At 39.9% G+C, this 41,059-nt stretch carries 39 protein-coding genes, 2 tRNA genes and 1 other annotated feature; of the genes, 37 read left to right on the forward strand and 4 right to left on the reverse strand.

Translation table 11 applies throughout. The annotated features are described in order from the left end of the window. The first annotated feature begins 23 nt into the window (after positions 1–23). From BUB87_RS09625 to BUB87_RS09645, 5 genes are all read left to right on the forward strand, one after another. Positions 24–95, forward strand: a tRNA-Asn gene (locus tag BUB87_RS09625). A gap of 174 nt (positions 96–269) precedes the next feature. After that, the gene (locus tag BUB87_RS09630) at positions 270–758 is read left to right on the forward strand and encodes an RNA polymerase sigma factor (RefSeq protein ID WP_073344686.1); all 489 of its coding nucleotides are present in this window, start codon (positions 270–272) and stop codon (positions 756–758) included. Between the two features lie 2 nt (positions 759–760). Next, positions 761–2,692 (forward strand): PD40 domain-containing protein, encoded by a 1,932-nt coding sequence (locus BUB87_RS09635; RefSeq protein WP_073344689.1) that lies wholly within the window; start codon positions 761–763, stop codon positions 2,690–2,692. A 152-nt stretch (positions 2,693–2,844) separates the two neighbouring features. Further along, positions 2,845–4,023 carry a GNAT family N-acetyltransferase gene (locus tag BUB87_RS09640; protein ID WP_073344691.1) on the forward strand — a complete coding sequence of 393 codons (1,179 nt, stop codon included), beginning with the start codon at positions 2,845–2,847 and terminating at the stop codon, positions 4,021–4,023. A gap of 15 nt (positions 4,024–4,038) precedes the next feature. After that, on the forward strand, positions 4,039–4,662 hold the full coding sequence (locus BUB87_RS09645; protein WP_073344694.1) for a lytic transglycosylase domain-containing protein: 624 nt from the start codon (positions 4,039–4,041) through the stop codon (positions 4,660–4,662). A 70-nt stretch (positions 4,663–4,732) separates the two neighbouring features. Here BUB87_RS09645 and rd read toward each other — a convergent pair whose 3' ends face one another. Then, positions 4,733–4,897 carry a rubredoxin gene (rd, locus tag BUB87_RS09650; protein ID WP_073344696.1) on the reverse strand — a complete coding sequence of 55 codons (165 nt, stop codon included), beginning with the start codon at positions 4,895–4,897 and terminating at the stop codon, positions 4,733–4,735. 46 nt (positions 4,898–4,943) lie between these two features. Further along, positions 4,944–7,205 carry an RNA polymerase recycling motor HelD gene (helD, locus tag BUB87_RS09655; protein ID WP_073344699.1) on the reverse strand — a complete coding sequence of 754 codons (2,262 nt, stop codon included), beginning with the start codon at positions 7,203–7,205 and terminating at the stop codon, positions 4,944–4,946. A gap of 194 nt (positions 7,206–7,399) precedes the next feature. Between helD and BUB87_RS09660 the strand changes: the two genes are divergently transcribed. Beyond that, positions 7,400–8,617 (forward strand): FprA family A-type flavoprotein, encoded by a 1,218-nt coding sequence (locus tag BUB87_RS09660; protein WP_200792799.1) that lies wholly within the window; start codon positions 7,400–7,402, stop codon positions 8,615–8,617. Positions 8,618–8,622: 5 nt separating this feature from the next. Beyond that, complete coding sequence (locus BUB87_RS09665; RefSeq protein WP_073344704.1) at positions 8,623–9,243, forward strand: cyclase family protein; 621 nt, start codon at positions 8,623–8,625, stop codon at positions 9,241–9,243. Positions 9,244–9,257: 14 nt separating this feature from the next. Here BUB87_RS09665 and BUB87_RS09670 read toward each other — a convergent pair whose 3' ends face one another. Beyond that, positions 9,258–9,446 carry a hypothetical protein gene (locus BUB87_RS09670; RefSeq protein ID WP_073344707.1) on the reverse strand — a complete coding sequence of 63 codons (189 nt, stop codon included), beginning with the start codon at positions 9,444–9,446 and terminating at the stop codon, positions 9,258–9,260. A gap of 189 nt (positions 9,447–9,635) precedes the next feature. On the opposite strand from BUB87_RS09670, the gene BUB87_RS09675 reads away from it, so the two are divergent. The 14 genes from BUB87_RS09675 to radA all read left to right on the forward strand — a co-directional run bounded on the left by BUB87_RS09675 (position 9,636) and on the right by radA (position 27,535). Then, entirely contained in the window at positions 9,636–11,015 is a 1,380-nt protein-coding gene (locus BUB87_RS09675; RefSeq protein ID WP_073344710.1) for an aspartate aminotransferase family protein, read from the forward strand. A gap of 30 nt (positions 11,016–11,045) precedes the next feature. Then, complete coding sequence (locus BUB87_RS09680; RefSeq protein ID WP_073344712.1) at positions 11,046–14,483, forward strand: TSCPD domain-containing protein; 3,438 nt, start codon at positions 11,046–11,048, stop codon at positions 14,481–14,483. A gap of 164 nt (positions 14,484–14,647) precedes the next feature. After that, positions 14,648–15,073 carry a nickel-responsive transcriptional regulator NikR gene (gene nikR, locus BUB87_RS09685; protein ID WP_143156666.1) on the forward strand — a complete coding sequence of 142 codons (426 nt, stop codon included), beginning with the start codon at positions 14,648–14,650 and terminating at the stop codon, positions 15,071–15,073. Positions 15,074–15,085: 12 nt separating this feature from the next. Next, complete coding sequence (gene cbiM, locus BUB87_RS09690; protein WP_073344715.1) at positions 15,086–15,778, forward strand: cobalt transporter CbiM; 693 nt, start codon at positions 15,086–15,088, stop codon at positions 15,776–15,778. Further along, on the forward strand, positions 15,775–16,104 hold the full coding sequence (locus tag BUB87_RS09695) for a PDGLE domain-containing protein (RefSeq protein ID WP_073344718.1): 330 nt from the start codon (positions 15,775–15,777) through the stop codon (positions 16,102–16,104). Before cbiM ends, BUB87_RS09695 begins: the two co-directional genes overlap by 4 nt. Continuing rightward, a complete protein-coding gene (gene cbiQ, locus BUB87_RS09700; protein WP_073344721.1) occupies positions 16,073–16,894 on the forward strand; it encodes a cobalt ECF transporter T component CbiQ in 822 nt (273 codons plus the stop codon). Before BUB87_RS09695 ends, cbiQ begins: the two co-directional genes overlap by 32 nt. Beyond that, the gene (locus BUB87_RS09705; protein ID WP_073344724.1) at positions 16,891–17,634 is read left to right on the forward strand and encodes an energy-coupling factor ABC transporter ATP-binding protein; all 744 of its coding nucleotides are present in this window, start codon (positions 16,891–16,893) and stop codon (positions 17,632–17,634) included. The genes cbiQ and BUB87_RS09705 overlap by 4 nt, the downstream gene beginning before the upstream one ends. Before the next feature lie 121 nt (positions 17,635–17,755). Further along, positions 17,756–19,408 (forward strand): sensor domain-containing diguanylate cyclase, encoded by a 1,653-nt coding sequence (locus BUB87_RS09710; RefSeq protein ID WP_159432397.1) that lies wholly within the window; start codon positions 17,756–17,758, stop codon positions 19,406–19,408. Between the two features lie 86 nt (positions 19,409–19,494). Further along, a complete protein-coding gene (gene fusA, locus BUB87_RS09715) occupies positions 19,495–21,510 on the forward strand; it encodes an elongation factor G (RefSeq protein ID WP_073344729.1) in 2,016 nt (671 codons plus the stop codon). Between the two features lie 126 nt (positions 21,511–21,636). Further along, positions 21,637–22,098 carry a CtsR family transcriptional regulator gene (locus BUB87_RS09720; protein WP_073344731.1) on the forward strand — a complete coding sequence of 154 codons (462 nt, stop codon included), beginning with the start codon at positions 21,637–21,639 and terminating at the stop codon, positions 22,096–22,098. Positions 22,099–22,127: 29 nt separating this feature from the next. Continuing rightward, positions 22,128–22,643 carry a UvrB/UvrC motif-containing protein gene (locus BUB87_RS09725; protein WP_073344734.1) on the forward strand — a complete coding sequence of 172 codons (516 nt, stop codon included), beginning with the start codon at positions 22,128–22,130 and terminating at the stop codon, positions 22,641–22,643. A 4-nt stretch (positions 22,644–22,647) separates the two neighbouring features. Continuing rightward, the gene (locus BUB87_RS09730) at positions 22,648–23,667 is read left to right on the forward strand and encodes a protein arginine kinase (protein WP_073344737.1); all 1,020 of its coding nucleotides are present in this window, start codon (positions 22,648–22,650) and stop codon (positions 23,665–23,667) included. Positions 23,668–23,691: 24 nt separating this feature from the next. After that, positions 23,692–26,130 carry an ATP-dependent Clp protease ATP-binding subunit gene (locus BUB87_RS09735; RefSeq protein WP_073344739.1) on the forward strand — a complete coding sequence of 813 codons (2,439 nt, stop codon included), beginning with the start codon at positions 23,692–23,694 and terminating at the stop codon, positions 26,128–26,130. 43 nt (positions 26,131–26,173) lie between these two features. Next, positions 26,174–27,535 carry a DNA repair protein RadA gene (gene radA / locus BUB87_RS09740; RefSeq protein WP_073344742.1) on the forward strand — a complete coding sequence of 454 codons (1,362 nt, stop codon included), beginning with the start codon at positions 26,174–26,176 and terminating at the stop codon, positions 27,533–27,535. Here the strand turns inward: radA and BUB87_RS09745 are convergent. Next, entirely contained in the window at positions 27,522–27,917 is a 396-nt protein-coding gene (locus tag BUB87_RS09745) for a DUF1573 domain-containing protein (RefSeq protein WP_073344744.1), read from the reverse strand. The two genes, radA and BUB87_RS09745, sit on opposite strands and share 14 nt — an antisense overlap. 127 nt (positions 27,918–28,044) lie before the next feature. Here BUB87_RS09745 and BUB87_RS09750 point away from each other — a divergent pair, with 127 nt between their 5' ends. The 16 genes from BUB87_RS09750 to tuf all read left to right on the forward strand — a co-directional run bounded on the left by BUB87_RS09750 (position 28,045) and on the right by tuf (position 41,058). Next, positions 28,045–28,665 carry a hypothetical protein gene (locus tag BUB87_RS09750; RefSeq protein ID WP_073344747.1) on the forward strand — a complete coding sequence of 207 codons (621 nt, stop codon included), beginning with the start codon at positions 28,045–28,047 and terminating at the stop codon, positions 28,663–28,665. 55 nt (positions 28,666–28,720) lie between these two features. Next, positions 28,721–29,812 (forward strand): PIN/TRAM domain-containing protein, encoded by a 1,092-nt coding sequence (locus BUB87_RS09755; RefSeq protein ID WP_234946011.1) that lies wholly within the window; start codon positions 28,721–28,723, stop codon positions 29,810–29,812. Positions 29,813–29,833: 21 nt separating this feature from the next. Further along, a complete protein-coding gene (gene ispD, locus BUB87_RS09760; protein ID WP_073344749.1) occupies positions 29,834–30,505 on the forward strand; it encodes a 2-C-methyl-D-erythritol 4-phosphate cytidylyltransferase in 672 nt (223 codons plus the stop codon). Between the two features lie 49 nt (positions 30,506–30,554). Beyond that, the gene (locus BUB87_RS09765; protein ID WP_073344752.1) at positions 30,555–31,784 is read left to right on the forward strand and encodes an esterase/lipase family protein; all 1,230 of its coding nucleotides are present in this window, start codon (positions 30,555–30,557) and stop codon (positions 31,782–31,784) included. Positions 31,785–31,824: 40 nt separating this feature from the next. Beyond that, a complete protein-coding gene (ispF, locus tag BUB87_RS09770; RefSeq protein WP_073344754.1) occupies positions 31,825–32,301 on the forward strand; it encodes a 2-C-methyl-D-erythritol 2,4-cyclodiphosphate synthase in 477 nt (158 codons plus the stop codon). A gap of 11 nt (positions 32,302–32,312) precedes the next feature. After that, a complete protein-coding gene (locus tag BUB87_RS09775) occupies positions 32,313–34,031 on the forward strand; it encodes a proline--tRNA ligase (RefSeq protein WP_073344757.1) in 1,719 nt (572 codons plus the stop codon). Between the two features lie 5 nt (positions 34,032–34,036). Continuing rightward, positions 34,037–34,270, forward strand: coding sequence for a hypothetical protein (locus BUB87_RS09780; RefSeq protein ID WP_234946012.1), 234 nt, complete (start codon positions 34,037–34,039; stop codon positions 34,268–34,270). A gap of 56 nt (positions 34,271–34,326) precedes the next feature. Then, positions 34,327–34,523, forward strand: a binding site (T-box leader). 41 nt (positions 34,524–34,564) lie between these two features. Further along, positions 34,565–35,239: a serine O-acetyltransferase gene (gene cysE, locus BUB87_RS09785; protein ID WP_073344762.1), complete on the forward strand. Its 675-nt coding sequence runs from the start codon at positions 34,565–34,567 to the stop codon at positions 35,237–35,239. After that, complete coding sequence (gene cysS, locus BUB87_RS09790) at positions 35,226–36,626, forward strand: cysteine--tRNA ligase (RefSeq protein ID WP_073344765.1); 1,401 nt, start codon at positions 35,226–35,228, stop codon at positions 36,624–36,626. The genes cysE and cysS overlap by 14 nt, the downstream gene beginning before the upstream one ends. Further along, positions 36,623–37,003 carry a Mini-ribonuclease 3 gene (locus tag BUB87_RS09795; protein ID WP_200792801.1) on the forward strand — a complete coding sequence of 127 codons (381 nt, stop codon included), beginning with the start codon at positions 36,623–36,625 and terminating at the stop codon, positions 37,001–37,003. The genes cysS and BUB87_RS09795 overlap by 4 nt, the downstream gene beginning before the upstream one ends. Before the next feature lie 5 nt (positions 37,004–37,008). After that, a complete protein-coding gene (gene thyX, locus BUB87_RS09800) occupies positions 37,009–37,647 on the forward strand; it encodes an FAD-dependent thymidylate synthase (RefSeq protein WP_073344782.1) in 639 nt (212 codons plus the stop codon). A 3-nt stretch (positions 37,648–37,650) separates the two neighbouring features. Then, the gene (gene rlmB / locus BUB87_RS09805; RefSeq protein WP_073344770.1) at positions 37,651–38,388 is read left to right on the forward strand and encodes a 23S rRNA (guanosine(2251)-2'-O)-methyltransferase RlmB; all 738 of its coding nucleotides are present in this window, start codon (positions 37,651–37,653) and stop codon (positions 38,386–38,388) included. Positions 38,389–38,399: 11 nt separating this feature from the next. Continuing rightward, the gene (locus BUB87_RS09810; protein WP_073344773.1) at positions 38,400–38,909 is read left to right on the forward strand and encodes an NYN domain-containing protein; all 510 of its coding nucleotides are present in this window, start codon (positions 38,400–38,402) and stop codon (positions 38,907–38,909) included. Positions 38,910–38,997: 88 nt separating this feature from the next. Further along, positions 38,998–39,642, forward strand: a complete 645-nt coding sequence (gene sigH / locus BUB87_RS09815) for an RNA polymerase sporulation sigma factor SigH (RefSeq protein WP_268761637.1) — start codon at positions 38,998–39,000, stop codon at positions 39,640–39,642. Between the two features lie 60 nt (positions 39,643–39,702). Then, a tRNA-Thr gene (locus BUB87_RS09820) sits at positions 39,703–39,778 on the forward strand. Positions 39,779–39,855: 77 nt separating this feature from the next. Then, positions 39,856–41,058: an elongation factor Tu gene (gene tuf, locus BUB87_RS09825; RefSeq protein WP_073343013.1), complete on the forward strand. Its 1,203-nt coding sequence runs from the start codon at positions 39,856–39,858 to the stop codon at positions 41,056–41,058. Position 41,059: the final 1 nt, after the last annotated feature.

Genomic DNA, 41,059 nt, shown 5'->3' on the forward strand with positions numbered 1-41,059 from the left:
TCTATCCTCTCAAGGTCTAAAATTCCCCAGTAGCTCAATGGTGGAGCAACCGGCTGTTAACCGGTAGGTTGTAGGTTCGAGCCCTACCTGGGGAGCTAAAATATTTGGTAGTACTAAGAAAGCATCTCCTTAAAATCAGGAGATGCTTTCTTAGTTTTTATTTTTTTTCAGATGTTTTATGGTCAAGCTATTTGCCCTAAATTTTTGCTAAAAATCAATGTTACCCTTTTTGCCTTAATACGTCTATATATGCGGAAGGAGGTTAAATAGTGAAAGATGATTTTTTAGATTTGTACGAAAGTTGTTTTGACGATGTGTACAGGTATATATATTTCAAAGTTGGTAATAGCTGGGATACTGATGACATCGTCAGTGACACTTTTAAAAAGGCTTATGAAAAATACAAAACTGTAAAAGTGAACTCTAAATCATGGCTTTTTACAATTGCTCGCAATGCGGTTACGGACTTTTATAGAAAAAAGAAAGATTTATTGGTAGATGATGATATTTCCCAGTACTCTTACCCTGATATTTTTGAAAGTAAGCTCTTTAGAGAGATAGAGCTCAATTGCCTGAAGAAATCAATTTATAGGCTGTCTAAAGAAGAGATTGAGATTATAAATCTCAAATACTTTTCGGGTATGACGCACAAAGAAATATCACAGGTATTGAATAAAACTGAAGATGCTGTCAAAATGAAATCTAGCAGAATTATTCAAAAATTAAAGAATTTTGTTATTAACTGTTTGGAGGGATGAAAGTGGACGAGAAAAGAATAGAGGATGGGCTTAATAAAATAAAAGAGCAAATACCTGTAAACTATGAGTTAAAGAAAAGGCTTCGCAAAAGTTTCAAAAAGAATGGCTGGAGAAATAAGTTATTGGCTATGGTTGCAGCGGCTGCTTTGTTATTGATGATATTGTATTCTTTTGGCAATAAAAATTTTACTGATAATCTTATACAAAAAGTCAATGCGGCTGATTTGAAAATTTTGAACCAGATGTCGTTTATAAACATGGGCAAGATAAACGCCGGCAAAATTGCTGAGTACAATGGTACAATATATATTCCTTTATATGATAAAGGAATTTTTGAGTACAACAGTAAAGGCTTTAAAAAAATATCTGATAGACCTGCAGATTATGTTAGTATTTCCGCCGATGGCACAAAGCTGGTTTTTTCGTCAAACGGCAGTATTTATCTTAGAGATTTAGAAACGGGTCAAGAAAGACAGCTGCTAAAAGGGGATGAGACGTCTACCTTTTATGAGAACCCTTCTTTCTCTCCCGATAGAAACAAAATAATTTATACGAAAAAGGTCTATGCGCCAAGAGAAACCCATGGCTTTGAGGTAAAAGAGTCTTCAATATATGCAGTGGACTTAAAAACATTAAAAGCCGTTAAATATGCCGATGGCTCTTATGGTTCCTTTATAAAGGGGAGAGATGCTATCGTATTTGAAAAGGACAACAAAATAATATACAAAGATTTAAAGGAAAACAAAGAAAAGGTTGTGGATAGTGGAAGATTTCCCGCTGTGTCCCCCGACGGCTATTATATAGCCTATGAGAAAACACAGTCAAATGCGGAAGAAATAGATGGGGTAAAAGTAGTGGAAGATGTAAGCAACATTTGGGTGACAGATGTAGAGAGTTTTGCGACTAAAAAGCAGGTTACTATGAATGTAGAAAACAAGTATATCAATAAAGAGAATATGGTAAAAGACAAAAAGGTGAAATCTATTGCTATTGAAGCGTTATATTCTTATTATGACCCCGTATGGAGCAGCAGTTCTAATAGTATATTTGTATTAAAAAACACAAATGCGGATTTTAAGGGTAATATAATGCAGCTTATGAGAATAGATTTAAGTAAAGAAAAACTCCGTGCTGAAGATGTGGTGAGAAGGTATTTACAAGCGTTGATAGTAAGGGATGATGATTTTGCAAAAATCCTTATGAAAAATCCTCCTTCATCGCTTACGATTTCAAATCCCCATCCGGTGGCGTACGCAATTTTAAAGTCAGGTAGCGAAGGCGAAAAAATGTATGTGGATGCAGAACTAAGTTATGCTTATACAATGGATAGCTACTACTCTATACAGAAATCTAGATATTATTTGGAGCCTGCTAACAACGGCTATATAATAAGTAGTGTAAAGAATTTAAATACTGTAGAATATGTAAGCAAAAATGATATTTTGTATAAAGTAGAAAATCAAAAGGATATAAAACTATTGGATAAAAATAGTGTGCCAAAAGAATATATTCCCGATGGCAATTACAGATTTGGGCCTGTAGCATTTAGCCGTACAGGTGTACTGATTTTTACAATGCAGGGAGTGAATAAACCGGAAGTAAAGCTCCTAGCTTATAATTTAAATGATAAAGAATTTAAAATGATCGACAGTGTGGATAATGGATTCTTTTATGAACTTAAAGTTGACGAAAGTGGTAAATATTTAGCGGCGAACTTTTTTGACGAGCGAACGAAAAAAAACGGAGTATATTTATACGACCTGTCTATAGACAAAAAGACCCGAGTATCTTCAATGTTCACAGGAGTAGAAATTAGTAACATCGCCGCCGAGTTCTGGAATGGAGATAAACTCATAATTGATATCACATCTAACGCAGGTCAAACGGTAAGTTACGAGTACAACCCTCTCACTGCTGAAATGAACATCCAGTAAAAAATAACAGAGATAAGCTGGTTCCATCACAGGCCAGTTTATCTTTTTTTGGTTTTTGGTTATCCGAACATTTTCTTTATACCTTGCTATTTTGCGCTAGTAAATGATATAATCGAATATATAAAGTGAACAAACAAACGAGGGGGAATATTATGGCGATTAAATTTGTGCCTGTAGAGGAGTTTGATAGGGTACATGCAATTGCGACGTATTGCTTTCCATGGATGCATAATGCAAAAGATAAAATAAAGAATTTTTTACAACAGTATGTAAAGTCTGAATACATATTGGGATATTATGACGAGAGCGGTACTTTAATGGCTCAGGTCGTTGTTTTTCCTTTTGAAATCTATATCGGGGGAAAACCTTTGAAGATGGGCGGTGTGGCACTTGTTTCCTCGATGCCTGAAGGCAGGCACGGCGGACGCATCGGGCAATTGCTGACAGAATGGCTAAAGGTGATGAGGGATAGAGGACAGTATGTTTCCATGTTGGGGCCTTTTTCTTTTGAATTTTATAGGAAATACGGCTGGGAATTAGGCTTTGAGCGCGTAAATTATACTGTTCCCATAGAACATATAAGGAATTTTAAGAAAATAGGGAGCTTAAGGGTTGTTACACAAGAAGATATAGGTGCATTAGATAAGATCTATACAAAATACGCGTTAAATCATAATGGCAGCGCTAAAAGAGATGACAGCTTGTGGAAAGAATTTACCCTTAGCCATCCATGGGACGACAACTATGGAAGGTACGCATATATATACATGGATGAAAAAGGGGATGAAAAAGGCTACATTATATTCACTATAAAAAATGGACGAATGGATATATATGAGATGATTTATGAAGATGTGTCGGCGTTAAAAGGACTTCTGGCATTTATATACGCACATCAATCGCAGATAGGGGAATTTTCCTGGTCTACTGCTACCGACGAGAAGTTGCATGTGTTGCTTCCAAATCCCAGGGTGAAAAGAGAGATCCATACGGGAATGATGTTCAGGGTAGTGGACATTAAAGAGGCTGTGAAGAGTAGAGGATATGGGGAAGATGCAACAGGAAGATTTAAGATAAAAGTCGAGGATAAAGATGCGCCATGGAACCAGCTGCCTTTTGATATATCTTTAAAGAATGGAATAGTGGATGTGAATGAGTGCAGCGATCCTGAGCTATTTTGTGATATACAGACGTTTAGTCAGATCTTTATAGGTTATATAACACCTATGGAAGCCTATAAATTGGGAAAACTGACCGGTGATGTTAGAGCTGTTGAGCAGATGGAGAAGGTGTACAAAAAATCCTACACTTTTAACAATAATGGGTTTTAAAAGCAGGTGGTTCTTATGCATATCGAAGCAGTAAATGGGGTCAGATATCTAAACCAATCAGGTGAAAATAATAGGGGCTTGCCAGCTGTTGAGAACAATGCGAATTTAGACTTTGGCTTTTTGATTCAGCAATTTCTAAATGATTTAAACACCATGGCAGGGTCGTTGGCATCAAAAATACAGACTGATAAGTTATCTGAAACCGGTTCTAATAGGTATTCTAATAACTATGGAGGTAAAAATATAGATCAAACCCAGTTATTGAGCGTAATAGATCAAATATCGGTGCGATATGGTATAGATGCAAATCTAGTAAAAGCTGTAATTAAGCAAGAATCAAATTTTAATCCTCATGCTGTTTCTAAAGCAGGAGCTCTCGGTATGATGCAACTTATGCCATCTACCGCTAGAGAGCTGGGCGTGGAAGATCCTATGGATCCGGTTGAAAACATAAAAGGTGGGGTTAAGTATTTAAAAACGCTTATAGATCGGTTCAGGGATGTAAAAAAAGCGCTGGCAGCTTATAATGCGGGACCGGGCTTTGTTGAAAAAAATGGTGCTGACAATTATCCTTATGAAACAAAGACTTATGTAAATAAGGTTCTCATGTATAAAGCTCAGTTTGACAATAAGGTATAAATTATCAAATATTGCATGATATATGATAAAAGCGATAGAAGGCTTAATGCCTTGCTATCGCTTTTATTTTTTATTCGTCCATCTCCTCAAATTGATCTTTTCCAACGCCGCAATCAGGACATACCCAATCGTCAGGCAGATCCTCAAAAGCTGTGCCAGGAGCAATACCGTTATCGGGATCGCCTTTTGCAGGATCATATATGTAGCCGCATACAGTGCATTGCCATTTTTTCATTGATAACACTCCTTTTCTGTTAATACTAATTATATTTTAACAGAAATTATATAATTTTGCAATCATATAACTGGTTTTTTATGTTTTTTATTATAGGAGTGATTTCACCAGAATAATACATATATACCTTGTGGAGTGTACGGGTTATAACGGTATATAATAGTGTACGATCAATATCATTGTCCTGGTAATTAAGGGCACTGATATCAGGTATTATAACGACATCGAATTCCAGGCCTTTAGACAGATATGACGGTATTACTATGGTTTTGCCTGTGTAGTCATCCTTTTCATCGTCAATCAATGTTATGTCGACTTCGTTTTTTAGCTGATCATAAATATATTTACTTTCTTCAGATGTTTTGCAAATAACGGCTATGCTTTTAAACCCTTTTTCTATGGAAGTCCTTATATTTTCGCATATAGATTTTATTGTTGCACTGTTATTGCCTGATTTAATGACACAAGGCTTTTCTCCGGATCTTACCATTGGGCTGAGATTGTTGGGCAATATGTGTTTGGTGAATTCCATAATCTCTATTGTAGACCTGTAGCTCCTGTTAAGGGTATAAAATTCGGTTTTTTCAGGTCCCAGAATTTCTTTCACCTCATCCCAGTTTTTTATGCTTTTGTAGGAATATATACCCTGTGAAAGATCGCCGAGAATCGTCATGGTTCTGTTGTCACCTATTAATTCTTTTATAACGCAGAATTGAAATGGTGTAAAATCCTGTGCTTCGTCTATCACCACATGTTTTATTTCATCGCCTAATCTAAACTGCTCTATCTTATAGGCTATATAGATTATTGGGGCTAGATCATCGTATTCTAAAACGCTATTTTTGATTAAGTCAGCAGAATTTTTGATGAGAAGTTCTACAACTTCTTGATCCTCACAAATCCTTGATAGAGTATTCCTATCGTACATTTTCCTGTATATAGATATGATATCATGTCTCCACATATTGTTGATCATTTCTATATGCTCTGATATTTGCCTCTTAACCTCTTTTATAATTTCCTGATATCTATCTTTTAGCTCTATCTTGTTGTATTCATAGTAAATATCGTCTTTATCCAGGGATAGCAATTTTCTTTTGTATTCTTTCTTCAGGATATTTATGATATCGTATGTTAAAGATTTAAGGCGCTCAATGGCTATTATTCTTATTCGCTCTATCCGTTTGCCGATGGGCATATGTTTGAACATGTTTTTAAACATATTGGTCAATTCGCTTTTGTCTATTATAACAACATCGTTAATCTTTATGTCTTCAAACTCAAAAAAGTAATCCTGAAGATATGCGATGTATTTATCTATAATCTCTTTAAATTTTATCGAACCTTTAAAGCGGGCAGTATCTTTGATCATTGCTGTTTTTTCTGGGATATCGTTTTTTATTATCCTTTCAAACTGATATTTTAGGCTAAGCACTTTGATGTCGGTATTTAAAAACCATCGGCAAAATCGCTCAAAGGTCATTTGCTTAATATTTTCCTCGCCTAGAGATGGCAAAACATCCGAGATATAATCTAAAAACAGTTCGTTAGGGCCAAATACCAGTATATCGTCACCTCTTAGTTTATCTCTATAGGTATAGAGCAGGTACGCTACTCTATGAAGAGCGATACTGGTTTTTCCGCTGCCTGCTACACCCTGCACAATAAGATTTTTTTCCAGTTGCCTGCGTATAACGGCATTTTGCTCTTTTTGTATGGTCATGACGATGTCTTTCAGGCGATCGTCGGCATTTTTTCCAAGTACCAGCTGAAGCATTTCATCGTCTACATTTAGTTCTGTATCAAACATATTTATAAGTACGCCGTTTTTTATTAGATATTGCCTCTTGAGCGTTACATTGACAGGTATTTGACCTGCCGGAGCATTGTATGTCATTCTGCCTATCTTCTCTTCATAGAATAAGTTGGCCACAGGAGAACGCCAATCTACGATGAGAGGTTCGTCGTCTTCTTCTCTAAAAAAGCTAAATTTTCCTATGTAGATGGATTCCGCTATGTTTAGGAGGAGGTCATTGAAATCCACCCTTCCAAAATACGGCGAATCTTTCAAGATATTGAGCTCCTTTATCTTTTTTGTGATGATGCTGTAGAGGTCTTGGTTTAAAAGATATTCGTGATTAAAAGGATTTATATTCAATGGATCTTCTGGATTTACCCGGAATTCTTCCATTTCATTGCTGGTAAGTTCTATTAACCTCTTTGACACGTTTATCCTCTTGTTTTTTAATCTTTCGATCTCTTTCTGTATTAATTCGATGGTGGTTTTCAATTTGAGTTCTTCGTCCATAACGTCGTCCTCCTTTATAAGGTGTTATTATTATATTACTATAATTATCAGTTATAATACAGTCTATTTTTTCAAACCATAATATGGTATAATATTTTTGAAATCATTATTAAAAAATATATTTACATAGCAATAAAAAGTAGTATAATATTATTAACAAATAATTATTTTCCGTTTGAACAGGAGGAGTGTTGATGAAAGCATTTAAAATAAAAGATGAGACGACCTGGGTTGGTGTTATGGATAAAGACCTTTTGATTTTTGATATAGTATTTCCGTTGAATAAAGGTACGACATACAACTCATATCTGATAAAGGGAGAAAAAATTGCCTTAATAGATACTGTTAAAGAGCCATTTTTTGATGAGTTCTTTGAAAAAATTGCCTCTGTGGTAGAGCCGGCAAAAATCGATTATATAATAATCAATCATACAGAGCCAGACCATTCTGGTGCCCTGGCTAAATTATTAGAAAGAGTTCCTGAGGCCATAGTGGTTGGTTCTCGCTCGGCTATACAATTTGCTAGAGGTATTACAAATAAAGAATTTAAGTCACAAATAGTAAAGCAGGGCGATACTATAGATCTGGGTGGCAAGACACTGGAGTTTATTATGGCGCCATTTTTGCACTGGCCTGATACCATGTTTACTTATCTAAGAGAAGATAAAATATTGTTTACCTGTGATGCTTTTGGTGCCCATTATTGCCCAGAGGATAAAGATGGCAATATGTTTAACGATACTTCAGGTGAATATTTTGACGAGTTTAAATATTATTATGAAAGCATCATGTCACCTTTTAAGCCTAAAATACTGGAAGCCATCGACAAAATAAAAGGGTTGGATATAGATATCATAGCGCCGAGCCATGGACCTATTTTAAGGGAAAGGCCTTGGTTTTATGTGGACAAATATAAAGAATGGAGCGATGATTTTAGCAATTTAAAGGATATAGTAGTGGTTTATGCTTCGGCATATACCTATACAGCCAAGATTGCGGATGCGATTGTAGAAGGCATGCAAGGTGAGGGAGGCGTCAACATAAAGGTTTACAATATCTTGAATAGTGATAGAAGTCAGGTTATATCAGATATCCTCAAGGCATCGGGAGTATTGGTAGGATCCCCCACCATAAACGGCGACGTAGTAAAACCCATATGGGATATGTTAACATCCTTAAATCCCCTTGTCTGTAAAGGTAAATATGCAGCCGCTTTTGGTTCGTTCGGGTGGAGTGGAGAGGCCGTTCCAATGATGGAAGAGAGGTTGAAGCAGCTTAAATTCAAAGTGATACAGCCTGGTATCAGGATCAATTTTAAGCCGTCCACTGATGACATTGATAAGTGTAGAGAGTTTGGAAAACAATTTGTTAAGCAAGTGTTGTCAGAATCCTCATCAAATTTAGGAGAGTGACTAGTGTGATTATACACGATATATCTGTGCCACTGTCCATGGGAATGCACGTCTTCGCTGGAGATCCGGCGCCAGAATTCAAGCGCGTGAAGTCCATAGATGTAAATGGGGCCAATGTTTCCCTTATGTGCTTAGGTACTCATACAGGTACTCACGTAGATCCGCCGTTTCATTTTGTTCAGGATGGGGCTACTGTAGACGAGATAGAGCTATCCAAACTTGTGGGAGATGCTAAGGTGTTTGAGGTTTACGGGGTGAAGAAGATTGGCCCTGAACATCTCAAAAATTTTGACATAGAGCAAGGGGATATCGTGCTATTTAAGACGGATAATACGCGATACTGGAAGGAACAGGGATTCTATAAGGATTTTACCTCACTGGGGCTTGAAGGCGCTCAGTATCTGATTGATAAAGGGGCAAAAACTATAGGCATTGACTACCTGTCCATCGAAGAATATCATGGAGGAGGATATGTGCACAGGTTGCTGTTAAGCCATGGAATAGTCATAGTAGAAGGATTGTATTTGAACGACGTTAAACCCGGAAAATATAAATTTATATGTTTGCCTTTGAAGATAGAAAAAGGGGACGGAGCGCCTGCCAGGGCTATATTGATAGAGGAGTAGTGAAATGCTACTCCTCAGGTTGTTTTTTTGTGGATGGGTACTTTAACTCCTTTGTTAGTGCCATGCTTATGAACGCTTTGCAGTTGAGCTTTTTGGGACCTTGCCTCGCGGGCAAAGTGCCTATCGTCAAAGGTGATGTTATCCGCTGCAAATTCTACTTGTTTACCTTTGATGTTGGTGAATTTGCTCAACCTTATGGCCATATTAAGCACCCCTTATATATTTTTGTACAAATGCTGTTTAATATGTATTATTGTGCTATTGTACTTTTTCGGAAGCAACCTATTTGTAAATAGTGCAAATTGCGAATTGAAGCTATTGTAAGGTATTTATTGTATTATGCTGCAAGGGGTTGTATAATGGAGATAAATCTGTTGATTGGGAGTGATTAGATGAAATACATCACATTAGAGCAGGCGTTGACTTTAAATAGAAATTCCATAAAAGAAAATTACAGCGAATATGTCAATTCCAGTTTTGTGAGCATGCTGTCATTGTTGAATTTTGATAAGCATTTTGTAAAAGCCGAGGGCGTGTCAGTATGGGATAGCGATGGCAACGAATATTATGATTTTTTAGGTGGATATGGTGCATTAAACCTTGGGCATAATCCTCCTGAGGTCATAGAGGCTATAGATAAGGTAAGAGGGTTGCCCAATATATTGCAGGCAGCTATAGGGAATTTGCCTGGTGTGCTGGCTTACAACCTGGCTCAAATTACGCCGGGTGATTTGAAAAGATCGTTCTTTTGCAATAGCGGTGCGGAGGCAGTTGAAGGTGCATTAAAGCTGGCCAAGATTGCCAGCGGTAAGAACAGGATTATATACTGTCAGGGTTCTTTCCACGGCAAATCGGCAGGAGCTTTATCTGTTACAGGTAGAGAAAAGTATCAGAAACCTTTTTTACCTCTTGTGCCCAACTGTGAGAGCGTACCATATGGCGACTTAAATGCACTGGAGGACAAGCTTAAAGCCAGAGATGTGGCTGCATTTATAGTAGAGCCTATACAGGGCGAAGGCGGCATAATTGTTCCGCCGGAAGGATATTTAAAAGGTGTAAGAGAGCTCTGTACCAGATACGATGCTTATATGATAGTCGATGAGGTTCAGACAGGCCTTGGAAGAACTGGAAAGATGTTTGCTTGTGAACATGAGAATGTGGCACCTGATATCATGTGTCTTGCTAAATCTCTGGGCGGTGGAATAATGCCCGTAGGGGCCTATATAACTACTGATGAGATATGGAAAAAGGCGTATGGAAGCATGGATAAAGCTTTATTGCATACTTCTACATTTGGTGGTAATACGTGGGCAATGGCTGCTGGCATTGCAGCGATAAAGGCTATAATGGATAAGGGATTGGCGGTAAATGCGGAAAAAATGGGGAATTATATGCTGGAAGGCTTAAAAGCACTTAAGGATAAACACCCGCTTATAAAAGATATAAGAGGCAAAGGGCTTATGGTAGGTATAGAATTTAACCAGCCTGAGGGCTTTGCAAATAAAATAACAGGGGGATTGCTGGGCAAACTCTCTTATGAATACTTGGGTTCGTTGGTAGCAGGGCAGTTACAAAATGAATATCGCATAATTACGGCTTACACCCTTAACAATCCCAATGTGATAAGGTTAGAGCCACCTTTAATTGTAGAGAAAAAACATATAGATGCGGTTATAGATGCCATTGATAGCATACTTGAGAAAAACAGATCGTTTTTGGGTCTTACGTTAAAGAGTACAAGGACGGTAATAGGATCACTGTTTAAAAGATAAATACAAAATCATAGTACAGGGGGCAAAAAAATGAAATTAACAGAGAATGCATTAAAAGTATTGAAAACACGTTATTTAGCCAGAGATGAAGACGGAAATATTATTGAAACGCCGGAAGAGTTGTTCAGGAGGGTAGCCTCAACAATCGCAAAAGCCGAAGAGATATATGATGAGAAAGCTGATATAAAAGCTCTGGAAGAAAAATTCTATAAGATGATGACCGATATGGACTTTTTACCTAATTCTCCTACGCTTATGAATGCAGGAAGGCCACTGGGGCAACTATCGGCCTGTTTTGTGTTACCAGTAGGGGATTCTATGGAGGAGATATTTGATGCGGTAAAAGATGCTTCCTTGATACATAAGAGTGGCGGAGGAACTGGTTTTAGCTTTTCACGTATAAGGCCGAAGGGTTCGGCAGTAAAGTCGACTGGCGGCGTCGCATCGGGTCCTGTTAGTTTCATGAAGGTATTTAATGCGGCTACAGAAGCGGTAAAACAAGGGGGAATGAGAAGAGGGGCCAACATGGGTATATTGAGGGTTGACCACCCGGATATCCTGGAATTTATTCAATGTAAAAAGAACAACAATGACATAACTAATTTCAATATAAGTGTGGGTATAACAGAGAAATTTATGCAAGCAGTTATTCACGATCAGGAGTATGAGCTGGTAGATCCCCATACCAATAAGGTTACGAATAAATTGAGGGCAAGAGAGGTATTTGATCTCATCGTGGATATGGCTTGGAATAATGGTGAACCTGGTATTATCTTCCTTGACAGAATTAACAGGGATAATGTGGTTCCGGAGCTGGGGGAGATAGAGGCAACCAACCCATGTGTGACAGGGGATACCTGGGTGACTACCAGTGAAGGCCCGCGCCAGGTGCGTGAACTGGTAGGTCGACCCTTTGCAGCGGTGGTCAATGGGATAGCTTATAGGTCAGGCAAAGATGGTTTTTTCCGCACGGGGATAAAACCCATCGTAAGGCTGTGCACGCGAGAGGGTTATAGTCTGCGTTTGACCTCGGACCATCGGGTTTTGCGCGTCGCTGATCGGACACGCTACCGTATCAGTTTTGAGTGGGTGCCCGTAAAAGAGTTGAAACCCGGGGACCAGATACTCCTCCATAACCACCGGGCACTGGTCGGTTGGCCTGGTGAGTTAAGTGAAGGTGAAGGGTACCTCCTCGGGCTTCTGGTAGGAGATGGGGTACTGAAAAAGGAGACTGCCGTTCTGTCAGTCTGGGCAAAAGAACAGGTAGTCCACGGTTTTCCTCAAAAAAGTGGAGCGTTTTCTGTCATGGATCTGGCCTTAAGTTATGCATTGGAATTGCCTCACCGTTCAGATTTTTTGGGCTGGTCACCTATCGAAACGCGCGGCGAATATCGCCTCAAATTGGCCGGTCTCAAAGCTTTGGCTGAGCGCATGGGCTTGCACCCGGGCAGGAAAACTATCACTCCCGAAATAGAACGGGCTTCCTCAGACGGTTACCGGGGCTTTTTGCGCGGTCTTTTTGACTGCGATGGTTCAGTGCAAGGAAATCAGGATAAGGGTGTTAGCATTCGCCTTGCCCAAAGCGATTTCGAGTTCCTGCAGGTTGTTCAGCGTATGCTTCTTCGTTTAGGGATTGTAAGCACCATATATAAGGACCGACGTCCGGCCGGCAAGAGGTCCATGCCAGATGGCAAAGGGGGTAAACGTGAATATAATATAAAGGCACAGCATGAACTGGTTATCACGGGAGATAATTTGTCTCTTTTTGCAGAACGAATTGGTTTTGGCGACAAGGAAAAAGCTCAGAAACTCAGCATTCTGCTGACAGGTTACCGGCGTAAAATGAATCGTGAAAGGTTTGTAGCAACCGTTTGGTCTGTGGAGGACGATGGGGTAGAAGAAGTATACGATGTTCAAGTTCCCGGCATCAACGCTTTCGATGCCAATGGGATTTATGCCCACAATTGTGGTGAGCAGCCACTTTTACCCTATGAAAGCTGCAATTTGGGTTCCATAAATCTAGCCAACATGTTAAAGCCATCAGGGGATAAATATGCCATAGATTATGATAAACTTGAAAAAACCGTAAAACTGGCTGTTAGGTTTTTAGACAATGTAATAGATGTAAATAAATACCCGCTGCCTGTTATAGAAAAAATGACCAAGGGAACCCGCAAAATAGGTTTGGGCGTAATGGGATTTGCTGATATGCTCATAAAATTGGGAATACCTTATAATTCTGAAGAAGGAATACAGACAGCTGATATGGTAATGAAGTTTATTGATGAAAAATCCAAAGAGGCATCAGCAGAGCTGGCGGAGAAAAGAGGGGTATTTCCCTTTTATGACAAGAGCGTATACAAGCATAGAGGCATTAAATTGCGAAATGCCACGACTACTACTATAGCGCCTACGGGCAGTATAAGTATAATTGCAGGGGTATCCAGTGGTATTGAGCCTTTATTTGCAGTAGCATTTGTCAGGAATGTACTGGACAATCAACACCTGGTGGAAGTAAATCCTCTTTTTAAAGAAGCATTGCTCAAAAGGGGACTTTATTCTGAAAGTCTTATGGAAAAGGTGGTAAAAAAAGGCACGCTAAAGGATATAAAAGAAATTCCAGATGATATAAAGAGGGTGTTCGTGACGGCTCACGATATTGATCCGTTCTGGCATGTAAAGATGCAGGCGACATTTCAGTCCCATACAGATAACGCCGTATCCAAGACAGTAAATTTCAGGCATGACGCAAGCAGGGATGATGTCAGAGAAGTGTATATGCTGGCCTATGAGCTTGGGTGCAAAGGCGTTACTATATACAGAGATGGTAGCAGGGATGCTCAAGTTATAAACGTGGGAACCAGTAAGACGGAAAGAGAGGATAGTATTACAAAAACAGGAGAAAGTAGAAAAATCGTTCCGCGCCCGAGGCCGGAGATGACGATGGGATATACGGAAAAGGTAAGGATAGGTTGTGGAAATCTATATGTCACTGTAAATTACGACGATAAAGGCATATGCGAGGTGTTTACAAATCTAGGAAGAGCTGGCGGATGCCCATCTCAATCGGAAGCTACCAGCAGATTGGTTTCTATTGCTTTGCGCTCGGGTATGGATGTAAAGGAAATAGTAGGCCAGCTAAAGGGCATAAGGTGTCATTCGACCATAAGACAAAAAGAAAGGGATAAAAATATTAAGGTGCTTTCATGCCCTGATGCAATTGCTAAGGTCATTGAGAAAGTTATCATGCTCAGAGATCGTGAGGCTTTTAAAAAAGGTGACCAAATAGATGAGATAGCTTTTGATATGGATGATGGAGATGTTGATGTGGGGCCTTCAACGTTAAAAGATTTTGAGGATGAACCCAGCGATAGATTTATGACAAAATGTCCGGAATGTGGAGCGTCAATGGAACATGAAGAAGGGTGTGTGATCTGCAGAAATTGTGGATATTCAAAGTGTCATTGAGTGCCTTTATTATTGAATCCCCCAAAGTCACTTGCCGATGCAATTGAATTTTTTCGGAAGCACCCTATTTATAATATTGTGAATGTGATCAAAGTTCCTTGACACATTTTCTTGACAGGGGAAGCATTTGGTGTTACAATTTTTATAAAAATAACACGAAGGGAGTGGTGGGCCTGGAGGATATCGTACGATTTGGCGTATCTATGGATGCTAAATTACTGGAGCAGTTTGATAACCTTATAAAAAGCAAAAACTACAACAACAGGTCTGAAGCTATAAGGGATCTCATAAGGGACTACATAGTTGAAAATCAGTGGCATGCTGATGACGTAGAGACTGTTGGAACCATAACACTTATTTATAACCATGAGGTGAGAGATTTAAGTGACAAATTAGTTGATATACAGCATGGTTTTTATAAAAATATCATATCTACGATGCACGTTCATCTGGATGCCCACAATTGCCTTGAAGTTATGGTTGTAAGGGGTACTGCGGCTAAAATCAGGATGATAGCTGATCGGCTTATAAGTACAAAAGGGGTAAAACATGGCAAGTTGACCATGACTACTACAGGGGAAAACTTGTAAAGGGGGATTTTTATGCATATTCCGGACGGGTATTTGAGTCCACAGACATGTGCGGTTATGGGAACAGCTATGATTCCTGTGTGGGCAAAGGCGACTAAAAAGGTACGGGAGACATTTGACCAAAAAGACGTACCTATGATGGCTATAGGCTCTGCTTTTGCATTTACTATTATGATGTTCAATGTGCCTATTCCAGACGGCACTACCGCGCATGCTGTGGGCGCTACGCTGTTGGCCATTGTAATGGGTCCGTGGGCTGCTAGTATAGCGCTCACCATTGCACTTGTCATTCAGGCTTTGATATTTGGAGACGGGGGCATTCTGGCTATAGGTGCCAATAGTTTCAATATAGCTTTTATTGCGCCTTTTGTTGGGTATGCCGTGTACAGAATGGTGCTAAAAGTAAAAGGCAACAATATCATTGCATCGGCTATAGGTGCCTATGTGAGCATAAATGCGGCTGCATTAGCTACGGCGGTAGAATTGGGCATACAACCGTTACTCTTTCATACGGCTAATGGAGCACCTTTATATTTTCCTTATGGACTTAAGCTCTCGGTTCCTGCGATTATGTTTGCCCACCTCACGGTTGCAGGCTTTGTAGAAGCAGCGGTGACAGGATTGGTAGTATTTTATCTCAAAAGGGTTGGAGAAGAAAATATATTGTACAGATTTTCTAACAGGCTGAGGGGTGTTGAAAAGTGAAAAAATTTATTATTGCAGCAGTTGTCATTTTACTTTTGACCCCTCTGGGGTTGTTGGCACCTGGCACAGCGTGGGGAGAATGGGGACTTGAAGAAATAAAGAGCAAAATTGGCTTTGTGCCTGCGGGGATGAAGCAATTTTCGGAGATCGTCAAAGCAATTTTACCCGATTATAGCCTGCCGGGTTTTGATAAAAATTTTTTCCAGCTTTCTCTGGGGTATATATTTTCTGCGATTGTAGGAATTGGGATAATATTTATTGTATATAAGATTTTTGAAAGGGTTATGGTTAAGAATGGGGAATTTCGTAGAGAAGACCATCAATGATATTCATTTGATTTTCGAGGACCTATATTATACAGACTTGAGTGCATCAAAAAAAGGAATTATGCAGGCTTTTGACCCAAGAGTCAAGCTTATATCGGCGCTTATTTTAGTCGTGTTTGCTAATTTATGTAAAAATTTTTACGGGCTTGGGATGTTTTTTCTGTATACCTTGGTGCTGGCGGCTCTGTCTAGAATAAATTATATGAAATACATTTTGCGAGTATCTACTGTTTCCATATTATTTGGCGGTATTGTGCTGATACCGTCTCTTTTTAATGTGGTATCCGGAGGCAGACCCTTTCTGCATTTGGGTAAATGGTTGTATATAACTGATGAAGGAGTTATCAGAGCTATCTTTTTTATGATGAGGTCTTTTATATCTCTTTCATTTATCTATCTGATTACGGTTACTACCAGGTGGCTTGATTTAATGAAAGCCTTGCGCTCTGTGGGAATACCAGATGTATTTGCATCGGTGCTGGAGATGACCAACAGGTATATTTTTTTATTTTTGGAGCTTGCGTCCAATATGTTTTTGGCAAGGAAGAGCAGGTCGATAAAAAATATAGACGGGAAAGAGGGTAGGCGATTTGTAGCCAGCTCGATAGGATACCTTTTGATCAGATCGGGAGATCTCAGCAATGATGTGTACGATGCCATGGTGGCGAGGGGTTACCATGGGGAGATAAAAACTATAAGTCATTTTAAGTTAAAGAAATGGGATTATCTGTGGCTGGTATTTAATGCAGTGTTTGTAGCTATAGCTGCTGTGGAAGGGGGTATATTTTGAAAGATACTGTTGATATTATTTTCGAACTAAAGAATGTTTCTTATTTTTATGCAGGTTCTATTCCAGCGCTTGTGGATGTAAGCCTGGAAATAAAAAGGGGTGAAAAAATAGTCATACTAGGGGCTAATGGCTGTGGCAAATCTACACTCATGAAGATAATGGATGGTTTGCTTTTCCCCAGCAAAGGGGAATTTGTGGCATTTGGTAAGGTCATAAGTGAAAAGGAGCTAAATAAAAGTCCATATGAATTCAGGAAAAGAGTGGGTCTGGTGTTTCAGGATTCAGATGTGCAGCTGTTTTCTCCCAGCGTATATGATGAAGTGGCTTTTGGCCCCCTTCAGTTAAATGAGAAGCCAGAGGATGTTCGGGAGAAAGTGAACGGTATTTTGAAGGACTTTGGTATATGGGATTTAAAGGACAGGCCACCACACAGGTTGAGTGGCGGCGAAAAGAAAAAAGTGGCGCTGGCGTCGGTTATGGCTATAAATCCCGAGGTGTTGTTATTGGATGAACCTACCAACGGCCTTGACCCTAGATCAAAAAAATGGCTTGTAAATAAATTATTAGAATTGAATCGAAAAGGGACTACTATAATTATTGCAACCCATGATCTGGATGTGGAAAAGATATTATCAGATAGGGTTGTCATAATGAATGAAGGACATCGTATAGAATTTGTAGGAGTTCCTGATAAGGTATTTTTAGATGAGGAACTTTTAGCCTCTGTAAATCTGGTATAAATTCTTTTATACAAAAGCGCCAAAAAGGCGCTTTTTTTGTTATGGACATATTGTGACTATTATGTATAATATAATAGAAATAGATATTAAAATTCTTGATTTTTTGGGGGAAGGATTGAATTTGAAGAATAAATCAGCTTTTGCAGGAGTGATGGGCGTTGGGTATGCGTTGCTTTTTTATTTCTTGCTCGTTTACGGCATTGATGAAATGAACTACGGTGCTTTTGCAGCTTTTACGATAGTATACATAATAGTCGAACATTTTGGCATTAAAAGTGATGGGGTAGACTTTAATCTAACTTCTGTTTTTGCTTTGGCAATGTTTTTGATGTACGGCATTGTACCCACATTGCTTATGGCTTTTATAGGGGTTATGGTTTATTATGCTGTTTACAAAAGAAAGATGCTTTTAAGTTTGTTTTATGGATCTAAGGTTTCGATAATATATTCGCTATCAGCAATGGCCTTTTATTTGGCAGGCGCTCATATTGGTAAGTTTTATAGTGGACAACTAAAAGGTATTCTGGCATTTGTGATTGCAAATCGGCTTGCAGAGGATATCTTATGCTATGTAGAGTATGTATTGTTTAATAGACATGTTCATCTGGATCATTTTTTTGGCAGTGAAAAACTTAAGGCTTTGATAGGGCTTATATCAATACCTTGTGCACTTTTGATCGCTAACGTATATTTTGACATGACGACTTTTTATTTTTTATCTATGTTGGCGGCTATACTGCTCCTCGCCTATAATTTCCATACGCTCTCAAACTTGATGTACGCTAATAAAAAGCTGCAGGCGTTGTACAATATGGTGTCGATTATTAATTCCAGATTGGATGTGCATCAGGTAGGGGAGGCCATTATTGACGCCATAAGAGAAGTAGTCAATTTTAGCGGGATCGTGATTTTTTTAAAAAGAAATGACATGGATGACTTGGAGATAGTTGCCTGGGATATAGGAGATCAAGATAGATATTGTGATATGAAAGTTATGATGGATAAGCGATTTGTGGAATATGTACTGCATATGGAGGAACCGACAATCATTGATTGTCTGGATGACAAAAACGGCTTTTGCTGTGATTATTTTGATTTTAATTCGTGTATGGTTGTTCCTCTTCAGCAAGACATGGAAACGATAGGTGCTATTATCTTGTTCCAGGATTACGAAAATAGTTTTACACAGGATAATTTGAAAATTGTCAGCATGATATCAAAACAGGCAGCTATAGCGCTTTTTAATGCAAAGCTTTACAGGGAAATGACGCAAAAATCTATAATGGACCCTATGACTAAGTTATATAACAGAAGATACTTTACAGATGTTCTTAACGATGTTATCGAAATATGTAAGAAAGAGGGATTAAATGTTAGCTTGATTATGATAGATATAGACTATTTTAAACGAGTAAATGATACATATGGTCATTTGATCGGCGATGATGTGCTAAAAGAATTGGCTAATCGTATAAAAATGTGTCTTAGAAACGATGATATCGTGGCAAGGTATGGTGGAGAGGAGTTTGTAGTGGTATTGCCGGCAGTAGATGAGAAACAGGCTTATAATATCGCTGAGAGGATTAGAGTGGAGATAGAATCAAAGCCATTTAATACAAGGATTGGTGAACTGAACATTACGGTAAGTGCAGGTGTATGTGAGTATCCCGCAAAAGCCGATTCCCTTGAGAGATTGATTGCTAATGCTGACAGGGCTTTGTATATGGCCAAGGCCGGGGGACGCAATCGAGTGGTTATATATGAGCATATTTAGGTCTTATATAAAATAAGTAAATAAAGAAGGAAATCATAAAAAAATATAGAATATTTATAATAGCAAAACATTAAAGGGGGATTTTTATGAAGGCATATGAGTATAATGCAATCAGAAATGTAGCATTGATATCACACAGTGGAGCAGGGAAGACAACACTGGCTGAAGCAGCTTTATATGTGTCAAAAGCAATAGATAGGATGGGCAGAGTTGAGGAAGGAAATACGGTTTCTGACTTTGATCCTGAAGAAATCGCAAGGTCTATTTCTATATCGGCATCTCTCATACCGGTGGAGTGGAAAACTGCGAAGATAAATTTGATCGATACACCAGGTTATTTTGATTTTGTGGGAGAAATGCTGGCGTCATTGAGGGCTGTAGAGGGTGCTGTACTGGTAGTTTCATCCTCGGGGCCAGAGGTTGGTACAGAGATCGCGTGGAAGCATTTAGAAGAATCAGGTCTCCCCGGGATGTTTTTTATAAACAAGATGGATAAGGAAAATGCCGACTTTTCAAAGACGTTGCAGGAACTAAAAGATTTGTTTGGCAATAAGGTTGTTGCGTTGCAGCTTCCTATAGGTCAGGAAGACGATTTCAAAGGATATGTTGATTTGCTGGAAAATAAAGCCTTTATATATAATAAAAAAGGTGAATTTGCGCAGGAAAATATACCGGATGATATGGTTGATGCTGTAGCAGAGGCCAGAGAGGAATTGATAGAAGACATTGCTGAATTGGATGAAGGCCTTTTGGAAAAATTCTTTGGCGATGAGCAGCTTTCTGTTGAAGAGTTAAAAGAGGTTTTGAAAAAAGGTGTGGCACAAAGGGAATTATTTCCGGTACTTTGTGGTTCTGCCTTAAAAAATATAGGTGTTTCGACTCTCATGGATGCTATTGTGGAGTATATGCCTACACCTGCTGACAGAAGTGCAGATCCTTTTTCAGCGTTTGTGTTTAAAACCATAGCAGATCCGTATGTCGGCAAGATATCGTTGTTTAAAGTCTTGAGCGGTTCCGTGACACCAGACTCTCCTGTGCTTAATTCTACTAAAGAGGTTGAAGAAAGAATTGGACAGCTCTTTGTATTAAGGGGTAAAAAGCAGATACCTGTTGATAGGCTGCTTTGTGGTGATATTGGAGGTGTGGCCAAATTGGCCAGCACATCTACAGGAGATACTCTATGTGACCCTAAGAGGAGCGTGGTTTACGATAAAATATCGTATCCCGAGCCCAATCTGGCTATGGCTATTGAACCTCAGTCTGAAGGTGATGAAGAGAAGATAAGCAATGGGCTTTTGAGATTAAACGAGGAAGATCCTACGTTTAAGGTGATTAAAAACAATGAAACAGGGCAGTTCCTCTTATACGGGTATGGGGAAGTGCACCTTGAGGTGATTGTTAAAAAGCTGATGACGAAATTTGGAATAGGATGCCAGTTGACTGTGCCTAAGGTGGCGTATAGAGAGACTATTAAAGGCCATGCTAAAGTAGAGGGCAAACATAAAAAGCAAACAGGTGGCCATGGCCAGTATGGACATGTCTGGATAGAGTTTGAGCCATTGCATGATAAGGACTTTGAATTTGTGGATAAGATCTTTGGGGGAGCTGTGCCAAAGCAATTTATCCCTGCTGTGGAAAAGGGTTTGAGGGAATGCATGAAAGAGGGTATATTAGCTGGCTATCCTGTTGTTAACATAAAAGCTACATTGGTGGATGGATCTTATCATCCTGTGGATTCATCGGAAATGGCGTTTAAAGTTGCGGCATCGCTGGCCTTTAAAAAAGGCATGCAACAGGCCGATCCTGTTATGCTTGAACCGATACTGCACGTAGAGGTTACGGTCCCTGAAGAGTATATGGGCGATGTGATAGGTGATTTAAACAAGCGCAGAGGAAGGATATTGGGCATGCAACCCGAAGGCCGCTTGCAGGTCATAACAGCAGAGGTGCCTGAGGCAGAGATGTTCAGGTATGCAACAGATTTGAGATCATTAACTCACGCAAGGGGTACTTTTACTATGAGGTTTGAGAGATACGAGGAGATGCCGCCGCAATTGGCTCAGAAGATAATAGAAGAAACAAAGTTGGCTAAGGAAGCATAAAATAGTGGGGATAGCATTCCCCGCTATTTTTATAAAAAATTTTTTAAAAACCTATTGACAAAATAAATATGGTAATATATACTATAATCGAAAGTCAAAGAAAGTCAAAGATAAAGAGGTGAGTACATGGCCAGGATAAGCGACGTTATAGAGATGTTTATAAAAAAGTTGATAGATGAAGCGCAAAACGGCATTGTAGAGATAAGAAGAAATGAGCTGGCGAGCAAATTTCAGTGTACTCCATCTCAGATAAACTATGTGCTGGAGACGCGGTTTACGCCAGAGCTGGGTTATTACATCGAAAGTCGCAGAGGTGGTGGCGGTTGCATAAGAATAATTAAATTGAACATAGATGAGAAAGAATATATAAAAGACATAATAACAGAAGGTATAGGCAGCAGCATCTCTCAAGGAGACGCATATGCTTATCTAAATGCCCTTTATAGAGATGGGTTTATAAAAGAAAGGGAATTTTTGATCATGAAATCTGCACTATCGGATAGGATTATAGGATTGGACCCGGAACTGCGCAATATTGTACGTGCCAGTTTGTTCAAGGCTATGTTGTTAGCGGTTTTAAATAGTTGATGTTGAGAAAAGAAAAGGAGGTATTTAAAATGATATGTGAAAGGTGTCAAAAAAGGCCTGCGACGGTTCATTATACTCAGATAATCAACGGGCAAAAAACTGAAATGCATCTGTGCGAAGAATGTGCTAGAGAGACAGGCCAGTTGAATTTTGAACCCTTCACTTTGCCGTTTGGTTCATTTTTCTCCATAGATAATCTTCTTTCAGGACTGATGGATTATACGGCTGATGATTACATGATCCAGAGCGTAAAATGCAGTTTTTGTAACAGCACCTATGAAGACTTTAAAAAGACGGGGCGATTAGGTTGTGCGCGTTGCTATAATGTGTTCAGGGATAGATTGATGCCGCTTGTAAGGAAAATACACGGCCACAACCTGCATAAGGGGAAGGTGCCTAAAAGGGCTGGCGGGAATTTGCGTATTGAGCGACAGATTGAAAGGCTTAGAGAGCAGCTAAATGATGCGGTAAGAAGAGAAGCCTACGAGGAAGCCGCTAGACTGAGAGACCAGATTAAAGAATTGGAGAAAAAATTAGGGAGGTGAGATAATGGATAACTGGATAGATATGAATGGGCCTGATGGGGATGTGGTTTTAAGTTCAAGGATAAGGCTGGCCAGGAATTTAAGCGATTTTCCTTTTCCTATTGCCATGAGCGATGATGATGCTGCTAAGGTTAAGGCACAGGTAAGAGATAGTATATTAAAGAGCAATACCGTATTGTCTAGGGATTTTGATTATGTGGATTTGGCGAAAACTACACCACTGGATAGAATGGCCTTTGTGGAAAGGCATCTCATAAGCCCTGATCTGGCCAGGGAATACAAGCGGGGAGCGGTGCTTCTAAGCCGCGATGAAAAAGTGAGTATCATGATCAATGAGGAGGATCATATACGTATTCAAACCATTTTCCCGGGGCTCCAGCTGAAAGAAGCTCTAGATCTGGCAGACAAGATTGATGATGTTATGGAGGAAAATTTGAAATACGCTTATGACGAAGAAATTGGTTATTTAACCTCATGTCCTACCAATATTGGTACAGGCCTTAGGGCATCTGTTATGTTACATCTTCCGGCGCTGGTTATGTCCGATCAGATAAAAAATGTGCTGGCAAATCTCAATAAAATCGGTCTGGCCGTCCGCGGCATATATGGTGAAGGTACAGAGGCTTTAGGGAATATATTCCAGATATCCAATCAGATTACCCTGGGACAGGGTGAATCCGAGATTATCGAAAATATGATTGGCGTTACAAAGAGCATAATATCCAATGAAAGATATGTCGCTCTTGAGATGTATAAAAATAATAAGATGAGAATTGAGGACATGGTATATAGATCTTATGGCATCTTAAAGAGTGCCAGAATTTTGAGCTCGGAGGAGTGCATGAAGCACCTTTCTAATGTCAGGTTGGGCAAAAATCTGGGCATAATAAAAGCTGAAATGCCTATTAATGGACTTTTAGTATATACTCAACCTGCGAATATACAGAAAATAGAAGGAAAAGAGTTATCGCCTTTTGAAAGAGATGTGGCGAGGGCTGCGTATGTTAGAGAAAGGATAAAATAAATAGAATAATGGAGGTGTACGTATATGGCGATGTTTGGAAGATTTACTGAGAGAGCACAAAAGGTATTATATCTGGCACAGGAAGAGGCCAGAGCATTAAATCACAACTATGTAGGGACTGAGCACCTGTTGCTGGGACTTATAAAAGAAGGAGAAGGTATTGCAGCACAGGCTTTGAAAAATCAAGGAGTGAAGCTTGAAACCATAAGGCAGAAAGTAGAAAGTCTTATAGGGAGAGGAGCCATGCCTACAGAGGTCGTTGGTTACACGCCGAGGGCTAAGAGGGTGCTGGAGCTGAGCTTTGCTGAAGCGCGCAGGCTTGGTGTAAATTACATCGGTACAGAGCACATCCTTTTGGGACTTATCAGGGAAGGCGATGGTGTTGCAGCAAGGGTATTGTCTGAACTAGGTGTAGATCTAAATAAGACGCGAGATGAAATAATGAAGCTTCTAAATCAAGAACCTTCGGGCATTAAGCAGGCATCCAGGAATAACAATACACCTACTTTAAATCAATACGGGCGCGATTTGACTGAATTAGCAAGAGAAGGAAAACTGGATCCTGTTATAGGCAGAGAAAAAGAAATCGAAAGGGTTATTCAGATTTTGAGCAGGCGTACCAAGAACAACCCATGCCTTATAGGAGACCCTGGCGTTGGAAAGACAGCTATTGTAGAGGGCCTCGCACAGGAGATCGTAGAAGGCCGTGTACCCGAAATTATAAAAGATAAACGCCTAGTAACACTGGATCTGGCCTCAATGGTAGCAGGTTCTAAATACAGAGGAGAATTTGAAGAGAGAATAAAAGCAGTATTATCGGAGATAACAAGAGCTGGCAACGTCATTCTCTTTATCGATGAGCTGCATACGCTGATAGGAGCAGGTGCAGCAGAAGGCGCTATAGATGCATCCAATATATTAAAACCTGCGTTGGCTCGAGGCGAGATACAGGTCATTGGTGCCACAACCCTTGATGAATACCGCAAATACATCGAGAAGGATCCAGCGCTTGAGAGAAGATTCCAGCCTATACAGGTGGATGAGCCTTCGGTAGAGGACACTATAGAAATTTTGAAGGGCTTAAGGGATAAATATGAAGCTCATCACAGGGTTAAGATAACCGATGAAGCGTTGGTAGCTGCGGCAAAACTTTCAGATAGGTACATCACTGATAGGTTCTTGCCGGATAAGGCTATAGATCTTATTGACGAGGCAGCTTCCAGAGCCAGGTTGCAGACGTTTACGGCCCCTCCCGAAATAAAAGAGTTGGAAGAAAAAATACAAAAATTGCAAAAGGAAAAGGAGGAAGCTATAAGCACTCAGGAATTTGAGAAAGCTGCAAGGCTGAGAGATGAGGAGCAGAAGTGCAGAGAAGAGCTTGAAAAGATAAAGGAGCAATGGGAGCATAAAAATCTCTCCAAAGATAAGAGCGTTACGGAAGAAGATATCGCCAATATCGTATCACTGTGGACAGGTATCCCTGTAAAGAAACTGGCGGAAGAAGAATCTGAGAAATTGCTCCATCTCGAGGAGATCCTGCACAACAGGGTAATCGGGCAGGATGAGGCTATTGAAGCTATATCTAGAGCTGTTAGAAGGGCCAGAGTAGGCCTTAAGGATCCCAAGAGGCCTATAGGTTCGTTCATATTCTTAGGTCCTACAGGTGTTGGAAAGACAGAACTAGCCAAGGCATTGGCAGAAGCTATGTTTGGCGATGAAAATGCCATGATACGGCTTGACATGTCAGAATATATGGAGAGGCATACCGTATCCAGGTTGGTAGGTTCACCTCCGGGATATGTAGGCTATGAAGAGGGTGGTCAGCTGACAGAGAAAGTGAGGAGAAAGCCGTATTCGGTGGTACTGTTTGACGAAATAGAAAAGGCCCATCCCGATGTGTTTAATATATTGCTTCAGATATTAGATGACGGAAGGCTTACAGATGCCAAAGGAAGAACAGTAGATTTCAAAAATACGATTATAATTATGACATCAAACGTGGGAGCTGATCTTATTAAAAAGCAGGCTACGTTGGGTTTTGCTGCATCTACCAATGAAGCAAAAGACGCGTATGAGAAGATGAAAGAAAACGTAATGGATCAATTAAAGCGCACATTTAGGCCCGAATTCCTCAACAGAATAGATGAAATCATAGTGTTCCACCAGTTGACGATGGATGACATCAAGAAAATTGTGGATATAATGCTCAAAGATCTAAACGAGAGGCTTAAGGCCAATAATATTCAGCTCATATTGAGCGATGCTGCAAAAGAATACCTTGCTAAGGAAGGTTATGATCCTGCGTTTGGAGCAAGGCCTTTGAGGAGGGCTATTGAAAAGACGATAGAAAATACTCTTTCTGAAAAGATGTTAAAAGGTGAAATAAAACAAGGTGATGTGGTGTATGTGGATGTTAAAGACGGCAAACTGGATATAACGAAAAAAGAGGGCGCTGTGGTTTAAGCCCTCTCTTTTTGTTATAATTTACGTACGAGGGGGTTTTAATGTGGCAGAAAGGACTCGCTTTATATGCCAGAATTGCGGCTATGAAACTTCAAAATGGATGGGTAAATGTCCTTCTTGTGGTCAATGGAATACCTTGCAGGAAGAGATTATTGAGAAAATTGATAAAAAAAGAGAAAAGCGAACCGGCAAAGAGCCTGAGCTTATAAGCAATATAAGCAGTAAGGTTATGGGAGAAAATCGGTTTAGCACGGGATTTGATGAATTGGATAGGGTAACAGGTGGAGGTATTGTGCAGGGGTCATTGGTGCTCATAGGAGGAGACCCGGGCATAGGGAAGTCAACGCTGATGCTGCAGATGTGCAAAAACATAGCAGGGACTAAAAGAGTTTTATACATATCGGGGGAGGAATCAGTACACCAAGTCAAGATGAGGGGAGAAAGGCTGGGAATAAGAAATGAAAGGATATATCTGGCGTCGGAGACCGATATATACGCTATTATTGAGCAGGTAAAAGCGTTAAAACCTGATGTTTTGATAATCGATTCTATACAAACAATATATGACCCTCAATTATCGTCATCGCCGGGGAGCGTAAGCCAGGTAAGACAGATAACCTCATATTTGATGCATATAGCCAAAGGCATGAATATTACCACAATTATAGTAGGACATGTGACAAAGGATGGTTCTATAGCCGGCCCGCGGGTACTGGAACATATGGTGGATACGGTGTTATATTTTGAAGGGGAAAACAGGCTTATGTATCGGATGATACGAGCTGTTAAAAACCGCTTTGGATCTACCAATGAGGTGGGTATATTTGAAATGATGGCGGATGGCATCAAAGAAATTAAAAACCCATCTGAGATGTTATTGCGTGGTAGACCTGCAGGCGTATCAGGTTCATGTGTTACCTGTTCTATGGAGGGGACGAGACCGCTGTTAGCAGAATTACAGGCCCTGGTCACGCAGACCAATTTTGGCATACCTAGGCGCATGTGTACAGGCATTGATTTCAACAGGATGCTCATGATCACAGCGGTGCTTGAAAAAAGAATTGGTATGATGCTTGGTAATCAGGATATATACCTTAACGTGACGGGAGGTATAAAGCTTACCGAACCCGCATGTGATCTGGCATTGGCACTGACTATTGTTTCCAGTTATAGGGATGTATGTATAAGTGAGGGCCTGGTAGCTGTAGGTGAAATAGGTCTGGCCGGAGAAGTAAGGCCTGTAACCCAACCTGCAAAGAGGATTATAGAAGCTTACAGGATGGGTTTTGATGCTATTATTATACCATATGAAAACTTAAAAGGCCTTGAATATCCTGAGAAGATAAAAGTATACCCTGTTAAAGATTTGAAACAGGCTTTGAGCATCGCCATTAAGTCAATGTAAAAGGACCCAGCCAATTTAATTTTTTATATTCTTCTATAATGAGGTCAAACATGTTAATGTTTAAAAGGTTGCATAAAGCTGCTAGATAGAACAGGTGATTTGTGATCTCTTTTTCAACGATATCCCTACAATTATGGCAGAGATTTCCTTCGAGATGGGAATCTACAACATACGGCAAATCATCAAAATCTATATCTTCTGGTATTTCCTGCTTATGCGCATTGATGTTTAGGCAACCACAAATTGTAACGGACTTTGCTATAGCTCTGTTTATACGAGCATCTGTTTCCTGCAATTTTGTCATTACGTCCAGAATGCTTTTATGCCTTATAAGTACATCTCTAACGGTGTTTTGAAAATCATCGCAGATTATGTCTTTCATAATCATCACCTCATCCTTAGTATTTGATAACTTACCGCTGTTATTCATGGGATAATTTTGCGGGCTTGCCAATATAGGTGGTTGTGATAAAATTAAGATAAGTAAAAAAATTTAAGGAGAGGTAACGATGAAAATTGATAAAGAAAAGATTCTGGATCATTTTTATTACGAATGGTGGAAATACGTAGTTGCTATCCTCATTATTTTGTTTGTGTGGAATATAACATCAAATTATATTTATCAGAAGAGCATTGAGGGGAAAAAAATTGAGATATACCTGGTGGGACCGTATTTGGCTGACAGCAATCTGCAACATATAAAAAGCCGCATGCTTAGAGATTTTCCAGAGTTAAAAGAGATATTGCTTTCAAATATTCCAATGCGTGGGCCTGAGGATATGGCAGCGTGGCAAAAGGTCATGACTTATATAGGTTCTCAGACTGGAGATATTTACGTTTTTGACAAGGACATATTTGTCCAGTTCGCTAAAAGAGGGGCTTTTTTACCTCTTGAAAGCTATTTGAAGAACGGAGTTTTAAATATTCCTAGAGATGACACTGCCAGGGGAACTGTGCTCTCCGATTTAGATAAAAAAGATCATGTTTATGGATTGCCTATTGATAGCCTCCAAAAATTAAATCAGATGGGTTTTGATACCAGGGATAAATTTATATCGGTTACGGCATTTTCAAAAAAGAAGGATACATCTGTTAAAATCCTAAGGTGGATATTTGACAATTTGCGTTAAGAGGGGTGATTAAAAAATATGGTAAGATGTCAATAATAAGAAGGAGGTGATGATTATGAAGAGAATAGTAAGAATAGTGGTTTCAATGTTTGGCTTGCTGATAGGATATGAATTGAGTGCAGTGGTGCTTATGTTCGTGGGATTGCGTATCGTTATCAAACCAGATTCGCCTTTATATTTTGGACTATTAGCAATTGGAACGCTTGTGGGGGGTTTTATTTTTTATGTTATGACGCCTGGCTTCATACAACGGTGTAAATTAGCATCGTTACACTTCGAAAAATTTATACAAAAGGTGTCTGCAAAGGACATCATACTGGGAGCAATCGGATTGATTTTAGGCCTTATTATAGCCAATCTTATAAGCAGCCCCTTTGTCAGGATACCATATATAGGATACCTGATACCTGTAATTATAGATTTGCTTTTCGCATTTATAGGCGTAGAAGTGGCGGTGAAAAAGAAAGAGGAATTGATAAATTTTATCATTTCATTGAGAAAGAGCAGAGAAAAGTATGGCAGAGAAGACGGCATGACGCCAAAGCTTTTAGATACCAGTGTTATAATTGACGGAAGGATTTTTGATATATGCAAAACGGGTTTTGTAGAAGGGCCTATAATAATACCCAGCTTTATATTGGAGGAACTCAGACATATTGCGGACTCATCCGATACCTTGAAGAGAAACAGGGGTAGACGGGGGCTGGATATATTAAATCGTATGCAGAAAGAGCTGGATATAAGAGTGGATATATTTGAGAAGGATTTTGAAGATATCGCGGAAGTGGACAATAAGCTGTTGAAATTGGCTCAACTGTTAAAAGGGAAGGTAATCACCAATGATTATAATCTCAATAAAGTGGCTCAATTTCAAGGTGTGCCGGTTCTTAACATAAATGAACTCTCTAACGCCGTAAAACCTGTAGTGTTACCAGGTGAAGATATGAAGGTTTTGATTATAAAGGAAGGCAAGGAAAATGGCCAGGGGATTGCGTATCTGGATGATGGTACTATGATAGTGGTAGAAGGCGGGAAAAATCATATAGGAGACAATGTGTTGATAACGGTTACCAGTGTATTACAGACGGCTGCAGGCAGGATGATTTTTGCGCGTTTAAAATCCGATGCCCAGGAAAAGGTGATCTAGACTGAATTGGGGGAAGAAACATTGAAGGTATGTGCTCTTATAATGGCTGCGGGTAAGGGTAGAAGGATGCAAATGGATAAAAATAAGGTTTTTTTGCCTTTGAACGGCAAACCTATTATTACTTACTCTGTTGAAACAATTAAGAAATCAGGTATTGACGACATAGTGGTAGTTACATCTAAGGACGATATTGATTTTTGCTCAAATGAAATTTTGAAAGGATATGAAGTCAGATATGTAGAGGGTGGAGCTGAAAGGCAGATATCGGTATACAATGGTCTTATGGCTATAAAAGAAACAAATTGTGACCTGGTTTTGATTCATGATGGCGCAAGGCCCTTTGTCACAGAATCTATTATCAGGGAATCTATAGAAGCTGCAATAGAACATGGAGCAGCGGCGGTGGGCGTAAAAGTAAAAGATACCATAAAAGTGGTTAAAGACGGTTTTATCCTGCATACTCCACCAAGGGAATCTCTTTGGGCAGTACAGACTCCTCAGGTTTTCAGATATGATTTGATACTTAAGGCTCATCAAAAGGCTATAGAGGATAATTTTTTATCTACAGATGATACCGTTTTGGTTGAGCGTATGGGAATAAAAGTAAGAATGATAGAGGGCGCATATAGAAATATTAAGATAACCACTCCTGAAGATATATATATAGCAGAGGCTTTAGCATCAATGAACTGATAACATAAGTAAAGATGCCCGCATATAATGGGATATGGGGTGGTAAAACATGCTCCCTGTAGTCTTTTTGCCGGGCATCTTTGGTTCAGTTCCGCTCTTATGGGGTAGATGGAGCTTTGGTCCGTCGATTTGGTACTATAAGCCCATTATTCAGGCAATGAAGGATTCTGGACTGACTGTGGAAATAGCTTATTATGGCTGGTGGGAGAATAATCTTTTATCTGCTCGCAAATATCTTATACCAGCTATTGATAGAGTTCTTAAATCCAATAAAGAAGATAAAGTGATTATTGTATGCCACAGCATGGGAGGTATTGTGGCAAGAAGTTATATACAGTCGGATTTTTATAGAGGCGATGTAGAAAGGATTATCATGCTGTGTACGCCCAATGAGGGTTCTGCTGATGCCTATTATCCGTGGGAGGGTGGTCAGGTACCGCCTTCGCCTTATGATGACTTTGTAAATATGCTTTACAATGGTTTTATATGGATGATAAGCAGGATAACAGGCAAGCCCATAACTTATAATTTGATAAGGGAATATATTCCATCGATAAAAGAGCTGCTTCCTACTTCAGACTATGGCAGTTACCTTTTTGAATATAGAGATGAAGATAATTTTCCAGTATTTATACCTCAATCCACTATGCATGAAAAAAATGATTATTTAAATGATTTAAATGCTAAGGTGGAAATCATAAAAAGGCGGGGAATAGATGTCTTTTGCTTCAATGGTAAGGGATATTATACCAATAAATATATACAGGTTGATACGGAGACTGATAGACAAGAAGGCCTTTGGATTGACGGTAAACCAATGGCAGAAATAAGATCAAAAATGGGAGATGGCACGGTGCTGGCGTCCAGTTCCCGATATGTTTTTGATAGCATCACGCTTAATACATCTCATATGGGCGTTCTCAAAGATGGGATACCATACCTTTTAAAGCAGCTGGATGTAAAGAAGTTGCCCGCTGTATATGCCGAGAATATACCATTTAAAGGTTATTTGGCATATATTATCGATAAAGCATCATCCTGTAAAAAATTGTTAAGGGATTGCTATGACGTGCTTGGCAGGTTTGAATGGGGGGTCATGTCAGATCAAAGCGAACTTTTGCTTGAGATACCCTCTCCAGGTCGCGATATGTATCTCTATACTTATAACAGCAATGGTTCCGCTCAGACTGACTTAAAGCTGAGGGATGTTAAAGCCGGCTGCCATAGGCTTGTTATAAAAAATGTAAGGGGGTTCAAGCCTATAATTGAATTTAAGTGAGAAAAATGGTAAAATAGAAAAACAGTAAATGGGGGATATTATGCGCATTGGCATAGGTTTTGATGCTCATAGATTTGAAAAGGGCAGAGAGCTGGTACTTTGTGGCGTTGCAATTCCATATGAAATGGGGCTTTTAGGCCATTCAGATGCAGATTGCCCATTGCATGCCCTTATTGATGCTATGTTTGGCGCTGCGGCAATGGGTGATATAGGTATGCATTTTCCTGATAGCGATGCAGCGTATAAGGGTATATCCAGCTTATTGCTTCTTAAAATGGCTAATGATAAGTTAAAGGAGAAGGATTTTTGCGTCAATAACTGCGATATAACAATTATTGCTCAGAAGCCAAAGCTGGCGCCATATATTGATAAAATGCGAAAAAATATCGCTGAAGTACTTGGCATATCTCTGGACAGGGTAAGTGTAAAGGCTACTACCACTGAGGGTCTGGGGTTTACAGGGCGCCAGGAAGGTATAGCCTGTATGGCAGTAGCGAGCATAAGAGAAATTGATTGAGGAGGATCGAAATGAGATTAACGCAGCTTTTTTTGCCTACGTTGAGAGAAGTTCCTGCAGAAGCAGAGATAACGAGCCATAAATACATGTTGAGAGCCGGCTTGATGAGAAAATTGGCCGCAGGAGTATATGTTTATCTTCCACTGGGGTATAGAGTTTTGAGAAAAATAGAGAACATAGTAAGAGAAGAAATGGATAGGTCTGGAGCACAAGAGGTGCTTATGTCAGGCATTATACCTTCAGAATTGTTGGAGGAGTCAGGGCGATGGAGTGCATTTGGGCCTGAGATGTTTAAACTTAAAGATAGGCATGAACGGGATTTCTGCCTTGGACCTACCCATGAAGAGGTTTTTACATATGTGATGAAGGAGCTTACATCTTACAGAGATCTTCCTAAGATATTATATCAGATTCAGACGAAGTATAGAGATGAAAAAAGGCCGCGTTTCGGCGTCATTCGCAGTCGTGAATTTATCATGAAGGATGCCTATAGTTTTGACATGGATTGGGAAGGGCTTGATGTTTCATTCGGCAAAATGCACGATGCATACTGCAGAATATTTGACAGATGCGGCTTAAAGTATAGGGTTGTGCAGGCTGATTCGGGAGCCATGGGAGGGAAAGAATCCAATGAGTTTATGGTGATGTCAGAGGTAGGTGAAGACGAAATAGCTCATTGCGAGAACTGTGATTATGCGGCAAATGTTGAAAGAGCCGAGTCAAGGCCTGATATCAGAGAGAAGCAAGAGGAGAAACCGTTGGAGCTGGTGGCAACCCCCGATGCCAGGACTATTCAAGAGCTGACGGATTTCTTTGAAACGTCTCCCGATAACTTTGCCAAAACGCTTATTTATACGGTAAAAGATCAGGTAATAGCTGTTGTCATAAGAGGAGATAGGGAACTCAATGAGGTAAAGCTTGTCAATATCCTTGAGTGCACCAAAGACGACCTTCGCATGGCCGAAGATGATGTGGTCAAAAATGTAACAAATGCTGAGGTGGGCTTTGCTGGTCCCGTGGGCCTTAAAGTGGATAAGCTTATAGTTGATGAGGAAGTAACTTACATGTCTAATTTTATAGTGGGTGCCAATAAGACAGGTTACCATTATAAGAATGTAAATTATGGCAGAGATTTCAAAGGCGATATAGTTGTAGATGTCAGAAAAGTAAGTGATGGAGATGTGTGCATAAGGTGCGGGGGAAGGTTGTCAATTTCTAAGGGTATTGAAGTTGGTCATATATTCAAACTTGGCACTAAGTACAGTGAGGCGCTGGGTGCCAAGTATTTGGATGAAAATGGTCAAGAACACCTTATGATAATGGGCAGTTATGGTATAGGCATTAACAGAATAATGGCTGCGGTTATAGAACAAAACAGCGATGAAAACGGCATAATATGGCCAATGTCCATAGCGCCTTATCATGTTATAATTGTACCTGTGAACACATCCGATGAAGTTCAAGCATCTCTCGCAGAAGACCTGTATGATGTGTTGTCTAGAAATGGTGTAGAGGTGCTCCTGGACGACAGAGATGAGCGGGCAGGAGTCAAGTTTAAAGATGCTGATCTTATTGGAATACCTATAAGGATTACGGTAGGTAAAAAGGCCAGAGATAGGGTAGTTGAGATAAAGGATAGGAGGACAGGAGAGTCTCTGGATTTAACTGTGGACCAGGTGTTGGGGTACATAAAACAAAAAATTGAGGAAAACATGAGCAAAAAGGAGTGATGATGATGAAAATCGTCGGGATATCCATTGATAAGCGAACAGATTCAGCTCTCAAGGTGCAGGAGATATTGACTAGGTATGGTGACAATATCATAGGGAGATTTGGCATTCATGATCCTGAGGATGAGCGTGGCCTTATTACCCTTAATATGAAAGCAGATGAAAGATATATGGAAGAGTTTTTAGGCGAGCTGATGTCTCTGGAGGGTGTAAGAGTAAAGTATATGGATATGGATTAAATTTATGGCCTTGATATCTGTGAAAATAATAGATATAATAATATCAAAGGTGAATATGTGATGCGATGAATGGGAAAGTAGGTATTAAGGATGCGTACAGAGAGTAGCTGTTTTAGCTGAGAGCAGCTTCGCTTACTTAATACTGAAGTGCGCCCTGGAGCAGTGTTAAACCGGTTGATGCCGTTATAAATCTTGAGGTGAAGGTGTATTTACGCCTTAAGCAGAGTGGAACCGCGGTATACCCGTCTCTGGGGGAGACGGGTATTATTTTATCCGAGAAGGGAGATGAGGATTATGAGGCTTTTAAATGAGATAAAAGAGGATATACAGGCTGTGCTTGAAAGGGATCCTGCTGCTAAGAGTGTATTGGAAGTAATATTGTGCTACCCTGGATTGCACGCTATAATACTTCATAGATTAGCTCACTTTTTGTACAATAAAGGGCTGGTTATTTTACCCAGGCTTATTTCGGAATTTAGCCGATTTATTACAGGCATTGAGATACACCCTGGTGCTAAAATAGGCAAAAGATTATTTATAGACCATGGTATGGGTGTGGTAATCGGAGAAACGGCTGAGATAGGTGATAATTGTACGATATATCAGGGTGTTACATTGGGAGGTACAGGTAAAGAAAAAGGCAAAAGACATCCTACTATCGGAAATAATGTGGTAATAGGTGCTGGAGCGAAAATTTTAGGGCCTTTTAAAGTAGGAGATAACTCTAAGATAGGTGCGGGCGCAGTGGTTTTAAAAGAAGTGCTCCCCAATTCTACTGTAGTGGGTGTGCCTGGAAGAGCTGTAAGAAGATGCGGTGTTGCTATTAATAAAGATGAAGTGGACCTGGACCACCACAAATTGCCTGATCCAATTAAACAGGAGATAGAGTATTTAAAGCACAGAATTGAACTACTGGAAAAACGGATAAATGAGTTGGAAGGAGGAAAGTGCAAGGATGCGGCTATATAATACCATGACAGGTCAGAAGGAAGAATTTATGCCTTTAGAGCCCGGCAAAGTAACCATGTATGTATGTGGTCCTACTGTTTACAATTATTTCCATATTGGTAATGCCAGGGTATTTATCGTGTTTGACGTGGTGAGAAGATATTTTGAGTATAAAGGTTACAAAGTAATTTATGTGCAGAATTTTACAGATATCGATGATAAAATGATCAAAAGGGCTAATGAAGAAAATATTACAGTAAAGGAATTGGGAGATAGATTCATCAGGGAGTACTTTGAAGATGCTGAAGCGCTAGGGATAAAAAGGGCGACAGTACATCCAAGGGCCACGGAGAATATAGACAATATCATTGAATTTATTAAGAAGCTTATAGATAAAGGTTATGCTTATGTAGTTGATGGTGATGTGTATTTTGATGTGAGCAAACTAGATGATTACGGTAAGTTATCTCATAAGAACATTGAGGATTTGATATCTGGAGCGAGAGTTGACATCAGTGAAAAAAAAGATGATCCACTGGATTTTGCTTTATGGAAAGCACAAAAAGAAGGAGAACCCGGCTGGGAGAGCCCATGGGGTGTAGGTAGACCTGGCTGGCATATTGAGTGCTCAGCAATGGCCAACAGGTATCTGGGGCAAACTATAGATATACACGCAGGGGGACCTGACCTGGTATTTCCCCATCACGAAAATGAGATAGCACAGAGCGAGGCGGCAAATGGCAAGCCATTTGCCAGGTATTGGATGCACGTAGGGTTTTTGAATGTAAACAACGAAAAGATGTCCAAATCCAAGAATAACTTTTTTACCGTGAGGGAATTGAGGCAAAGATATAATCCCGAATTAATCAGGTTTTTTATTCTTACTTCCCATTATAGAAGCCCTTTGAATTTTAGTCTGGATTTACTGGACCAGGCAAAGAATGGGCTTGAAAGGTTGCATAATGGGTTTGACAATATTAAGTTTTTCATGAAAAAGGCAAATAAGAACAATTCAGCTCTTACTGCTGAAGAGATGGGTTTTATAGAGAAAATAGATAGCTACAAGAAAAAGTTCATAGAAGCTATGGACGATGATTTTAATACGGCTGATGCTATTGCAGTGATCTTTGAGCTGATAAGGGATTGCAATAGCTTTATAGGTGAAGGTATTAATATACAGGTTGTGGAAAAAGCGTATGATGTGCTTTCGGAGTTTGCCGGAGTTTTAGGCATTTTAACAGAAAAAGAAGAGCTATTGGACGAAAATATTGTAAAGCTGATAGAAGAAAGGGAGAAGGCAAGAGCAGAGAAAAATTGGGCTCTGGCTGATAAGATAAGGGATGAGCTCAAAGAAAAAGGTATTATTTTAGAAGATACGCCTTCAGGTGTGCGATGGAAACGCGCATGATACCTCCTTTGGCTCTGGCTTATATCGGGGATAGCGTGTACGAGCTATATATAAGGGAGAAGCTGCTATTGAGCGGTGTAACCAATGTCCGTCGGCTTCATGGCAAAGCAGTAGGTTATGTTAAGGCTAAAGCCCAGGCGGAAGGGCTTCGCAGAATAATGGATATTCTGACAGAAGAAGAGCTAAATGTTGTTAAGAGAGGACGAAATGCCAAATCGTATACGGTTCCTAAAAATGCGGATGTACAGGATTATAGACATGCGACCGGACTTGAGGCGCTTATAGGCTATTTGTATTTAAAAGGAGATACCGATAGGTTGATGTTTTTAATGGAGCAACTTATTAGCAACATAGACGATGAAAAAAAGGGAGAGTGATATTGATGGAGGTTAAGCTATTAACTGCTACGCCTGATTTTTTAAAAGTTATATGGGTTGCTGCGAGAACTTGCAAAAGCCATAAGACACCTTATGAATTATGGCAGGAGGAACCTTTAGAGGCAGATATGTTAAGATTAGCCAGGAACATAATAAATTCGGGCCATTTGAGCATATTAGAGCACTGTACCATGACTTTTGCGGTGTCAGGTGTTTCTAGGGCATTATTGGCTCAATATACAAGGCATAGGATAGGTGTAAGTATTTCTGTACAGTCCCAGAGAGCAGTATCAGAGTCTTCGCAGAAAAACAAGGGGATTTTTGAGTATATAATGCCGGATAGCATAAAAGATAATGAGGATGCAAAACAAGTCTTTGAAAACGAGATAAAACGCATACAGGAATGTTATGATGCTCTTAAGGCCATGGGTATCAAGAATGAAGACGCGAGGTTTATTTTACCCAATGCTGCTTCCACCAATTTTGTTACAACTTTGAATTTAAGATCATTGATGGATGTATATCAAAAACGGGTTGTTGTACCGGGAGCACAATGGGAGATAAAGCAGATGTTAAAGCGTATGGCAGAACTTGTAGTGCAAAGAGAACCGTGGTTAAGCGAGTTTTTCAAAGATGAGGGATAAAATATGGACGAAGAATTCTACATTGGTGGAAAGAATGCTGTTGTAGAAGCTTTAAAAGCAAATAGTTTTATTGATAAACTGTATATAGCTGTTGGCGCTAAAGGCCAGATAATAGACGAAATCATAAAATTAGCTAGGGAAAAAGGAATACCAGTGCAACTGGTTAGCAGGGACAAATTAGATGAGTTCTATGCAGGCAAACATCAAGGCGTTGTTGCCAAGACTCCTCCTTATGTATATAAAGAAGTGGATGATATTCTGGCTATAGCTAAAAATAAAGGGGAACATCCTTTTGTCATCATACTCGACGGCATACAGGACCCTAATAATTTAGGTTCTGTATTGAGGACGGCTGATGCTTGCGGGGCTCATGGGGTTATCATTCCCAAAAACAGAGCGGTTGGTATTACTCCTGGAGTTATCAAGGCATCGGCCGGAGCTATTCAGTATGTTTCTGTAGCAAGAGTTACAAATATAACGAGGACATTAAAAGAGCTAAAAGATGTAGGGCTCTGGATAATAGGAGCAGATATGGATGGTGCTATAAACTATTGTGATGCTGACTTCAAAGTGCCTGTAGGTCTTGTCATAGGCAGCGAAGGATATGGCATAAGCAGGCTTGTAAAAGAGAATTGTGATATTTTAGTAAAAATACCTATGGTAGGTAAAATAAATTCGCTAAATGCTTCTATAGCATCAGCAATATTAATGTACGAAGTGTTGAGGCAGAGGAACTTTTGAAGGGTGTTAGAATGAATGAAGTACTTTTCGTGGATGGATATAACATAATAAATGCGTGGCCGGAATTGAAAGACTTAAGTAAGGCGAATCTTGAGCTGGCAAGGCAGGAGCTCATCAACATGATGGTAGAATATAAGGCATACAAAGGTATAGAGGTTTTTGTGGTCTTTGATGCCTTATACGTCAAGGGAGCCGCAAATCGCACAGAGATGTATAAAGGAGTCCATGTGGTGTTTTCAAAATATGGTGAGACGGCTGATCATTATATAGAAAAAAATATCGCCAAATATATAAAGAACAACTGTATAGTAAAGGTGGCCACATCGGATTGGGTAGAACAACAGGTGATAATGGCTCAGGGTGCCATAAGGGTATCTGCTTCTGAACTAAAAGAAGAGTTAAAGAGGTTTAAAGAAAGTATATCAAGAGAAATCAATAGAGGACACGATACCAATACCGTATGGGATAATGTGTCGCCGGATGTGTTGGAAAAATTAAAAAAAATGCGGAATAGAAACTGATGTTCACTTGACTATTTTATGATAACAAATATAATATAAACTGTGGTCATGTATTGTCCTGCCTATAATTCTACTGGAGGCGATATCCTTGAGGTGCGAAGCCCAAAATGACGAAATAAATTTGAACGGTGAAGAACTGGATGAAGACATGGTATTAAAGGCTCAAAAAGGTGATAAAAAAGCATTTGAAAAACTGTTTAATAAATATAGCGGTGTGGTAAAAGCTAAAGCCAGAGCCTATTTTCTCATCGGAGCAGAAAAAGAAGATATAATACAGGAGGGAATGATAGGTCTTTTTAAGGCAATACGCGATTTTAAGGTGGACAAGCTAACTTCATTTAGAGCATTTGCTGAGATGTGTATAACAAGGCAGATAATAACAGCTATAAAGACGGCAACGAGACAAAAACACCTGCCGTTAAATTCATATGTTTCTCTTAATAAGCCTGTATATGAGGAAGAGTCAGAGAGGACATTATTGGATTTGATTGCGGAGGAAAAGGTTTGCGACCCTGAAGAGCTTTTGATCAGCAGAGAGGAATACCGCGGCATCGAGAGTAAATTGAATGAAATTCTCAGTGATTTAGAGAGCGAGGTATTGTCATACTATTTGCAAGGAAAATCGTATCAAGAAATAGCTGTAGGAATGGATCGACATGTGAAATCTATTGACAATGCTCTTCAGAGAGTAAAGAGGAAACTTGAGAAGTACCTTGAAGAGAGATCAAAATAGCCAGATTATTACTTATGTATTGACATTATTGCAAAAAAGTTATATACTATTACCTGTGACGCCCATGTAGCTCAGTCGGTAGAGCGTCGCCTTGGTAAGGCGGAGGTCACCGGTTCAAGTCCGGCCGTGGGCTCCATTTATATATTTTTAATAATTTTTATATTATGATACGCCCGGATGGGTTTATTTTATAAGTTGATAGGAGGAAAAGAGATGGCAAAAGCACGTTATGAGAGAACGAAGCCCCATGTAAATATAGGGACGATAGGGCATGTTGATCATGGGAAGACGACATTAACAGCGGCCATAACAGCGGTATTAGCGACGCAGGGCAAGGCCGTAAAGACAGCATATGATGAGATAGACAAGGCGCCAGAGGAGAAGGCGAGAGGAATAACGATAAACACAGCGCACGTAGAGTATGAGACAGAGAGCAGGCATTATGCGCACGTAGATTGTCCTGGGCATGCCGACTATGTAAAGAACATGATAACAGGTGCTGCGCAGATGGACGGAGCGATATTGGTTGTATCAGCTGCGGATGGTGTAATGCCTCAGACGAGGGAGCACATACTGTTAGCGAGGCAGGTAGGGGTACCGTATATAGTAGTATTTATGAACAAATCAGACATGGTAGACGATCCCGAGCTATTAGAGATAGTAGAGATGGAAGTAAGGGACTTACTGAATGAGTACGAGTTTCCTGGAGATGACACGCCGATAGTGGTAGGGTCAGCGTTAAAGGCATTAGAGTGTGGATGTGGAAAGAGAGAGTGCGAGTGGTGCGGGAAGATATGGGAGTTAATGGATGCAGTAGACAGTTACATTCCGACACCGGACAGAGAGATAGACAAACCGTTCTTAATGCCGATAGAGGACGTATTTACGATAACAGGAAGAGGAACAGTTGTTACTGGTAGAGTAGAGAGAGGGACATTAAAGGTAGGAGAAGAGGTAGAGATAGTAGGGTTATCGACGGAGAAGAAGAAGACAGTAGTAACAGGTGTAGAGATGTTCAGGAAGATACTGGACGAAGCGCAAGCAGGAGACAACATAGGAGTATTGTTAAGAGGCATACAGAGAGAGGAAGTAGAGAGAGGGCAGGTATTAGCGAAGCCAGGTACGATACATCCGCATACGAAATTTACGGCGCAGGTATACGTACTGACGAAAGAAGAGGGAGGAAGGCACACGCCGTTCTTCAACGGGTACAGGCCGCAGTTTTACTTCAGGACAACAGACGTAACAGGGACCATACAGTTACCGGAAGGTGTAGAGATGGTGATGCCCGGGGACAATATAACGATGACGGTAGAGTTGATAACGCCGATAGCGATAGAAGAGGGATTGAGGTTTGCTATAAGGGAAGGCGGAAGGACTGTAGGAGCTGGTACAGTCGCTTCTATAATAGAGTGAT

Origin of the sequence: Caldanaerobius fijiensis DSM 17918, from assembly GCF_900129075.1 — a bacterium.
Classification (GTDB): Bacteria; Bacillota; Thermoanaerobacteria; order Thermoanaerobacterales; family Caldanaerobiaceae; genus Caldanaerobius; species Caldanaerobius fijiensis.

Coding starts and splice junctions, on each gene's coding strand:
- BUB87_RS09640 (WP_073344691.1), top strand. CDS start 2,845: ATGGCGATTAAATTTGTGCCTGTAGAGGAGTTTGATAGGGTACATGCA.
- BUB87_RS09645 (WP_073344694.1), top strand. CDS start 4,039: ATGCATATCGAAGCAGTAAATGGGGTCAGATATCTAAACCAATCAGGT.
- rd (WP_073344696.1), bottom strand. CDS start 4,897: ATGAAAAAATGGCAATGCACTGTATGCGGCTACATATATGATCCTGCA.
- helD (WP_073344699.1), bottom strand. CDS start 7,205: ATGGACGAAGAACTCAAATTGAAAACCACCATCGAATTAATACAGAAA.
- BUB87_RS09660 (WP_200792799.1), top strand. CDS start 7,400: ATGAAAGCATTTAAAATAAAAGATGAGACGACCTGGGTTGGTGTTATG.
- BUB87_RS09670 (WP_073344707.1), bottom strand. CDS start 9,446: ATGGCCATAAGGTTGAGCAAATTCACCAACATCAAAGGTAAACAAGTA.
- BUB87_RS09675 (WP_073344710.1), top strand. CDS start 9,636: ATGAAATACATCACATTAGAGCAGGCGTTGACTTTAAATAGAAATTCC.
- BUB87_RS09680 (WP_073344712.1), top strand. CDS start 11,046: ATGAAATTAACAGAGAATGCATTAAAAGTATTGAAAACACGTTATTTA.
- cbiM (WP_073344715.1), top strand. CDS start 15,086: ATGCATATTCCGGACGGGTATTTGAGTCCACAGACATGTGCGGTTATG.
- cbiQ (WP_073344721.1), top strand. CDS start 16,073: ATGGGGAATTTCGTAGAGAAGACCATCAATGATATTCATTTGATTTTC.
- fusA (WP_073344729.1), top strand. CDS start 19,495: ATGAAGGCATATGAGTATAATGCAATCAGAAATGTAGCATTGATATCA.
- BUB87_RS09720 (WP_073344731.1), top strand. CDS start 21,637: ATGGCCAGGATAAGCGACGTTATAGAGATGTTTATAAAAAAGTTGATA.
- BUB87_RS09725 (WP_073344734.1), top strand. CDS start 22,128: ATGATATGTGAAAGGTGTCAAAAAAGGCCTGCGACGGTTCATTATACT.
- BUB87_RS09730 (WP_073344737.1), top strand. CDS start 22,648: ATGGATAACTGGATAGATATGAATGGGCCTGATGGGGATGTGGTTTTA.
- BUB87_RS09735 (WP_073344739.1), top strand. CDS start 23,692: ATGGCGATGTTTGGAAGATTTACTGAGAGAGCACAAAAGGTATTATAT.
- BUB87_RS09745 (WP_073344744.1), bottom strand. CDS start 27,917: ATGAAAGACATAATCTGCGATGATTTTCAAAACACCGTTAGAGATGTA.
- BUB87_RS09750 (WP_073344747.1), top strand. CDS start 28,045: ATGAAAATTGATAAAGAAAAGATTCTGGATCATTTTTATTACGAATGG.
- BUB87_RS09755 (WP_234946011.1), top strand. CDS start 28,721: ATGAAGAGAATAGTAAGAATAGTGGTTTCAATGTTTGGCTTGCTGATA.
- BUB87_RS09765 (WP_073344752.1), top strand. CDS start 30,555: ATGCTCCCTGTAGTCTTTTTGCCGGGCATCTTTGGTTCAGTTCCGCTC.
- ispF (WP_073344754.1), top strand. CDS start 31,825: ATGCGCATTGGCATAGGTTTTGATGCTCATAGATTTGAAAAGGGCAGA.
- BUB87_RS09775 (WP_073344757.1), top strand. CDS start 32,313: ATGAGATTAACGCAGCTTTTTTTGCCTACGTTGAGAGAAGTTCCTGCA.
- BUB87_RS09780 (WP_234946012.1), top strand. CDS start 34,037: ATGAAAATCGTCGGGATATCCATTGATAAGCGAACAGATTCAGCTCTC.
- cysE (WP_073344762.1), top strand. CDS start 34,565: ATGAGGCTTTTAAATGAGATAAAAGAGGATATACAGGCTGTGCTTGAA.
- cysS (WP_073344765.1), top strand. CDS start 35,226: ATGCGGCTATATAATACCATGACAGGTCAGAAGGAAGAATTTATGCCT.
- BUB87_RS09795 (WP_200792801.1), top strand. CDS start 36,623: ATGATACCTCCTTTGGCTCTGGCTTATATCGGGGATAGCGTGTACGAG.
- thyX (WP_073344782.1), top strand. CDS start 37,009: ATGGAGGTTAAGCTATTAACTGCTACGCCTGATTTTTTAAAAGTTATA.
- rlmB (WP_073344770.1), top strand. CDS start 37,651: ATGGACGAAGAATTCTACATTGGTGGAAAGAATGCTGTTGTAGAAGCT.
- BUB87_RS09810 (WP_073344773.1), top strand. CDS start 38,400: ATGAATGAAGTACTTTTCGTGGATGGATATAACATAATAAATGCGTGG.
- tuf (WP_073343013.1), top strand. CDS start 39,856: ATGGCAAAAGCACGTTATGAGAGAACGAAGCCCCATGTAAATATAGGG.